Source organism: Candidatus Kryptonium thompsonii, from assembly GCF_001535985.1.
Classification (GTDB): Bacteria; Bacteroidota; Ignavibacteria; order Kryptoniales; family Kryptoniaceae; genus Kryptonium; species Kryptonium thompsonii.
The window spans coordinates 1-52,134 of record NZ_CZVS01000085.1 but is presented as its reverse complement, the minus strand read 5'-3'; the positions used below and the strand labels follow the sequence as shown (position 1 = coordinate 52,134).

The following is a 52,134-nucleotide window of genomic DNA, read 5'->3' as shown; positions in this document are numbered from 1 at the left end:
TCTCTGGTGGTATCCCAATACCTGTATCTGTAAACTTTATCACAACATTTCCACCTTCGGAAAGCGTTTCAATTGTAAGCTTGCCTCCGTTTTGCATAGCATCTTTTGCATTTATCATCAAATTCAAAAAGACTTGCTGCAAATAAACCTTGTTCCCATAAATTAATGGCAACGCGGGATCAAGTTTTAAAACAACCTCAATATCATTGTATTTAAACTGATAACTGACAAGCGTCAATATCTCCTGAATGGCGAAGTTGATATTAACTGGCTCAAATTTGAAATCCTCTGGAACTTTTCTTGAAAAGTTCAAAAGTCTTCTCGTTATCTGCGCGATTTTCTCAACTTGTTCTCTAACTATTTCAATTCTTTTCGGCAAATCACGCCCAATTTGTATAAGTTGGATGTGTCCAAGCAAGATTTGAAGCGGGTTATTTATCTCATGTGCAATTCCACCAGCAAGCTCACCAACAGCTGCGAGTTTCGCTGCTTGAATCATTTGCGCTTGCGTTATTTTTAACTCCTCATTTGCTTTTAAAAGAGCATTATAATTTTTTGAATTTTCAACTGCGACGGCTGTTTGATTAGCAAGAATCGATAGCAAAAGCAAAATTTGATTTGTGAAATCAATCTGTTTTTTATTGGTGTGAATTAAATAAATCCCAATCCCTTCGTTTCTTAACACCAGCGGAACTATGACAAAATTTTTCTCATCAAACTCATCAAGTGATGTATTTATATCAGGCAAAACAATGCTTCTTTTTTCCCTCAACACATAATCAACTATACCATCTTCAATATATACCTCCATAATTTTGTCAAGATATTCACCACCACGATCCGAAAGTTTTTTAAAGCACTTCGACTCCCCATCATAAACATAAACATTGCAATCTATTACAGGTATCACCTGCCTTGTGAGTTCAATAAGTTCTGTTACTATATCCTCAGGGTTTAGAGCTGTGCTTATCTTGGTTGATAATCGCTGGATTAATAGAATTTCATCAATTGAGTCTTTAAAATCACTTGTCGCCCTTGATTTTAAATCGATCTCCCTTTTCAAAAGTTCAACTGTTCTTTCAAGTGCTTTAATATAAATTTCACGAGACTCGATGAACTTCTCAATTTGTGGCAGGAGCTCTTCAATTATTTCAGGATCACCAGTCCTAAAATTTCTTCGTTTCATAATTCATCAGAAAAAATTTGGTTCTTAGCAAAGTCAGTTCGAATTTTTGCTTTATACAACTCAAAGAAACCGTCATTCAAGAAGTTTACATCGAGTTTTAAAACTTCAAGTACATTGTTAAAATTTTCATCAAAAAATTCGTCATGATCGCCATAATTAATGTTAAAAATTCCCATCTTGGCACAAGTATATTCGGCTAAGTAAACAAGCGATGGCAGAATTGAATTTCTTGGCGCCAAATGCGGCTGATGATGAAACGATATTGCCTCAACAAGTTGCTCTGGAAAATTCCACTTTTCAGCAAGCCATGAGCCGATCTCGTAGTGTGTTGAATTGTCAAGAAATCTTCGTTCTATTTGCTCAAAAGGAAATTCACGCTTTCTCCCAATTTGAACGATCTCTTTAAATTCTTTTTTAAAATACTGGGCTATGACCAAAATCCCGATATCGTGCAAAAGCCCAGCGGTAAAAGCTTCGCCTGAAACCCTGTATCCAAAATCTTTAGCCAAATGCTTTGTCGTTATCCCTACGAGAAGGGAATGCCTCCAGAACTTTTCAAGGTCAAAATCTTTATCAAGTTTATTTGCGAGTGAACTAGCAAGCGAAACACTTAGAACAATCTCCTTAAGCGTTTCAAACCCAAGAACAACGATGGCGAAATTAATCGTTGATATTTGCTTCGGAAAACCATAAAATGGAGAGTTTGCAACTTTTAAAACCTTGGCTGCAAGAGCTTGATCTTGTGAGATCACCTCTCCAAGTTTAGCTGCACTTGTTTTTGGATTATCAACAAGCCGAATAACCTCCATAGCAACCGCTGGGAACGGAACAAGTTGAAGTATGTTTTGAATTCTTTGCTTTATGCTAGCCATATTTAAAATGCGAATTTGCTTTTCAATGAAGCGCGAATTTTTTTCAAAGCATTTGAATGCAATTGCGATATCCTCGATTCGCTTAATTTCAAGACATCAGCGATCTCTTTGAATGTTAACTCTTCGTAATAATAAAGCACAAGAACCAATCGTTCCTTCTCCGAGAGCTTCTTCAATTCCTCAGATATCGCCTGCTTAATTTCATTTTCAATCAAATTTTCCTCTGGATTTTTATCCTCGCTTTTAACAAACTCACCAAGTTCTGTGCTTTCACCAACTGTTAAGTTGAAAGATATATTTTTCGATGCATGCTCAAGCGCCGTAATTTGATTATATTCCTCAATTGTCAAACCCGCCTCATCTGCAATGAGTGAATTCCCCGCTATGTCCCCAACTTTATTCTCAACCCTTATCCTGGCTCTGTCTATTTGATCAATTTTATTTCTCACAGACCTTGGAAGATTATCTATCCTCCTTATCTCGTCAATTATACTACCCCTAATTCTTGTATAAGCATATGTTTCAAATTTAACCCCAACCGAAGGGTCAAACTTATCAATCGCATCACTCAAACCAATCATCCCGATGTTAACAAGGTCTTCTTCCCCAAGCAACGCACCAGCATAGCTCAACCCCATCTTTCGGACAATTCCCCTTACAAAATTGATGTAAAATGCCATCAACTTTTTCTTTATCTCAGGATCACGGCTCTTCCTGTAAATTTTGAGAAGATTTTCTGGCGTTTCACTTTGTTCCCTATTGATAGAATCCGCAAACATCTTCTAATCCCTGTAAATTTTTAACGCTTCAGCTTTTTAAACCATTTGAATTTGAAATCTCATCTTTCCCAACCTCACCCTTTTTCAAAAAGACAAATAAATACGCTATCAAAAACATCATTAATGTTGACATAACGAACAAGATAAAAGATTTAGCAAGGGCAATTATTATGTCCATTCCCTGCAACCATAGAGTTACAATTGAAACAAAAAATAAAAGTAAGCCTATTTGAAATATCACAGCTCTCATAGCTCCATTAACCTCCCGAAAAATGAGTTTTGCTTTTTAACTCCATTAAGGGATAAAAGTTTCATTGCAATTTTATTTAAAGCGATGGAAGCTGCGGATCTTGGGAATGCCTCAACGAATGGTTTCTGCATCATTACGGACTTGGGGACGACAAAGTCAGTAGGAACTGAACCAATATAATCTACTCGCACACCAAGAAATTTTTCCGCTGCAAGTGATAACCTATTTGCAATATCTGATGGATCTACAGAGCCGTTGACATTGTTGACAATTAGCTTTGCATTTGCTTTTCCAGTTTGGTAATAAACAATCTTTATAACCGCATACGCATCCATAACTGAAGTGGGCTCAGGCGTAACAACAAGTATATAATCATCCGAGAAGCCAAGAAGTTTTATAACTTCTTCCGATATTCCAGCTGGGGTATCAATTAGAATGAAATCAAACTTTTCCTCAAAATTTAAAACTTCATTAATAACCTGAATTAATCTTTCGCCTGAGATTTTAGGGAAATTTACAACTCCTGAATTGGCAGGAATAAGTTTAAGGTTTTCCCTTATTTCAATTAAAACATCTTCAATTCCAACCTCACCACGGATGAAATCAAGAAATCTAAATTTCGGTGTGATGCCAAGCAAAATATCCATGTTTGCAAGGTTAAGGTCTGCATCATAGATTAAAACTTTTTTCTTATTTTTACTTAAGATCAATCCAAGGTTTAATGTTATATTTGTTTTCCCACAGCCACCTTTGCCACTTCCAACTGCGATTACATGTGCGGATCGGCTTCGCTGGTTTATTCTTTCAGAAACAATGCTTCTTAACTTTTCAGCTTGATCAACGATCATAACAAAACTTCCTTATAAATTAAGTTTGCGATCACCTTCGGCTCAGCAACTGCTATATCATCAGGAACATTTTGACCAGTTGTGATATACGAAAGTGGGAGCTTTGTCTTGTAAGCCATGTTAAGAATATAACCCAAACAAATAGCTTCATCTACCTTTGAAAACAGCAATCTATTTGGAACCAAAACCTTAAATCGATTGTAAACATCGATCATATTTTTATAACTTGATGTTGCGCTTAGAACAAGGTGCACCTCATCAGGATCAGCACTTTTTATAAACTTTGCAAGCTCAAAAATGTGCTCTGATTGCCTTTGGTTTCTTCCAACCGTATCAATCAAAATTATATCTTTGTCTTGGTGCTTTCTCACAAGGCGTGCCATGTCCTCTGGAGTATAAGCGACATCCATTGGGATGTTTGCGATATTTGCAAATGTTTGAAGCTGTTCAATTGCCGCTATTCTATAGGTATCCGCTGAGATCAGCGCCACCTTTGCATTTTCAAATAGCCTATAAATTGCTGCCAATTTTGCAACTGTTGTCGTTTTTCCAACCCCTGTTGGTCCAACAAATGCAAGCACAAATGTTTTTCTTCGGACAGGTTTAACTGGCTTTGAAAATTTCACCAACTCCGAAATTATTTTTATTATTTCCTCCTCGACCCTCTTTTCGTTCCTTAACTCATCCCCACTCAAATTCGTAAGCACCGCGCGGGCAATTTTATTTGCAAGCCCCTCTTCAACTTCTTTCTCAATCAGATTAACAAATGCCTTTCTCAAAGCCGCAGGATATTGAATTGAGCTTTTATACTTTAAATGCTCAGTTATCTGATTTAATGCCTGTTTTACTTCCTCAATCTCGCTTTTTATCTCACTATAATCATACCTCTCAAATGATTCTGCGTCTATTTCTTCGCCTGAATTTTTCCGCCTCGCTTCAATATCCTTGCTCATTTTCTTCAAAAGATCAACTGTGTTCCCAGAAATATCTTCACCGTTGCTTTTATGTTTAAAAATTTTCTCATCCTCAACTGCGCCGACAATCTCTATCATCTCTGGCTTCAAAAAGCCAAAAATTCCAGGCTGTTTAATCCTTCTCGTGCCGAGAACTATCGCATCTTCCCCAAGCTCCCTTTTCATGATTTCAGTGGCTTCCTTTAGCGTTGGTGCAACAAACTTTTTAATCCTCATTTAAATTTCCATTTGTGCTTTTGTTTAACTTCAAATTTATACTATTTCAAAGGCTGTGCCATAACTTCTACCCTTATGATTTCCTTAAACTTCTTCAATTTCAAAAGCATCTAACTTTAAAAAAATGGCTAATATTGAACAGATGGCGCGGATTTTTACACAATGCAGAGAATTGTAATCCCCATCACAAAATTAGCTACCATAGGTTAGTAAATTAATTTGCGAGGTTTATTACCCGCTCTTGACTTTTATTTTTAAAATTTTTATATTGAGTTTGATGTGAAATTACGGGTAAAAACAAAACTTGTTCTTAAAAATCCATGGAAAAAATAAATACTAACGGGCAAACTTTTTTTCAAACTGAAGAAGAGACTATTAATTTATACGAAGTTATACAAGTTCTTTACAGAGGCAAATGGCTCATAATTCTCGTGTTTATTTTGGTTGTTCTTGCAACAGCGACATTTACATTTATGCAGGACCCAATTTATGAATCAACAGCCGTGGTTTTGATAGAAAAAGGGAAAAAGGGGGTAGGGTTAACAGAGGCATTTGATATAACTGGGCTATCGGAGCAAAGAAATATTAAAAATGAGATAGAGATACTAAAAAGTCGTTCACTTGCCGAGGCGGTAGCAAAGAAGTTGATCGAAAGAGTTTATGTTGATCCTGAAAATAAGAAAGACACAATCCTTGTGATACTCCCATCGAAAAAAGAACTGAAAGAAGGAATAAAGCCATTTGCAAAAATTGAAACAATCCTTGAGAGATTTAAAGAGGATGTTAAAATTGAATCCCCCCGTGATGCCGACATAATTAAAATTACAGTTAGAAGCAAAAACCCTAAAGAAGCGGCTTTAATTGCTAATACCTTCGCGGATTCCTACTATGAGAGGAACCTTATGATGAGCAGAAATGAATCGAGAAGCGTAAGAATGTTCCTTGAGGAACAACTTGCCGAAAAGAAGAAACTCTTGAGCCAAGCGGAAGCTCAACTTGAAAATTATATGAAACAAGCTGGTGTAGTGGCGCTTGATGAGGAATCAAAAGAGCTTATCAAACAGCTTTCAGACCTTGAGTCAAAGCGCGGTGAAACCATCGTTGATATATCATCTGCGAAGAGAAAACTGGATTCATACCTTGAACAGATAAAACAAATCGAACCAGAATTTGTAAAGGTTGCAACAGAGGCGCTCGATCCATACATAAAATACCTGCAAGAAGAAATAGCAAAACTTGAGGTAACAAGAGATCAAATAATCGCCCAAAATCCAAAAGTCGGAAGCCAGGAGGTTTTAAATAAGAGTTTAAGAGAAATTGATGAACAACTTGCTTCGTTAAGAAAGAAACTGCAGGATAAAATATCCGAATTTTTGAAGATTGGGTTTGCAAGCTCAGGAAGCCCAGGGACACAGTCATATGATCCAACTGGATTTGTTAAGGAGTTGAAGCAAAAAATTCTGCTCACTGAGATTGAAATGAGTGCTTATGAGGCAAGGAAAAAAGAACTTGATAGGCTGATCGAGCAACTTAATAAGAAGTTTGAAACAATACCATCAAAGCTAATTGATTATGCTCGACTTGAGCGCACAAGATTAAGCAATGAAAAACTTTACCTTTTGATTGAGGAAAAATATCAAGAAGCAATGATCGCAGAGCGTTCACAATTTGGATATGTTCAAATAATTGACTATGCAACTCCGGGGATAAAGCCTGTAAGTCCAAAAGTTCATTTGAATTTGATAATAGGCATCGTTTTGGGGCTTGGATTAGGTGTGATGATTGTTTTCGTCAGAGAATTCTTCGATAGAACGGTGAGATCGCCTGAGCAACTTGAAAAACGTGGTTTCACAGTGCTATCGGCCATACCCGTAATTGAAGTTGAAGCTAAACTTGACGGTAAACAATTAAAGAAAGATGAAGGTAGAAATATAGCTGCTCATTTGATAACTCACCTTAATCCAAAGTCACCAGTTGCGGAGGCTTATAGAGTCTTGAGAACAGGAATTCAATTTGCAAAGCTTGATAGAAAAATTAAATCAATTGTCGTTGCAAGCGGTGCACCCAAAGAAGGGAAATCAACAACTGCCTCAAATCTTGCAATTACAATGGCAAAGGCAAATCTGAAAACTGTTCTCATTGACACAGATTTAAGACGTCCTGTGCTGCACAGGGTTTTCGGAGTCAAAAGAGAACCTGGCCTTACGGATTATCTATTCGATAGAGCTGAACTAGACGAGATTTTTAGAAAAACAGATATTGAAAATCTTTACCTTATTCCTTGCGGTGTTGTACCACCAAATCCATCTGAGCTACTTGGCTCAGAAAAGATGAAAAAATTCGTTGAATATCTTAAATCAAATTACGACCTTGTTGTTTTCGACACGCCACCACTTGTTGCGGTAGCGGATGCACTAATTCTCGCAAATCAAGTCGATGGTGTTCTGCTTGTTGCCTCAGCCGGAAAAACAGAAATTGATGTGCTTGACAAAGCCCGCGAAATGATCCAACGAGTGGAAGGCAATGTAATCGGTGTTCTATTAAATAACTTTGATGCAAGTGCAACATACGGGACTTACTACAGATACTACCGCTACTATAGATATTATGACTATTACGGGGCAGATAGAGAAAAGGGCGAGGGAAACGCTTAAGATTAAGTAGCAGTGGGATAATCAAAACCGCCTAATCAGTAAAGATTTTAATTCTCTTAAACGGCGGGATTGATTTTTAAATAATTAAGGTGAAAATTTTTTCGCTTTGAAAATAAACTATATTGGAGGTGCTGGCAAAAAAGATGGAACTAAATTGGTATGTCCTTCAAACTAAATCAAAGCAGGAAAATCTTGTTGAATTATATTTAAGTTCTGCCAACATCGAAGTCTTTAACCCAAAAATTCAAGAGATTCGCATCGTCAGAGAAAAAAGAAAAAAAGTCACCGTTCCGCTTTTCCCCTGTTATGTCTTTGCAAAATTAAGTCCGAGTTTATTTGACCTTGTCATCTACACGCGAGGGGTAAGGAAAATTTTGGGTGTTAATGGCAGACCAAAACCAATCAAAGAATCAATCGTTGAAACCATAAAGGAAAGAATAAATGGAAATAACCATATTTATATTCCTGAAAATTGCACCTTGGAAGAGTTTTGTCCAGGGGATTATATAGTCGTGGTTGACGGTCCGTTAAAAGGTTTTGTCGGCGTCGTTGAGAAAGTTAGCACTACGAAGGCAATAGTTATGTTAATCTCTATGGATTATCAAGTTAAGGCAGAAATTCATAAATTTTTACTTCGCAAAATTGACCCAGAGGATTTGGAGTAGAAAATTCATAGCTTTGATACCAGATAGCAAAGTTGGGAACAGAGAAGTCCGCCATAGATTCCGAATATATTTCCGGCAACTGCCATAAGGAGACCGACGGGAGCAAGTGCACTTTGATAAACTGAGGCAACAATTGGAGCCGTGACGGGACCTCCGATGTTGGCTTGACTGCTTGTCGCCATTAAAAACATTGGAGCTTTTATCAATCTACCGACAACAAATAAACATGTCGCATGTATTAATATCCAAATAACGCCCATAAGCATAAAAACGGGAGTATCAAATATGCCCTGAATATTGGCTCTTGCACCGACCGAGGCAAGCAAAAGATAAAGCATAAAGTTTCCAACATGAGTCGAGCCGGAATGTTCAAGTTCTGACAATTTAGTAAAAGATAAGATGACGCCGATCGAAGTTGCAATTATAATTCCCCATGTATAGTGAGTTATTATCACGCCTATCTCAGGTAATAAATTTCCAGCTTTTAAAGACAAAATTCCAACTGCAAACGCGATAAAAATCATAGTTGCAAAATCGATAAAATTTAAGAATCTCTTTTTAGATTCTTTTAACTCTTGGACTTTTTTATTTAATTCCACCAAAATTGTTTTATCAACGCGATTAAATTCATCAACCTTATCCTGATATGCTGATAAAAATATGACAACACCCATCCATCCATAACCAACTACGGTATCGACAACTATCAATGGTGCAAGAAGCGACTCGGGCGTCCCGATGCTTTGAGCTACTGCAAGCATTGTCGCGCTTCCACCGATCCAACTTCCAGATAATGCACCAATACCCTTCCATGCATCTACCGGCAGCCAATGTTTAAAAATTAGCATAACTATTGGACCACCAATGATAATACCAAACGAGCCAGTAAAAAACATAATTATAGCCTTGAAACCGAGTTTTACCACAACAGGTATATTGGCAGAAAGCAAAAGCAAAGCAAGCGCAGAAGGCAAAAGATAAGTTCTTGTCCAAACGTAAAACTCAGACTCCCTTGGAATTATGCCAACCGCTGATGAAAGCATTGGAAGGAAATAAACCCAAATTACAGGCGGGAGATACTTAAAAAATTTCGATAAGAATTTTACATTGCTTGCCTTATAAATCACAAAAATTAAAAAAACAAGATACCCAAAAATTTCGGTTGGATTTGTGAGCAATTTATGACAATTTTATTTTTCAATTAATCGCTTTGCTTTGACAAATGTTTTATATCTATATTCATTAAAATTTGGCGCTTTCGGGTCAAAGCTATCAATGCTAACTTTTCCAGAACAATGAATAAATTCCTTATTCCCAAGATAAATACCAACATGCGTGATTTTTTCGGGTTTTCCATCCTCAGACTTTTGACCAAAAAATAGCAAATCACCCGGCTTTAAATTTTCAAAGTCTTTCCCTGGGTCAATTTCAACGCCAAGGCGAGATTGTTGATCCGCATCCCGTGGAAGCTCAAAGCCATTAATCTTGAAAACGATCTTAGTGAAACCTGAACAGTCAAACCCCTTAACACTTGTTCCACCCCAAAGGTAAGGAAAACCAACAAACTTTTTAGCGGTGTTAATTATACTGCTTGTGCTCAAACTTAAACTTTTTCTCCATTTTTCTAAATCATCAATCTGAGCTTTTTCAACATATCCTCTTCTACCATCGGGTAGAACAACACCAACCCATTCCCCTTCATATTTTTCAACACCAAGAACATCACCCATAACAAGGTCACTAACTGGGATAGATTTTTTATCTTTTTGAGAATAGACGAAACCGAAGTAATCGACAAAAATTATCTTTTTTATCCTTTTCCATTCTTCGAATTCACTTAAATTAAAAATTTTCAACCCTTCTTCTTCAACCCATCCAAGATAGCTTTCGGGTGGCTCTGTTTGAACGAAATACCAATAACCATGTCGTTTTAATATCTTAACATTGCTTCCCATCAAAACTTGATTGACAAGCTCAGCTTGATGCATAGGTTTTGACCTCATATTCGCAACGCTCACGGATACAACCCCATATATCTTATTGCCAAGCTCCGGAGATGGTAAGACAATAATGCTATCAACCACATTTGGAGAAAGTTGTTTTAATTTCAAAATTAATTCCGCTTTTGCCTTTTCTACTGTCGTTTCGCCCTTTGATATCAAAGCATCACCTTGCCTATAAATTACAACCTCAAAAACATCAACCCTTTTATCGGGAACATATTTCTGCGAAATCTCCCGAATTAAGTTTTCATATACACTTTCAACTTTCTCTTGAGAGAAAAGCGGTAAGGCAAAGGCAAGAAGGCACAAAATTTTTCTTATCATAACCTGCTCCTTTTGCTTATTTTAAATGTAAATTAGATTTTGTTTAAAAAAACTTTTTTGTTATTTTTAAATTGAACTTGGGCGGTTAGCTCAGTTGGTTTAGAGCGCCACCCTTACAAGGTGGAGGCCAGAGGTTCGAATCCTCTACCGCCCACAAGTTTAAAATTTATATCCAATTTTTCTCAAAAATTCTTTCCTCTTTTGAATATCCTCCTCACCCTCAATCCCTTTGGTCTTAAGTCCATCAATTACACCAAGAATCCCACGCCCCTGTTCTGTTTCTGCTATTACAACTTCAACTGGATTTGCAGTTGCACAAAAGATTCTGCACACCTCTGGAACCATTTTAATCGCATTTAAGATATTTATCGGATAACCGTTATCCATAAAAATGATAAACGAGTGCCCTGCAGAAAGATTTAAAGCGTTCTTCTTTGCAAGTTCAATCATAGCATCATCATTTCCAGCCCATCTGACAAGAGCCGGTCCAGAAGATTCGCAAAACGCTATTCCAAACTTCAAATGTGGTTGAGTTGTGACAATTGCTTCATACAAATCTTCTACAGTTTTTATAAAGTGTGCCTGACCAAGTATAAAATTGATGTTGTCTGGCTTTTCAATTTTCACAATTTTTAACTCCATAACTTCACCCCCAGTTTATTTTTACTTTATTATTCCAAGTTGAGCTAAGCTTTTAAATTTATCACCAGCAATTATGATATGATCAAGAAGTTTTATCCCCAAGATTTCACCCGCTTGATAGATTTGTTTCGTCACTTCAATATCCATTTTACTTGGTTCGGGATTTCCACTTGGATGGTTATGCACAAGAATTATGCTTGCAGCAAGTTCATCAATGGCTGGTTTAAACACTTCCCTTGGGTGAATTATACTTGAATTCAAATTCCCCTCGGATACAACGACATCTTTAAGTATTCTATTTGCTGTGTTAAGAAGTATAACGATTAAAATTTCTTTTTTAAGATCAGAAAGTCGGGGGATGAAAATTTTAGCTACATCTTCTGGGGACATGATTTGCGGTTTTTCCAAAGCGGATTCAGATTGAATTCTCCTTGAAAGTTCAAACGCAGCCGAAATCACCACAGCTTTCTTTAGTCCTATACCTTTATATTTTTTCAAGTCGCTCAGGTCTTTACGAGCAAGTTCACGCAAACTTCCAGCATCAGATAAAATTTTATTCGCAAGGTCTATAGCAGATATTTTCTTCGTACCCGAGCCAATTAAAATGGCAAGAAGTTCGGCATTTGAAACTGAGCGAGCCCCATACTTTATAAACTTCTCCCGTGGTCTTGTTTCAAGCGGTAAATCTTTTATCCGAAGCCTATAGTTATCATCTGAGTCATATTTTATTGTGCCACCGTCCATTGTGATATTCTCCTTATTAGATTGTCCTTAAAGACAAGGATTGAAACTGAGTTATTAACCCTATCATCGTTAAAAACTATATCACGCCCAATACCAACTGTTTCATATTTTTTCAACCCTGCGTAAACCTCATCAGCTGTCAGTTTGCCCTCGCTAATTATTTTTAAAAGCAATCGAGTCACATCATAGCCATAAACCGAAAATTCATCTGGCTCCTTTTGAAACTTTTCCTTAAATAATTTTGCAAATGCTTCAAATGAGGGGCTATTAAAATCAATGTATTGCCCGCTTGTGAAAATAACGCCATCCGTATATCTTCTGTTCATGTAAAGTTCGTCAAAGTTGTTCCACACATCGTTACCTAGTATTTTGACTTTAATATCGTGATAATAAATTTGCGAGGAAATTATACCGATAAAATCAGGATTTAAAATTGGTGCAAATAAACCAACTTCACCGGAAGAAACATCTTGAAGCGAAACCTTGAGTGATTCAACTCCTGCAATAAAATTCCTAAAATAGGGACGAAGATCAGTCTCATCGGGATTGTAAAATTGTATTCCAAGCACACTTGCTGAATTTTTCTTGACCTCGTCAACAAAAGCATCAACAAAAGGTTTTATCATTTTATCATTTGGAGCTAAAATAAGAAAGTGCTTCAATCCAAGGGCGAAAATTGCAAACTGCGCCAGCGCCCTTGAGCGAAGTGAATAATTTGAGTTAAATTGAAAAATGTAACGGCTTAATTTAGTTAAACCATCTGATGTCGCCGTCGGAGAAATTATTGGTATTTTGACTTGATCCCCAAATCTTGCACAAAGTTCAACATCCTCGCTATAAATTGGACCAATTATACCCAAAAGATCAGGATAATTTTTGAAACTTAACAATTTCTGATCGACATCCTCATTTGTATAATATCTGACTTCAATGCCAACCTTTGGATTTGAACTCATGTTATGCTCATCAATTGCTACTTCTACACCATTTAAAATTGACTCGCTCAAACTTTGCCCCTTGGGAAGCAAAACCCCGATTTTCACCTTAGGACGAATAAGAAGTCGATCAAAGTAGTTAATTCGATACAACAACTTTCCATAAAATTCTGTCCCACTAAAATATCTTAGCTGTTCCGAAACATATTTTTTTGAATTTTCTATCTTTCCAGATGAGATAAGGTTATTCGAAATTCGCATCACAACCAAGTACCTTATCTCTGGAGTCAACTCAAATTTTTCAATCTCGTTAAGTTCATCAAAAGAAAGCGAATCAATTATAACGGAAGCGATTTCAACATATTTTGATTTTTCGTGTTTTGATTTTGAGATCGCTCGATCGAGCTTAAGTATGGCTTCCTTAAAGTTGCCGAATTTAGAATAGATCAAAGCAAGCGTGTAAAAAGCATCTTCGATATAATCACTCGTCGGGAACTCATTAACAAATTTCTTCAAAAGCTTTTCCGCATCTCTATACCTGTCAAGATAACAAAGCGATTTTGATGCCATGATGTAGCTTGCCGTCGTGCGATGATTCAAACCAAGTGAAATAACAGAATCGAAATTTGAATAAGCATTTAAAAAATATCTAAAACCAGCCGTGTCAGCCTGAACGATGCGTGCATTTAAACCAAGTTTAAAGAAATCGAGTCCAGATTTAAAAAGCGAATCAGCAACTGGATTGTAAATTTTTTCGCCCTGTCCTAAAAGTGTAAAGCTAACAAAAAATAAAAGCAAAGCCACACGCAAGAATCTAACCATTTTTCAAAAGCTTAAGTTTTTCATCTATTTTGAATTTAGCATTCGGATCAATCCTCAGCGCTTCATTGAAAAACTTATCTGCTTCGTTGTTATCACCACGATATTTGTAAATCAAACCAAGATTTATAAACGAGTCAACAAGGCTTCCATCGAGTTGGATAGCTCGATTAAAATACCTTTCAGCTTCCTCTATCTCCCCAAGCTCAAGTGAGATCTCACCACATATTTCCCATAGAACTGCCTTATTGGGTTCAAGATCAATCGCAGTTTCAATAGCCCTTTTAGCTTCATTAAGCTCGCCAAGATTCCAATATGAAATTGCAAGCAAATGATAAAGGGTGTAGTTATATGGCTCCCTCTTTATGCCCCGTTGTAAGTAATCAATCGCTTCTTTGTAATTGCCAAGTTTTATAAGTATCTCCCCAAGCGATTCAAACGCCTTTGGAAAATCAGGATCAAGCTTTAAAACTTTTTTAAATTCTGCTTCCGCTTCAAGATAATTTCCCTTATGATAATATGCAAGCCCAAGATTATAATGAACAACTGGGTAATCAAGAGATAAAAGCGGTATGTAAAATTTTATCGCCTCATCAAACCTTTTTGATCTAAGACATATGTTCCCAAGCATAAAGAGAACTTCTTCATTATTCGGTTCAAGTTCATACGCCTTTCTCAATAATTTTTCAGCGCTGTTTTCCTTGCCAAGTTTTATGTAGATAAAAGCGAGTTCAATATAAGCCTCAACGAAACTTGGATATTCACTTATAAGTCTATGATAAATCTGCATCGAATGCAGAACCTTGCCTGAGTCAAAATATTTTCTTGCCTTCTCCAAAGATTTTCTTATGGTCGCACTTAACATTTTTCACTCCCATTCAATTGTTGCTGGGGGTTTTGTGGTTATGTCATAAACAACCCTGTTAACCCCATTAACTTCATTTACGATCCTTGCGGAGATTTTTTCAAGCACATCATATGGTAACCTCACCCAATCAGCCGTCATCCCATCTTGGCTCGTTACAACCCTTAAAGCTATAACATATTCATAACTTCTCTCGTCCCCCATAACTCCAACCGATCGCACTGGTAAAAGCACAGCAAACGCTTGCCAGATTTTATCATAAAGATTTGCATTTCTTATCTCTTCAATCAAAATTTCATCGGCACTTCTCAAAATCTCAAGTTTTTCAGGTGTAACTTCGCCAATTACCCTAACAGCAAGACCTGGACCTGGGAACGGATGTCGATTTAATATCTCATCACTAAGCCCAAGTGCTTTTCCAATCCGTCTCACTTCATCCTTGAAAAGTTCTCTGAACGGTTCTATCAATTTAAATCTTATCTTTTCAGGAAGTCCTCCAACATTGTGATGCGTTTTTATCTTTGCTGAAGGTCCCCTGTAAGAAGTTGACTCAATTACATCAGGATATAAAGTTCCCTGCGCAAGAAATTCAACATCTTTAAATTTCTCAGCCTCTTGTTCAAAAACTTCAATAAATGTATGCCCAATAATTTTCCTTTTTTCTTCTGGATCAATTACATTGCACAATCTTTTAAGAAAAATTTCACCAGCATCAATATAATAAACTTTAATTCCAAGCTGTTTAAACATTTCAACTATTTCTTTCCCTTCGTTTCGTCGCATTAAACCATTATCAATATAAATTGCGATTAAATTTTCACCGATAGCCCTGTTAAGTAAAACAGCGAGCACTGTTGAATCAACTCCACCGCTTACGGCACACATAACTTTTTTATCTTTGACCGTTTCTCTTATCTCCTTTATCTCATTTTCAATGAAAAATTCAGCGTTCCATCCACCTTGGCATTGACAAATTCTGTACACAAAATTTTTCAATATCTCAAATCCCTTTTCAGTATGCACAACCTCAGGATGAAATTGAACACCGTAAATTTTCTTTTCCCTGTTTCGTATCACACAGATTGGGGAATTTTCTGTTTGCGCTATAACTTCAAATCCAGGTGGTGCTTTCACAAGAGCATCTCCATGACTCATCCAAACTGTTATCTCTGAGTTTAAATCATAGAAAAGATCATCATCTTTTTCTATTTTTAAAATCGCCTTTCCATATTCTCTTTTTGCAAACCTATCAACCTCACCCCCAAGTTTATAAGCGATCAACTGAAGACCATAGCAAATCCCAAGCACTGGAATCCCAAGCTGGAACAATTTCACATCGACTTGTGGAGAACCATTTTCATAAACACTTGCAGGGCCACCCGACAAAATTATTCCTTTGGGCTTTATCTTTGCAATTTCATCAACAGGAAAATTAAAGGGTTGAATTTCAGAATACACGCCAGCCTCTCTTATTCTCCTTGCTATGAGCTGTGTATATTGGGAGCCAAAATCAAGTATAAGAATGAATTCGTTAGGTCGCATTAATATCCGAGTTCATTGAGTTTTAGTTTAATATAAAAAAATTTTTAAAATTTGCACAAGAAATTTTTTTCTTGAGGCACTTTCTATTAAATTTTTAACAAATCTCACAAATTCAAAACAAAATAGAAGAAAGCGATGCAATATCGTATCCTTGGCAGAACAGGTCTTCAAGTATCTGAAATTGGATTTGGAAGTTGGGGAATTGGAGGGAAGATGTGGGCGGATTCAAACGATGAAGAATCGATAAAAGCTTTGCACAGAGCAATTGAACTTGGTGTTAACTTCATTGATACTGCGCTTGTTTATGGCGATGGACATAGCGAAAGGTTGATCGGAAAAGTTTTAAAGGAAACGAGAGAAAATGTTTATGTGGCGACTAAAATACCCCCTAAAAATATGGTTTGGCCAGCTTTAAAAGGAACTCCACTTAGAGAAGTTTTCCCTTATGAACATATCATAAAATCAACAGAACAAAGTTTAAAAAACCTCGGCGTTGATGCAATCGATCTTCAGCAATTTCATGTCTGGAATGATGAATGGGCAAGGATGGATGAATGGTGGGAGGCTATACAAAAATTGAAAGAAGAAGGCAAGATAAGATTTTTCGGCGTTTCAATAAACGACCACGAACCATGGAATGCAATTGAACTTATAAAAACAGGCAGGGTTGATACCGTTCAGGTAATCTACAACATCTTCGATCAATCTCCAGAAGATGAACTCTTTCCAATTTGCATGCAATACAACATTGGGGTGATCGTTAGAGTCCCATTTGATGAAGGAAGCTTGACAGGAAAGATAACACCAGAGACAAAATTTCCAGATGGAGACTGGAGAAATAGATATTTCAGAGATGATAGAAAACAACAGGTATGGGAAAGGGTGAAAAAACTCGAAAAACTTCTCGGGAACGAAGCACAGACTCTAAGTGAGCTTGCTCTAAGATTTTGCCTAAGCCATGAAGCAGTTTCAACCGTTATTCCTGGGATGAGAAAAGTTCAACATGTTGAGGAAAATGTAAAAGTTTCAGATGGAAGAAAACTTTCCCAAAAAATGTTGTTCGAGCTGAGAAAACATAGATGGGTGAGAAATTTCTATCGGTGAGACAAAAAATTAAAAACCCCCTCTTTACAGAGGGGGTTGATCAATTATGCAAACTGATCAAACAATTTTTCCAATCTTTCTTTCTTAACTGATTCGTCAATCACGCCATCAAACTTAGATACAATCTTTTGAAGGTTATCCTCAAATGTTGGTCGCTCCTCACGATAAAATATCCCAGTGTAAATCTTGTCCTGAGACATTGCAAGTTCAAACGCCTTCAACTTATTTGTTGGGTCATGCTCAGGCGGAATTTCGACAACTCTTTCCCGAACAAAATCAAATGTGATTTCCATATTGAAAGTTGGGCATGGAGATATAACATGAACTGCCGCAAAGCCTTTATGTTTTGTCGCTTCGATAATCAGTTGAGTCAATTGCTTGGTGTTTGAAGAAAATCCACGGGCAACGAAGGTAGCACCATAGGCAAGAAGAAGCATAACCGGATTAATTGGCATTTCAAGAGCACCATAAGGTGTCGTTGTGGTTGTCATTGTCAAGGTTGAAGTTGGGGAAACCTGACCCTTGGTTAAACCATAGATTGCGTTATCAAGAATTATGTAAACTATATCAGGATTTCTTCTTGCTATGTGCGGGATATGTCCACCCCCAATGGCAAAACCATCCCCATCTCCACCTACAACAAAAACTTCTAATTCTGGATTTGCAATCTTCACACCAAGCGCAACGGGCAAAGCCCTTCCATGGACTGTGTGAAGATTGTAACCCCTCACAAAGTGCGGGAATCTGCTTGAACAACCAATCCCTGAAACAATGCTTAACTTATGAGTCGGAATTTTTAACTCCCCAAGTGCCCTTATAAAAGCTGCAAGCACTCCATAATCACCACAACCTGGACACCATGTTGGCTTAACTTCACTTTTATATTCGACTTTTGCCTGCTTTATTTTTTCCATTACCTCGCTCATTTTGACACCTCTATTATTTTATTGTAAATTTCCTCAGATGTGAAAGGAACACCACCATAATTGTTAACTTTTATCGGATTGTAATCAACAAATGTTCTCAATATATTTGCAAATTGACCATGATAATTTTGTTCAACGACGATAACTTTATCGTAGCTTTGGATAATTTCTTTAATCTTTTTCCTTGGCAACGGATTTAAAATTCTCGGATGATAATGACTGACCTTTATCCCATCCATCTCCGCTTTCGCAATCGCTTCTCTTATAGCCCCATAAGTTGAACCCCAAGAAACAATCAATATTTTAGCTCCATCAACTTTATAGTAATCACTATCCTCGTTTTCAAGCACTTGAATCAATGTTTCAAGTTTTTTAAATCTTTTCTTTTGCATCTCGGTATGAACCTTCGGCGTGTAATTTGGATTTCCGCGCTCATTATGCTCAAGTCCCGGCGCTATATACTCAAAACCAGGATGTCCAGGTATCGCTATCGGAGCAAGTCCAGTTTCAGTTATTTTATAACGAAGATATGAATCATTTTGGTGTTCGTAATCAGGCTCAATTCTATTCACAATTTTTACTGAGTTAATGTCTGGCTTTGGGATAGCTTCTGTTTGATAAGCAAGAACTTGATCTGAAAGTAGTATAACAGGCATCTGATATTCTTCGGCAAGATTAAAAGCTCTAATCGTCTCATAAAAACAATCACTGACATTTGCTGGAGCGATAACAATTCTTGGAGCTTCACCTGGACCACCAAATACAGCGTGATAAAGGTCAGTTTGTTCAGTTTTACTTGGCATCCCAGTTGAAGGTCCAGCCCGTTGAACATCGACTATCACAACGGGTAATTCAGCCATTGATGCATATGTCACAAGCTCAGTCATTAAAGCAAGCCCTGGACCAGATGTTGGTGTCATAACTTTAACACCTGCGTATGAAGCACCCACGCATGTCGCAAGAGCAGATATTTCGTCCTCGTTCTGAATCACCTTGCCACCGAATCTCGGAAGATATCTTGCAAGAAATTCAAGAATTGGGGAAGCCGGCGTAATTGGATAACCGACCGCAACTTTACAACCCGCTGCTATCGCTCCAAAACCAATAGCTTGATTTCCCGAAAGGATTACCCTATTTTCTCTCTTTTTAGGTTCCCCAAGACGAAATCTGCTTAACTCATCAAGATATCTATTTGCATATTCGATTCCGCTTCTAAAGGCTGTTAAGTTCTGTTCAAGGATTTTTTCACCCTTGCGCTTGAACTTATCAACAATTTGATATTCCGATTTTTCCGGCGGAATACCAAGCACCGCAGTTAAAAATCCAGTTGCAACCATATTTTTTGCAAGATGCGTACCTGCTGACATCGCAAGCTCCTTAAGCGGTACTTCATACTTTTTCTTTGTAAAGTTCTCAGGTGGCTTACACTCCGCTGGATCATAAAATAAAACGCCATCATCTGCAAGAGCAGAGGCATAGTTATCAAATGCCTCTTGATTAAAAGCCATCAAAATGTTTAGCTTGTCTCCCATTGAATAAATATCATTTGGGCTTACACGAAGTTGATACATCGCAAGCCCACCCTTAATCTCCGCAGGGAAGGTTCTAAATGTAAAAACACGATATGACGATCTCGCTGCAGAATAAGTCAATATCTCCCCAGCGCTCATCACACCTTCTCCACCTTCACCACCAATTCTTACTACAACATCGTTTAATTTAGAATTTACTGACATTTTTCGCTAAAGGTTCTTTTGTTTTTAAGAAAAATTGGCTAAAAATGGAAAAAGTTTCATAATGTAAGCTGAAACAATCCCGAGTGAATTCGTAAAAATTAAAATTCCAAGCAAAATTAAAATCACACCGCTTACAATTTCTACTAGATTTAAATGTTTCCTTACCTTCGAAAACCATTTGAAAAATAAGTTAACGCTCAAACTTGTCACTATAAATGGAATTCCAAGCCCAAGCGAATAAACTGAAAGCAATAAAATTCCCTGCTTTACCGTCTCTTGCTGCGATGCAAGCACAAGAATCGTTGCAAGCACTGGTCCAATACACGGAGTCCATCCAAATGCAAAAGCAAAGCCAACGACGAAAGCTCCAATTAACCCAAGCGGTTTACCCTGCGTCCTCAATTTTGCTTCGTAATTCAAAAACTTTATCTTAAAAATCCCAGTCATATGTAAACCGAACAAAACTATTATAACTCCAGCGACTTTTGAAATCACATTCATATTATCTGATAAAAACTTTCCAACAGCGGTCGCCGAAGCACCAAGTGAAACAAAAACAACAGAAAAACCAAGCACAAAAAACGCAGAACTTAGAAAAGTTTTTATTAAAAATTTTCTCGCATTTTCCGAATCTTTCAACTCCTCAAACGAAAGTCCTGAGATAAAGGAAATATACCCCGGCACAAGAGGAAGAACACATGGGGAAAGAAAAGACAAAACCCCAAACAAAAACGCCGTAAATAAACCAACGCTTTCCATTTCGAACCTCATTTAAAAATTTTTAAGATAAAAAAACCCGACCCAAAAGGTCGGGATCAGCAAAATTAGTTAATTTAGTTTTTGGTATCCTTTTCCTCTTCAGCCTGGACGACATTAAGATTAATTTTAGCATTAACCTCAGGATGAAGTTTTACCGGAATTTCATATTTCCCAAGCATTTTTATCGGCTCATCAAGTAAAATCTTCCGTCTATCGATTTCAAATCCAAGCTTTCTGAGTTCATCCGCAATCATTTGAGCGGTCACAGAACCAAACAAACGTTCATTTTCTCCAGCTCTCATCGGGATCGTAATCTCAACCTTTGCAAGTTCTTCAGCTAGCTTCTGAGCCGACAATCTTTCTCTTTCAAGCTTAAATGCTTTTTGCTTCTTCTCGGTTTCAACCATTTTTATATTTCCTGGCGTAGCAGGAAGAGCTATACCACGCGGAATTAAGAAATTCCTTGCGTAACCATCTTTTACCTCAACTATATCTCCAAATTTCCCAAGATTTTCAAAATTCTGACGCAATATAACCTTCATCTATTCCCTCTCCAATTTAAATTTTGTTCAAATTACTTCACTGCCTCAGCAACAAATGGAAGCAAAGCAAGATGTCTAGCTCGCTTAATAGCTCTGGTCAACTGACGCTGATGCATCGCACAGTTACCACTCACCCTGCGTGGAATTATCTTACCTTGTTCAGTTAAAAATTTTCCAAGCTTTTTCTCATCTTTATAATCGATGTATATCTCGCCAGCTTCGCAAAATCTACATATCTTTTTCTTTCTTAAGCGTAATACTTTTTCTTCGCTCTCAACCATGACACCTCAAGTTAAATTTATTTTTGTTTAAATTTTTGGTTCTTCATTTGAAAGATATTTGTTCAAAGCGTCCGACTGCTGACCTTGGGAAGAAGAAGACTGTGATTGCTCTCCCGCATTCCCAGAAACGGGTGCCCTCCTATCGAGAAATTGAATTCTCCTTGCTTTGATCTCAACAACTGTTCTCGTCCTTCCATCAGCTGTTTTAAGATTTCGACTTTGCAATTCACCCTCAACAAGAACAGCGCTTGATTTTTTCAACCTACCTCTACAAGACTCAGCAAGCTTGTTCCACGCAACAACGCCAACGAAACAGACATCTTCTTTCCACTGCCTTTTGCTATCACGAAATCTGCGATTTGATGCAATGGTGAAATTAACAACCGGTGTCCCTCTCATTGTTTGGCGAAACACCGGATCTTTAGTTAAATTTCCAACTATGACAACACTATTCAGCTCAGGCATTTTGAATTCTTTAGCCATAGATCGTTCCCTCCATCATTTAAGTTTTAACATATTTTTTAAACAGAAAAAGGAAACTCTATTCTTCTTCATCCTCTTCAAAACTTTCTTCTTCGGTCTGTGCAATTGATTCAACATTACTAAGCCCAAGATGTTCAATTGTAATTCTTCCACGCCTTTTCTCTTGCTCTTTCGCTTTCAAAGCTTTCTTAGTAACAACAACCGTGAGATATCTCATTATATTCTCATCAAGCTGAAAAGCTCTCTCAAGCTCACTTACTATCGTTGGCGGAGCAAAGTATTCAAAGTAAACATAAAAAGCGCTATTCTTTTTGTTTATCGGATACGCAAGCCTTCTTCTTCCCCACCTCTCCATTAAAATTATCTCGCCACCACGATCCTTAATAAAATTTTCATATTTCTTGATGATCTGCTCAATTATTGGATCATCAAGCGAAGCATTAATTAAAAATGTTGTCTCGTACCATCTTCTTGACAACATGTTTTTAGGAATTTTTCTCGCCATTAAATTAACCTCCATTCGGTCTTTTATTTTTAAAAAATTTTTCGGAGCTGGGAAGCATTGCCCAGATCATGGAGTTTTGTTTCCAGTCATTACTTTTTTATTAAACCTATTCATTGCCGTTAGAATCCCATCACTGATAAAACAAAATGTTGCTTCAACCGCTCGATCTATCATATCATTTACTTTTTCAATTTCATCATCATCAAATTTTGAAAGGACGAAATCAACCATATTTTGCATCTTCTCAGGATTCCCTATGCCACACCTCAGCCTTGGGAACTCAATTGTCTTCAAATGATAAATTATTGAATAAAGCCCATTGTGTCCCCCATCGCTTCCTTTCTGCCTAATCCTTATCATCCCAAGCGGTAAATTTAAATCATCACATATAACCCAAATATCTTTAACATCGATTTTAAATTGTTCAACTACATCTTTCACGGCTACTCCACTGTTGTTCATATATGTCAACGGCTTGACAAGCAAAATCTCTCTACCCTTATACTTTCCCGAACCAATCACATACTCACCTTTTCCATGTTTAAAATCAATCTTAAGATTTTTTGCGATCGCATCAACCACCATAAATCCGACATTATGCCTTGTCATTTCGTATTCACTCCCAGGATTTCCAAGTCCAAATATAGCAATCATTTTTATATAAATTACTCAGATTCAGGCTTAGATGGTGCTGAAGGCTGGGCTTCCTCTGCTGGTTTTGCCTCAGCCTCTGCCTCGAGCTCAATACCTCTCGGTGGCACAACCGCAACAACAACCGCAAGCTCATTCTCAAGAATCTTGACTCCTGGCACATTCAAATCACGCACATGAATTGAATCACCGATATCAAGATTACTTATATCAACTTCTATATGCTCAGGGATTGCATCGCTTAAACATTCAACCTCAACTGTATGAAGCAAGTGCTCAATAATTCCGCCTTTCTCAACACCTGGGGCTTTACCAACAAGTACGATCGGCACCTCAAGCGTGATTTTTGCGCCAGCCTTTAAGCCGTAAAGATCAAAATGAATTGGTTTATCAGTTACAGGATCAAATTCAACTTCTTTTAAAACGCACTTGAATTCTTTACCATCTCCAAGTTTTAACTTGACTATATGCGCCTCCGTAGTATAGATCAAATTTTTTAATTCAGATTCTTTCACTGCTATTGGCAAAGGTTCATCGCCAGGGGCATAATAAATTCCTGGAACTTTGCCCATCATTCTTAAACGATTAGAAGCGCTCTTTCCAGTCTTCCTTATCTCTGCATTCAAAACTATTTCAGTCATATTTAAAATTCTTTAGTTTTCAATTTCAAACAAAACACTCAGTGATTCGTTACAATGAATTCTTTTTATCGCTTCCGCAAAAATCTTTGCAACGGAGCGAACTTCAATTTTTGGCGATTGCCTCTTAAGTGGAACTGTATCTGTCACAAGAATTTTCTCAACAGGTGCATTTTCTATTCGATCAATCGCATCACCAGATAAAATCGGATGCGTGCAAGCACCGTAAATTTTTTTCGCACCTCTCTCAAGTAAAGCATCTACAGCATTTATAAATGTCCCAGCGGTATCAATTATATCATCGACTATTATTATTGTCTTTCCTTTCACTTCCCCAACAACATTCACAACTACTGATTCATTAGCGCGTAGTCTTCTTTTGTCGATCAAGATAAGCTCCGCATTTAATCTTTTGGCATACCCTCGCGCGAACTTTACACCACCGATATCAGGCGAAACAACGACAAATTCTTCGTTGATCATCTCTCTTATCGCAGGGACAAGCACAACAGCCGAATAAAGATGGTCAAAAGGAATATCAAAAAAACCCTGAATCTGGGGAGCATGCAAATCCATAGTTAAAACCCTATCCGCACCCGCAACAGTTATCAAGTTTGCAACAAGCTTTGATGTTATCGGGACTCGCGGTTGATCCTTCCTATCTTGCCTTGCATAGCCAAAATAAGGTATAACTGCAGTAATCCTGCGTGCCGATGCTCTCTTGGCAGCATCAATCATTATCAAAAGCTCCATCAGATTATCTGATGGGGGGAAAGTTGACTGGATAATAAATACATCATTTCCACGAATATTCTCAAGATACTTGACCCAAATCTCGCCATCTTTAAAATTCCGTATCTCACATTGGCCAAGCGGTTCTCCTATTTCCTCAGCTATTTTTTCAGCAAGTCCTCTACTCGCCCTACCAGAAAAAATCTTAAGCTGACTCATTCACACTATTTATTACTTTTTCATCGCTCATCAAGTCAACGTTAAAGATAAAAAAAACTTACAAATTAACCAAACATAAAAAATTTCAGCTGGGGCGGGAGGATTCGAACCTCCGAATGGCGGCTCCAAAGACCGCTGCCTTACCGCTTGGCGACGCCCCAGAAAGAGCCACATCAAGGCAATAATAATTTAATAAGGAAAAAATAATTTTTCAAATCTAACTGTTTGCCCTTTAAAAATTTATTTGCTATCTTTCAAGAGACAAAATAAACTTGAAATCGCCGTGATTAGATATACTTTGATCCTGATAATTTTAAACTTTTCGCTTTTAATTGCAGGTGGAAACTCGACTTATGAATTTCTACGACTTGATGTAAGTCCCAGAGCCTCTGCTCTTGGGGGAAATTTCATTGCTATGGTTGATGACCCAACACTTTTGTTTTATAATCCAGCGGGTTTATCCACACTAAAAAATTCGTATGCGAGCGTTGGTTTTTTTAAACATCTCATTGATATAAATCTCGGTTACGGTGTTTACACATTAAACTTAAAAAATTTGGGAAACATTGGAATTGGATTTATTTACATAAACTATGGCAACTTTAACCAAACGGATCGTTACGGGAACCAACTTGGTTCATTTTCAGCTGGCGAAATTGCAATCATAGGCGGATTTTCAAGGGAATATGAAAGATTAAAATACGGCATAAGTTCTAAATTAATTTATTCATCAATTGCTGGCGCCCGATCAATTGCGGTTGCGATCGATATCGGCGGGATGTATGTCATCGAAGAAAAAAATCTAAATATCTCACTTACATTAAACAACATCGGAACCCAGCTTAACAGCTACATCTCACTTAAAGAAAATCTACCATTTGAAGTCAAATTCGCCATTTCCAAAAAACTCGAACACCTGCCACTTCTGCTGAACATTGGCTTAAGCAAAATAAACGAACCAACGCAAAAAATTCAAGATAAATTTAAAAACTTTACAATCGGCGGTGAATTTAACATTTCGGAAAATATCGATTTTAGGTTCGGATACAATAATGAAAGAAGAAGGGAGATGAAAATCACCCCTGCGCTTGATTTAACTGGCTTCTCATTTGGAATTGGCTTAAAAATTCAAAACTATAGATTCGATTATTCCCTGATATCGCTTGGTAAAATCGCCTCATTACATCAAATAGGTTTAACTATCAAAATTTAATTTATGCGATTTTCTTCACATCAATTATCTTCTCAGGGACTGTAAATAAACTTCCACCAAGATGATGTATCGTCTTAGCCTCTTCAAGATTTACTTTTAGATGATCGTCGAACAACTTCTCCTCAACGATTGCCCTTAGAACTTTCCCAATAATTAAATTATGGTCACCCGCTGGATAAATACTTTCAACCTTGCATTCAATATTTGCAATACATTCCTTTATCAGAGGTGCCGAAATAAATTTTGCTTTCTCCCTTGTTAATTTTGTCCTTTCAAACTTATCTACATCTCGACCCGAATTTTTCCCACAAAAATAAACCTCCTTTAAAATTTTAAGTGTTGGAAGGTTGATGGCAAATTCTTTGCTTTTTTCGATCAACTCATAAATAAATCTTTCAGGTGCAATTGCAACGGCAACGAGAGCTGGCTCTTTGCTCACTGGAACATTCCAAGCGACAGGTGTGACATTATCCCTATCCCCAAATTTAGCAGTTATTAAGACCACCCCACCAATGTTCAGTAGACGATTTGCCTTATCAAGTGAAATTTCCCTTTTCATGGTTTGTAAAAGCTTTATTTTAAAATGTGCTTTTATTCTATCTCCTCAAACGGTAATTTAGGTTCAACCATTATAACCTCTTCCCGTTCAACGATGACGCTCCCCTCAGGTGCTCCCTTCGGTTTTCTCACATATTTTCGCTTCGTGACCACAACTGGGACAAGGGAAGATGTCCTCGCATCACTAAAATATGCTGCGATGCTACCAGCCTGCTCAATCGCTTTTTTGCTTGGTTGTCTTCTGCCTGTTTTTAAAACTACATGTGCACCTCGAACTCCCCGAGCATGGAACCACATATCTTCTTTATCCGCAAATTTCAAAGTTAACAAATCATTGCTTTTCGCATCCTTCCCAACCCATACCTCAAAACCACCATCAACGATAAATCTTCTAAATTTATCGCCGATTTTTTCAGCGACCTTGTCTTTTATGATTCCAAACATTTTAAGATCAGCCAAGTTATCCATCTTGAATTTTTTCAAATCTTCAAAGCTATCGGTTTCGTCAAGCTTATTAATCAACTCCTTTAATTTTTCTATGTTAACTTCCAACCTTTCCAATCTCTCTCTTGCGATTTTAAGTGATGCCTTTGTCCTTTTTGCTTTCTCAAAATATCTTTCTGCATTTTCAACTGGTGATAATGAAGGATCAAGCTTAATTTTTATCTTCTCCCCACCTTCGGAAAAGATGTTTAAAAGTTCAACTTCCTCCATCCCCTTGTGCAAGGCGTTCAAATTTGCCATCAATATCGAGCCATAAATTTCATACATTTCTGCCCTTTGATTCGTAGCAATTTCCTCTTTAATTTTTTCAACCGTTCGCTCCGCCTTGTTGAGCAAATGTTTAAGTTTATCCAAGATCGACTTTTTCTCGTCATAGAAGCTTTTATTTATCTTCGTCTCGATGACGAATTTTCTTATCGCTTCATTAATATCCTCGAACTCAACTTTTTTAAGATTTAAATGTGTCAATTCAATTATTGAAAAATATTTTGGAAAACTCCCATCATAATAAATCCGTGGTAACGGATCCTCAAGTTCTTTATCAATTTCACCTAAACAAACCCAAATTTTTTCAATATCGCCATCGCCACTTCTGTGCAAGATTTCCCTCGCCATCAACATATCAATTGTATTAACTGCCTTGACGAGTCGTCGCACAGGATCTTCAATATTTAAACTTTCCCATGCCTTCTTTAAAAGTTCAAAGTTGTTTACCATCGCCTTGTAATTTGATTCAGAATTTTCATACTCAATTCTCTTACCTATATTTTCCCTTGGATTTTTAAACGACGAGATTACCTCGTTTTTATCGGTAGTGAGAAAGAAATTAACTTTGCCCGTGAAAAATTGCAGAAAAAGTTTCTTCCCCGATGAAAGAAAAATTTCTATCACCCTATCCGCCTTATGAATCTGTGCATCAACTATCTCATCACCCCAAATCTCTGGGAAAATATCAAGTGAATTTTTTCTTGCCCTTTCAACCTTTTGGCGTAAAAACATATACCCTTGTCCAGTTGCATTAAGCTCAATTGTGAAAAGATTATCCCCCTTACCCAAGGTTATGTGGAGCGTGTCCTTTTCCTGCGTGAACGCCTCAACTATAACGGAGCCTTCAAGATTAGGTTTGATTTTTTGAACCAGAGCTTTCAATGTATGATAGTTTGTGAGCATTTGCCAAACTTGTCACTTTTGTGTCTAAAATTATGACAATTTGTTAAACATGCTGATTAAAATTTATTGAAAATTTTAAAGGATTAAAAGATTTTTTTGGCACGATATTTGCATTTTTCTATAAATGAAGACGCACCTTAATAAGCACCTAAAAGAAGCACCTCAAGATTGGCACCTTTAGCATAATTCCCCGTTCTTTTAGAACTTTAACGCCCGCCGTAGCACCTCCGTTGGCGATCGGGCGACCCTTTTCAAAGGGCGCTCGATCGCTTTTTTATTTTGATTATAACTTTCATACCTGATTTCGTTTTGTGAAATTTTACCACATCTGCAAAAGCCTGCATAATGAAAACCCCACGCCCAGATTCCTTTAGCAAATTCTCATCAACCGTCGGATCTGGAACCCCCTCAGGTGTAAATCCTTCCCCCTCATCTTGTATCTCTATCTCAAAACTTCTTTTAAAAACCTTAAATTTAACCCTTACTTTCTTATTTGGATCACGCTTATTGCCATGAACAATCGCATTTATAAATGCCTCACTTGAAGCGAGATAAATTCTATGGTAATCATCATCGGAAATCTTATATTTTCTCCTCAAACCCTCAAAGAATCTCTCAAATTTTTTCAGTGAAGAATCCTTAGATGGAAACTCCGCAAGCTCAATCTTCGGTTTTATTGAAGCCGTTTTTTTCATAAGTTAATCGTTAAATTTAAATTCAAATTTGGCAAACTGTTTACTTTACCCCCAAGCTTTAATCTTTCAACCCATCCTTCAAAATTTAATTTAAATTTTCCACTTTCAAACTCAACTTTGGATGTTGGACCAGTCGCCGTTATCCTCGAATCCAAAACTTTGTCAAGCCCAACAAACTTATATCTTTTCTCATCGAAGAACCGATAACCAACTGAAAATCTTGTCATATTGTTTAACGCATAGTTTAACCTAAGGTTATATTCACCTATACTTATAAAAAGAGCTGGCTTTTCCTTAAACTCTTTCCATTTCAACCTTCCGCTCTCCGAAAAAGTTAATTGAAAGCTACCTTCAAAATTTAATTTATCAAAGATCGGAAATAAAATTGAATCGTTTAAATAAAACTGCCTAAAAACATAACTTTTAACACTTGATGCGACGCTTTCAAAGTCATAAACGATATAATTTGCAAGCACGGAAAAACTCGCTTTATTTCTCACATGTCCACTTTCAAAAATAACAGAAGGTGCAAACCTTAATATCCTATTCCAGTTATTGTTAACACTCCTCGTTGAAAAAATGTAAACCAGATGTTGACTATTTAGATCAAGGGGAAGTTCAACTTGAATTTCATTTGAAAATCTCATCTTTAAAAAAATCCTGAAAATTTGCAAAAGCTCATCCCTATCGTCATCGTTTAAACTGCTCGGCGTATCATATCTGAAAAGCGAAATATAAAACATGCCACCCAATGTTAAGTCCTCCGAAACATTAAAAGAGATATCACCATTTATAATTCTCCTTAAACTTTTATTGTTCTTCTGCTCTTCATTTTGTTTTATCCTAAAAAATACGCTTTCGGTTATCAACTCATGCCTCTGCGGTGTGTGAACCTCATTACGCTCTGAATAATTTATTCCCAATCTCAATTTTAACCTTCTTGTCTCATAAGATAAATCTGCACCTGTGATGAGGTTAAACTCTTCTATCTCTGAGTCGTAAAGTGAAGTGGTTTTATAGCGAATTCGCTTATCTATGTTTCTGCCATTAAGAGCAAAGTTAACATTAAATATCAAGCTATTTGACAGTGGGTAGCCCAGAATTAGAAGTCCCGATACAGTTCTCTCATCTCTGCCTTCAAGATTGAAATTAACATTATAAATCTTCTGCAAATTTGTATCGGCATAAAAATAAAAATCTCGTTTTATGCGTTTCGCAAGAAATTCAACCCTGCTTTCAACTTCTGGCGCAAAGCTTCTCCATAACATTAAATTCAACGCAGACACAACATTTTTTCTTGGAGCTATGAAATCCTCAGAATGATTCAAATTTGTTTTTAAATGATAGTTCGAAATTAACAATTCTGCTGTATCTGAAGAAATTTGGTAAATCCAGCCCTTATCTCTTTGCCCCATTTGGTTGTCAATTTTATATCCACCTAAAAAAGAAAAACCAAATTTCGCGAAAGGATAAAATTTCGCACCAGTTAAAATTTCATTCGTCGATGCCTTGCTGAATCCCGAAAGTTTCTCGTCAGAAAATGAAATAGAATTAATAACAAAGGCAGTTTTAAATCGCTGGTTTATGCCTTTGTAAAATTTAAATTTAAAATCATTGTCATCGCGGATGAATTTTCTATCAGTTTTCACCACCATTTCAGAAAATTTTTCATAAATGTAGAGCTCAAATGAATTTTTCGATATAGAAAAATTGAAAAACCCGTTCCAATAAAAATTTGATAGCTCACGCGCGATTTTGAATTCAAGTGAGTTTTGCGACATCAAGGATATGGTTGAAGCGACAAAAATTATTATTTTAAGATAAAACCTGTTCAACTATGGTTATCGCCCCTCTCTTTGTGTCAATTTTTACCCTCGCCCCGATCGGAAGAGTTACCTTTTTGGGGATATGACCGTAACTTAAATTTGATATGACAGGAATCTTAAGTTTTCCCAAATAATCTTGAAAGATCTGCTCAAGTGTTAAACTCTTTTCAGGCTCTTTTGGAACACAATCAGTAAATTGACCAAGGATACATCCACTGATTTTATTAAGTATGCCAGCGTTTTTCAACTGTGCAAAGTATCTATCAATTCTATATGGCTCCTCACCTATGTCCTCAGCTACAAGTATCGAATCATTAAAATCTGGTTGAAACCTTGTTCCAACTATTGAAGCGAGCAAAGATAAATTACCACCCAACAATGTCCCTGCAGCCTTGCCATGATTCAAGACGGATATATCTACTCCATCTGGATTCTTTATTTCTATCCCCCTTGCCTTTGAAGTTAAAATCATCCAGAAAAATTCCTCAGAATAAGCGTCAAAATTTGAATAAATATCAACGGCAAGCATCGGACCAGAGAAAGTTATCAGTCCAGTCTTTTTGAAAATCGCAAGTTGAAGAGCCGTGATATCGCTATATCCGACAAAAATTTTAGGATTTCTCTTTATTATCCCATAGTCGATTTTGTCAAGTATTCTTGGAGTTCCATAGCCTCCTCTTACGCAAATTATCGCACGAACCTGCGGATCTGCAAACATTTGGTTTAAATCTTCAGCCCTTTCATCATCGCTTGCTGAAAGATAGCCTAATCGTTTATAAACATACTTGCCCAACTTAACCTTGTAACCTAAGCTTTCAAGATATGCCACTCCCCTCTCAATTCTTGAAAAATCATCAGGAGAACTTGCTGGCGAGACGATCCCAATCAAGTCTCCTTTCTTTAAAGCGGGTGGTTTTAATTTTCTCAACTTTTACCATTTTTTAATTTAAAAATTTGCCTAATTCTTTTGCTCATCTTGCGGAAGTGATATAACCTCAATTTTTACAAGCGCTGTCCCATCGTTTAAAAAGCCAAGTTGTTTAGCTGCCTCATATGAAACATCGATTATTCTATTCTTCTTGAATGGACCTCTATCGTTTATCCGCACAATCACGCTTTTATTATTTGCAAGATTTGTAACTTTGACAAGCGTCCCCAAGGGAAGTGAAGGATGGGCTGCGGTCAAAGCATTCATATCATAAATTTCACCACTTGTTGTGGGTCTTCCGTGAAATTCCGCGCCATAATATGAAGCTACCCCGATTTGAACTTTTTCAGAATTTTTAAATACGGTATCCTGCGTTGAATAACGAACAGCACTAGCACATGAATCAAGCAAAAATGCAAAGATAACAGCGCAAACTCTCAAACCTTTCATAAATACTTTTCCATATTTTTTCGTTTAAGGTAATTCACAACATTTCTCACATCCTGAGCTCTATCGCGTTTGCAAATTAAAATGGCGTCTTCGGTACTTACAACTATTAAATCTTCAACGCCAATCATTGCAATGAGAGCTTTATTACCCTCAATCAAACAATTTTTCACATCAATCAAGACCACTTTCTCTTTGTTTGAAGCAATGTAGTTACCGTTTTCATCCTTCGGAGCAAGATTATAAACTTCTTCCCAACTCCCAACATCGCTCCAACCAAAGTTTGCTTTTATGACATAAGCACGATTCGTCTTTTCCATGACGCCATAATCAATTGAAATTGCCCTCATTCTTCCGTATGCTTGATCAAGCACTGTTTTAAAATCATCGTTTCCAATTGCTTCATCAATCTTCATGAGTTCATCATAAATGTCTGGCAAGTGTATCTTAATTTCATCAAGAATTACATCAACTCGCCATATAAACATTCCACTATTCCAAAGGAAATCCCCGCTTTCTAAAAACTTCTTAGCCGTTTCAAAGTCTGGTTTCTCAGCAAAGGTTTTAACTTTGTAAACCCCTTTTCCAGAGATTTCACTCTCTTCATCCTCGATAAATTGAATATAACCGTAACCAGTTGATGGGTAGGTTGGTTGAATTCCTATGGTAATTAGTCCACCCGTCTTATAAGCGGTTTCAATCCCGATTTCTAATGTGTTAAGAAATTTTTCTTGATCTGTTATTAAATGATCCGAAGGCAAAACGACCATCACAGCATCGGGTTGTTCCCTTCGTATAAACAGGCTTGCAAGACCAATGCACGGGGCAGTGTTTTTAGAAAGTGGCTCAAGGATTATATTTTTAATTGGAAATTTAGGTAAAACTTGGACAAGCTCAGCGGTTTGATTCTTGTTCGAAACGATGAATATATTTTCCTCGGGGATAAGATGGTTAACTCTTTCTATTGTTTGCTCAATGAGAGATTTTGAAGATAGGATATTCAAAAATTGTTTTGGTTTTTTAGCTCTGCTCTTGGGCCAGAATCTTGATCCCACCCCGCCTGCCATTATAACCGCAAATGCTTTTGACATAATTCTATCCATTTTGTTTTTAATTTCTTACATAGACCCTTGGCACCCTCGCAGAAATATTACAGCAAATCTCATAAGGTATAGTGCCAAGCAATTTCGCAACATCCCACGCCGTCAAATTTTCATTTCCAAATAAAATTACATCATCCCCAACTTTTACATCTGTGTTTAAGCCCACATCAACCATAATTTGATCCATCGTTACAGTTCCAACAACAGGAAAAAGTTTACCTTTTATTTCAACTTTTCCGAGATTTGTAAGCGAACGCCTATAACCATCTGCATATCCAATCGGTATTGTTACAATCTTTGTTTTTTCCTTTGCGATAAATCGTCGCCCATAACTTATACTTGTTCCCGATTCAATTTCCTTGATGAATGCAATTTTTGATTTCAAAGTCATAACGGGTTTAAGTTCAATCTTGTTTAAAACATCAAGCGAAGGGTAATAGCCATAAAGCATAACTCCAGGTCTAACCATATCAAGATATGTTTCTGGCATATCAAGTATTGCCCCAGAATTTGCACAGTGCTTTAGGGGGATCTCAATCCGAGCTGAGTTAAGTTCTTTTATTAACCCTGTAAACCTTTCAAATTGAAGATAAGCGAAAGATTTATCCTTTTCATCAGATGTAGCAAAATGCGTATAAATTCCCTCAATGTAAAGATTTTTAAATTCGTGATAAATCCTTTTGACAAACTCAAAGGCATCTTTATAGTTTACCCCAATTCTTCCCATTCCCGTATCGACTTTAATGTGACATTTTATCCTTTTCCCAAATTTCTCAGATAAAGAGTTAAATTTATTTGCTTCTTCAAATGAAGTAATTGTTGGGGTTAGCTCATACTTGAAAAAAAGCTCAAGTTGATGCTCGAACGGTGGTGTAAAAACGAGAATTGGCACATCAATTCCGTTTCTTCTCAATTCAACCCCTTCTTCAGGTATTGCAACCCCAAGATAATCAGCACCAAGTGAAACAGCTAATTTCGATATTTCAACAGCGCCATGCCCATAAGCATTTGCTTTAACAACTGCCATTATCTTGGTTTTACCCCCGACGAGCTTTCTAACTTGATTGAAATTAAATTCAAACGCAGAAAGATTGACCTCCGCTCTTGTCGGTCTGCCCAATTCCATTCAAAAATTCTCTCCAAAATTCTAATTTGGCTTTTTGAATTCAGGTAAAAATATAGATGGAACAATTTAAATTTTCAAATAAAAATAAAAACCCCCAAGCAAAAAGCTTGGGGGCGGGAAATTGAATCATAGTGGGGGGTGCTTTGATTAGAGCAATTCGAGAGATTTATCTATTGCTTTTAAAATGCTCGTAAATTTTTTCAGCAACCTTATCAATAACAGCGTCGGAGTTGTAAAAACCAAGTTCGATTTTTCTCTTAACATTTTCAATTTTTTCAGCTCTCTTCAACTCATAAAGTTCTTTTGCTTCGCTTGAAATTTCAATTTTATCCTTTTTACCTTCCGTTTTTTGTGCTTTTTTCCCACCGTTTTCCTCTGGTAGGGATATTTTACCACCTATTTCATTTATTCGCATTATTTACCTCAAATAATTTAAAATTTTTCTTCGTTCAATCAACCTGTTTAATTCCTCAGATATTCTCTTCATCTTTTCCCTTATATTATCGGCATTTTCAGCGTCAATCTTTAATACCTCGTCAAGAATGGCGTTGATTTCAAGCCGAATTCGCTGTGGATCCATAGTCTTGTCCTTTACCTTTTTGAACTCATTTAGAAATTCAGATAATTCTTCAATTTTCTGTTCGCGTCTTGAAAGGTGATCGGGCAAAGTTTCTAATTCTTCTTTAACTATCATCTCCCGAATTAAAAGCGTCAATTCTAAAATTTCCTTGAGCTTATCAAAGATTAGTTGAACAAGTTGAGTATTTGAGTTAAATTTTTTCATTTATTATTAATCCAAGTAATTCACTTATTCTTCTTGAAATCTTCAAGAGCTCCTCAGGGGGTATCTGGCGAATTACTTCATTTGTTTCAACATCAACGATCCTTAAAATTGTCTTTTTCGTCTCTTTGTCAATCTCAAAAGCTATCTTCGTATTGAAAATCTGAATAAACTGATTCAATTCCTTTATAATGCCCTCAATTTCCTCAGCTGATAAACTTACCTTGTCCCCATTTACAATCTCTTCGCCCATTGTAATTTTTGCTTCATTTAATTCCAACTTATTTTGTTGAACTGGTTGAGTTGTCGATATGTTTTTTATCTCTTGGATCATATTACAAGAGCTTGGTTTAATTGTTGAATCATTGCTTGTTGTCTTGTAAAGGCATTGTAAAGTGACAGAAGTTGTGCAAATTGCCTCCGCAAGCTCTCTGCTCTTTGATCGATCAAGTTGTTTAGAGACTTTATTCTTTCATCAATATGTTCCATTTGCTCTTTACCAAAATTAACCCTTTGATCGATCACTCCACCTATTTGGACAAATGGATTTATGAAATCCTTTAATTTAACTGCAATCCCATCCGATGAATTGAAAAGAGCCTCAACCTGCGAAACATCTGTGGAGATTAATTTATCAAGCTTCGCAGCATCTGAAATTGTAAGCGTCCCATCTGAATTTATTTTTATTCCAATATCATTTAAAAACTTTAAAGTTCCAGAAGAAACCATTTCACTCACCTTAAGTCTTAAACTTGCTTTTAATCCAACAAGCATATAATCACCGCTGAAGGCAGAGCGTGTTCCATCCGTTGTGGTTTTAGTTTTGTCATTTATAAACTTCATCAAGTCGTTATATGCTTTGATGAATGAATCAATAGTTTCCTTAACCTTTGCTGAATCAATTTTAACTGCAACCGAAACAGGGGTATCGCCAGCGTTTTGAACCTGTTTAAGTTCGATTGTAAGTCCAGAAATGACATCGTTTATTTTGTTCGAGCCACGAGTTATGTTAATTCCGTTAACAATAATTTTAGCATCGAGTAGATTGACATCGCTATATAGATAACCACCGCTTACATCAGTTGAAGAGCTTCGTGTTGATACTACACTTGCTCCAAGTCCAATGCTTTCAAGTAAGTTTCCGGAAACATCTGATAAAGAAATAGCATACTGACTTCCCGTGTTTTTACTTTTGATCACAAGTCGCGAAGTTGAACTCGTATCGTGTATAACCGTTGCGCTTACATCAGAAACAGTTGAATTAATGCTGGATGCAATTTTACTTAAAATAATCTCGTTTGTGTCCCCCAAAGAAACAGTGATGTTCACATCGGTTGATACGCCGTTGACAACGATTCTAATCGTCTTTGTTCCCTCACCCGTTGCTGTTAAAATTTCCGTTCCACTGTTTGAGAACCTTGATGAAAGAACTGAATCTTCTTTCGCAAGTTGCTGAACAAAAATTGTATGTGTTGATTGTGTTGCATAAGGTTCAGCGACGACAGATAAAACCGAAGGATTTGAAACCTCAGCTGTTTTTACTTGAAACTTCGAGCTCGTCCCGGACAACGACAAATCCTTTACAATTGTCAAAAGGGAGTCCAACTTTGCCTTTAAATCTTGAAGATATGAAATTTTTACTTGAATCGAATTTTTCTGTGCTTCAACTGGTTTAATAAGTTTACTGCTTTCAGATTGTTTGAACATTTGAATCAACTGAGTCAGCGCATCAGCTGAATTTATCGAATTATTTGTGTTAAAGTAAAATGACATTGTTTTACCGCTTACTTTTTTACTTTAAGTTAAAGGCTTTCGCCCATGCATCACGAAGTTCTTTTAAGATTTCAACCGCATTATCAAAATTTCCCCGCCTTATTTCATATTGGCAATAATGGTAAAGTTTAAACAAACTCAGCGAGATTTCTTTATAGTCAAAGTTAAGCGAAGCTATAAGCTCAGTTATTGCTTTGTTTGCTCTCTCTGAATCTTTCTTTTTACAGCTTACAATTGCGACATCGTAAATTTTTAAAATAAGTTCAACAGGTGAAAGATTTAAAATCTCATTCTCTATGTAATTGTTTTTCTCGGGCATTTTAGGTTAGATATTTAATGTTAAATATAACAGGGGTTGCCAAGTGGCAACCCCTGAGTTTAATTATTTATCGCCTCGGCGCCATCACCTTGGCTGACTTATCTAAACAGCGCAAGCACTCCTTGTGGAGACGCGTTCGCTTGAGCAAGCTGTGCTGTTGCAGTTTGCTGCAGTATCATAAGTTTGGCAGCTTCCACCTGCTCTTTGGCAATATCAGCGTCAAAGATTCTACTTGCAGCTGCTTCGGTATTCGTCATTGATACAACTAGATTTGTCTCCTTAACATCAAGACGGTTGATCAAAGAACCAACATATTGCAACTGTTGCGTCACTGTTTTGATTGCATTATCAACAGTTGTGATGAATGAACTTGTCAAATCAGTCGTCGCTACTGTAGAGCTACTAATAAGCGTTCTATCAACGGTTATATCAAATTTAACTGAAAGCGTATCTCCTGCATCGCTTCCAACTTGGAAATCTCGACCAGATACCCAAGCTCCACCGCCAGCTCCCCTGAGCAATTGCATTCCGTTGAACTTAGTCTGCTTCACAATGTCATTAATTTCAGAAAGATAGTCATTGATCTGCGTTGCAATTGCTTGCAATTCATCATCACTTAAGCCACCGTTCACAGCCCTTGTTACTTGCTCTTTAATTGAAACGAGCAAGTCGTTAATTTTCTGCAATCCGCCCTCAGCAATTGAAAGGACATTTTTAGCGTCGCCGACATTGTTTATCGCTTGAGCAAGTCCGCGGCTTCTTGCTTGTAATTTTTTAGCGATTGTGTAACCTGAGGGATCATCGGCGACAGAGTTGATCCTCTTACCTGTGGCAAGCCTAAGTTGATGAACGCCAAGCTCACGATTGATGTCGTTGAGGGCATTGTAGGCGTTCATCGCCGCAATGTTGGTGTTGATGCGTGTTCCCTGTGAGAATGCCATAGCTGATAACCTCCTTGTTTTTGTTTGTTTTACATTTACCAGGACATCCATGTCCTGGCGTTTTTCACATTTGTTTATCGGATAGTACGGCAAGTTACTTTAATTCCGGAGTTAAAGCTTTAAAGAAATATTCCGATAAAAAAGAAAAAAGATAGATTGAAAGATATGGGAACTCACAGATGCTGGTGTGGGGGAATCTTAAAATCATCCATTCATCCTTCATATTATGAATGTCAAAACTGTAAAACTTTCGTCGTAAAAGATACGCCATCTCAACAAAAACTTGAAAATTTTTATACCTTTGATGGATACTGGAATGATTATGTGGCAAACAAATTCGGCTACCCATCTATTCAAGAAAGAGCTGAAATAGATTTCAGAGATAGAATTCCAATCTGGTTTAAAATTCTTAAAACATTTAAACCAGACGCAGAATCAGTGTTAGAAATTGGTTGCGCCCACGGAGGATTTCTGTACTTCTGTAAAGAAAATGGAATTGAAAATGTTGTGGGTATTGAAGTAGATAAAAAAACATGTGAGTTTGCTAAAAACAGATTTAAACTTGAGAAAATTATCCCGGGGTTGTTTCCCGATGTTGAATTACCAATTGAAAAATTTGATGTTGTTGCTGGGTTTGATGTCCTCGAGCATTTCACAGACCCAATAAAAGCCCTGAAGCACGTCGCAAAAATTTTAAATGAAGATGGAATTTGCATTTTTCAAACGCCAAATTACAAAAGCGATGGGAAGGAATGGCTTCAGTTTAAACCTGAAGAGCATTTATTCTTATTCAGCGAGCAAAACATATACCTACTTTTTGACAGGGCAGGACTTGATATCGTTGAAGTTTTGCCAGGAATTATACGGGAAGATATGATTGTGGTGGCAAGGCGTAAAATAAATGTAGATGAAATAAAGTTAAAGTTTACTGATTATGAGTCCTCATTTAAAAACTCTATCAAGCCCTTAAAAATTGGAGTTGGTTTAGTTGAACATATGGGAGATATTATCGCATGTGAGCCCATCTCACGATATTTAAGAGCAGAATACCCTGATGCACATATTGCTTGGTGCGTCAGAGAGGAATATAAAGAACTAATTGAGTCCAATCCATACATAGATGAAACCATCGTTGTAAATTGCTTAACTGAATGGATCGAACTTAAGGAAAACGGTATTTTTGACAAAACGATCGATCTCCATATTCACAATAGAATTTGCCCTATCTGCAATGTCCCACTCAACAACATCAATGGAAAAGTCGCAGTAACAGGGGAAAATTATTTTAATTTTGGTAGTTTGCTCTCTGCTTTTTCCCGTTCAGCTGGGCTTCCTTCTATCGATGGGAAACCAAAGGTATATATAACCAAACAAGCAAAAGACAGGGTTGATTCATTAAACTTGCCCTCAAAATACATCGTCTTCCATTGCTCTTCAAATGAGAAATCAAAAGATTGGCTTGATAAAAATTGGGCTAAACTTGCTGAGCATATTTCAAAAAAGTATAAACTTCCCATCATAGAAGTTGGAACTGAGTCCACGCTTCAGAGATATAACCTAAACTTTATAAATCTATGCGGTAAAACAACGATACTTGAAACAGCTGAGGTTATACGTCGCTCGTTGTTGTTTGTAGGTGTTGACAGTGGACCAGCTCATATCGCAAATGCTGTTGAAACACCTGGGATAGTATTACTTGGACATTACCGGAATTTCAAAAGATATATACCGTTTACAGGAAATTACGCAAACGGGATAAATGCAAAGTTGATCTACAATGATTTTGGACCTGCATCAGAAATTCCCGTTGAAGAAGTTATAAATGCGGTTGATGAATTTATAAGTAAACTTGAAAAGAGAAAAATTGAGGAAAATGAAACTGAAAAGATCAGCGCAGAACTTGGCAAAGTGAAAAAAGAGAAAAAGGCAAAGGTTATTGCTTTTTTCCTCCCTCAATTTCATCCAATTCCAGAAAATGACAGATGGTGGGGAAAAGGGTTCACTGAGTGGAGAATGGTTGCAACATCAAAACCTCTTTTCCCTGGGCATTATCAACCTCATATCCCGGCCGACACTGGATTTTATGACTTGAGAGTTCCCGAAGTAAGGGAGCTACAAGCAGATCTTGCGAAAGAATATGGAATAGATGCATTTTGTTATTGGCATTACTGGTTCGATGGAAAGTTATTACTTGAAAGACCACTGCTTGAGATATTAGAATCGGGTAAGCCTCAATTCCCCTTCTGTCTTGCTTGGGCAAACGAAAACTGGACGAGAAGATGGGATGGTCTTGATAATGAAATTATCATGAGACAAACCTACGGTGGAACAAAGGATCATATTGAACACTTTAATTGGTTGCTCAAATTTTTTAAGGATGAGAGATATTTTAAAATTGAAGGTAAACCAGTTTTCTTGATATATCGTCCGGGGCAGATTCCTGATATTGAGAATATGATCGAGCTTTGGAGACGCCTTGCGAAGAACAACGGATTTGATTTATTCTTAATTTCAATAAAGTGTTCAGCAGATAGCATTTCAAATTGGAAAAAAGTTGGATTTGATGGTGAGCTTGTATTTCAACCATTTTTTAGCATAATTACAACTTCCTACCTAAAAGCCAGTGGGATTCCGTTAGATAAAATTAGCCTTATATTTGATTACGCTGAGGTTGCCAATTTAATGTCGGATATAAACAAAGAGTTTATGGACCAATCTCCGAATGCATTTGTATGTGTTACCCCATCTTGGGATAACACTCCCAGAAGAAAACGACTCAAACCTTACATTTTGGTAAATTCATCACCTGAGATATTCGAAAAGTGGTTGAAAGTTGAGATAGAAAGAGTTCAAAATAGAAAGCCAGAACATAGAATTGTTTTCATAAATGCGTGGAACGAATGGGGAGAAAGCAATCATCTTGAACCAGACCTGAAGTTCGGACATAGCTACCTTGAAGCTGTAAAAAGAGCAGTATATGGGGATGATAGCCCTAAAAATTGGAAAGGCAGAAAATTTTTCTCGCTTGATTCCGAATCTGAATTTACAACCGACTCTTTGCTTCAATTTGCAAGAATGATGTATTCCGAAAATAATTTAACTCTTTCAGAAAGATATTTTTATCTTGCCCTGAGATATGCGATAAAAGAGATTTCAAGGTCTTATCATAACATTAGGTCATTAGCTTATCAGGGTAAAGACAATGAGGCAAGGGAAGAAGTGAAAAAATTAAACTTGTTTAGCTCACTTCTCTCACAAATTCATAACGATATTGCGATATTGAAATACAATATTAATGATGTTAACATGGCAATTTTTCACCTAAGAAAATCAACTTACTATGATAAAAATAACATAACAGCTAAGAAGAATCTTGCTGATATATTTATTGAGCGAGGGGAACTTGAGCGGGCGCTTTCCGCCTATCATGAGGTTTTAAAAATAAAGCCTGATGACGTTGAAACACTTTTAAATATCGCGGACATTTGTTTAGAATTGGGCGATGGTCAAAATGCCGAATTTTTCTATAAAAAAGTTCTTGAGGTAGAACCTGAAAACAAGAGAGCTAAATTTGGAATAATTCAGCTAAACAATGCAAAAGGAAATCATCTTCCACTCGTTTCAATAATCATCCCCGTTTTCAACCAAATTAAGTACACAAAGCTCGCGATCGAGAGCATTCAAAAGTTCACAAATGTTCCCTATGAAATCATCGTTGTTGATAACGCGTCAACTGATGAAACAAAGGATTATTTATCATCGCTTAGCGCAACCGCTGGTGAAGTTGTTAAGGTTATAGCCAACCCGCAAAATTACGGATTTCCCAAAGCTGTAAATCAAGGTATCGCTCTATCAAGAGGGGAATATATCGTTGTTTTAAATAACGATGTCGTAGTTACAGATAAATGGATTGAACGCTTGATTGATCACATTATCGATGACCCAACAATTGGCATAGTAGCTCCGATGAGCAACTATGTTAGTGGTTTACAGAAACTTGATGGCGTTGAAAAATTTTACTTGAAAGAAGGAGAAGTTGATGAAATTTCGCTTTTAAAATTTTCAGAAGATTTATATCACAAAAACAAAGGTCAAAAGATCATATTTCCAAGGGTTGCAGGGTTATGTATGCTCATAAAACGAAATGTAATTGAAACAATTGGAGGATTTGACGAGAGATTTTCACCTGGAAACTTCGAGGATGATGATTTCTGCCTTAGGGCGGTCCTTGCGGGGTTTAAGGTAGTGATTGCTAAAGATGTTTTCATACATCACTTTGGTTCAAAAAGCTTCACCGCAAACGGAAGAGAAAAGTATGTTCATCTTCTTAAACGAAATGAAAAAATCTTCGTTGAAAAATGGGGTTCAACCCCAACTGAAATTTTCCTTCAGAAAAAGAAACCAAAGCATAACGAAATTTTTATTCCATTAATAAAAACAAATGATAAAGCTCAAAATGCCCAAACTCTCACTTTGCATGATCGTTAAAAATGAAGAAAAATTCCTCGCGGGATGTCTTGAAAGCGTGAAAAATATTGTTGACGAAATAATAATTGTTGATACTGGATCGACAGATAAGACAATTGAAATTGCCAATTCTTACAACGCAAAAGTTTACCACTTTGAATGGAAAAATGATTTTTCACTGGCAAGAAATGAATCGATAAAGCATGCAACGGGTGATTGGATTCTGATCCTTGATGCCGATGAAAGGTTAAATCCGGGACAGGAGATGAAAATTAAAAAATATCTCAACTTAAATTTTGATGGTCTCTATGTTAGAATAATCAGCACAGATAAAAACGGTGAACTCTATGTCACTGAATATCCAAGGTTATTTAGAAAAATAGACGGTGTAAAGTTTGAGCGAAAAATTCACGAACAGATTTCCTCCTCAATTTTAAAACTTGGCGGAAAACTTGCTAAAACAGACATTACAATCACGCACCTTGGATACAGTCAGGACGATGAAACAATGCGAAAAAAATATGAAAGAAATTTACGGATTTTACTTGAGGAACTCGAAGAAAACCCAGATGATGCACATACCTGTTACCATATTGGCATAACGAAAACTTTAATTGGAGAACAAGAGGAAGGTATTAAATATCTTAAAAAAGCAATTTCAATTCCGCGCGAGAAATCAAACATTAATGATTCACTGCGCGCATTTATATACAACATCTTTGGAAATTATGAATTCAAAAGGGGTAATTCATCCCAAGCGCTCAATTGGTTCACTGAATCAATAAAACTTGCACCAGTTCAAGTAAGCTCATATTATCATGGCGGGCTCGTGCACTTGAAAGATTCAAATTTCATCCTTGCTAAAAATTTTTTTGAAAAAGCACTGAAAAATCTTCACAGCATTTTAAAGGGGAAACCTTCCGACCTTACTATTGAAGCCTTCATCGAGCCTGGAGATATTCACTTCAAATTAGCTATATGCTACTTTAAACTTGGGAATTATCACAAATTAAACGAAAACCTTGCTGAAATTCTGCCAAATGAGAAACTTTATGAAGCATTTTTAAATTTCCTTGTTGAAGAATATAAAGAGGGGAATAAAAATGTGACGCAAGTTATAAAATATATTTCAAAATTAAAGCCATCATTTCATGTTTTTAAGATTCTTTCAGGGATTTATCAAGTTGAAGGTGAACTTGAAAATGCCGTTGAAAGCTTAAGAAACGCGCTTAAATTTAAAGATGATGACGAGATACGCTACAACCTTGGAACATGTCTCGCTGGGTTGAAAAGGTTTGATGAGTCTATCAAAGTTTTGGTTGATTTTTTAAACCGACGGAATTCCCCATTTTTTGAGAGCGCCCTTAAAGTTTTGGTGCTTTCGTACATTGGTGAAGGCAATTTCTATGATGCTCTTAGTTGCTACAAACTCATACTTGAGCGTAACCCAGAGGATGAAGCTATAAAATTGAGAGTACATTCAATTGCTCAAAAACTTGCTAACCCCCATTGACATTCTTGATTATTAAATTTTGCACAAACTAATGCAGTAATATCTTTGCCGAGATCTTCACTCAATTTTTTAAAGCCTACTTGATAAAAGTGGGATTAGTTTTTAAATTTTAGAAGGAATTAAATTAAGAAGAAGAACGGCTATGAGGAGGGAAATTTTATTACTTCCTTTCTTCATTCTTTTAGCCTTCAATTTCTCATTTTCGCAAAATCCAGAATGGATTAACTATACTGCAGGTAATTACATCTTTTCGCTTGCAATTGAAGGCGATTATATTTGGATTGGCACTACAGGAGGTTTAGTCAAGTTAAACATGCTTACAGGTGAGAAGGTTAATTATAACAGGGGAAATTCAGGCCTGCCGAATAATTATGTTCGGGTGATAGCAATAGATTCACAAGGAAATAAATGGATTGGGACAGATAGAGGACTAGCAAAGTTTGATGGAACAAATTGGACTGTCTATAACACATCAAATTCAGGTCTACCATATCTTTATGTTCGTGCAATAGCAATAGATTCACAGGGGAATAAATGGATTGGGACATGGTGGGGAGGATTAGCGAAGTTTGACGGCGTAAATTGGACTGTTTATTCAGGTTTACCGGATAATCGTGTTAATGCAATCGCAATAGATAGGGAGGGAAACAAATGGTTTGGAACAAGTGGAGGCTTAGCAAAGTTTGACGGCGTAAATTGGACAGTTTATAATACTTCAAACTCGGGTCTGCCAAACAATTGGGTTACTGCGATCGCGATAGATGAACAGGGAAACAAATGGATTGGGACAAATGGGGGATTAGCAAAGTTTGATGGTGTAAATTGGACTGTTTATAAAATTTCGAATTCGGGTCTGCCGAGTAGCATCATTTACGCGATAGCGATAGATTCACAAGGTAACAAATGGATCGGGACAGCATGGGGATTAGCAAGGTTTGATGGAGTGAATTGGACTGTTTATAAAACTTCAAATTCAGGTCTACCAGATGATTGGGTTAATGCAATAGCGATAGATTCTCAGGGAAACAAATGGATTGGGACTTGGGGAGGAGGATTAGCAAAGTTTGATGGTGTAAGTTGGACTATTTATAACACTTCAAATTCGGGTCTGCCAAATCAATATAATACTATTTCTGCGATAGCGATAGATTCAGAGGGTAACAAGTGGATTGGAACATTGTGGGGAGGATTAGTGAAATTTGATGGCGTGAATTGGATTGTTTATAATACTTCAAATTCGGGTATGCCCGATGATGTTGTTACTGTGATAGCGATAGATGAAGAAGGTAACAAATGGATTGGGACAAATGGAGGAGGATTAGTAAAGTTTGATGGCCTAAATTGGACAGTTTATAAAACATCAAATTCAGGTCTGCCAAGTAATTATGTTTCAGCAATAGCAATAGATAAGCAAGGAAATAAATGGATTGGAACTCGGGGAGGTTTGGAAATAAAAGGAAGAGGATTAGCAAAGTTTGATGGTGTAAACTGGACTGTTTATAATACATCAAATTCGGGCCTGCCAGATGATTGGGTTGAGGCGATAGCTGTAGATTCTTATGGAAACAAGTGGATCGGGACAGCATGGGGATTAGCAAGGTTTGACGGAGTAAGGTGGAGAGTTTATAATACTTCAAATTCTGGTTTGCCAAGTAATGTTATTCGAGCAATAGCAATAGATAGATGGGGGAACAAATGGATTGGGACAAACAAAGGATTGGTGAAGTTCGATGGCGTAAATTGGACTGTTTATAATACTTCAAATTCAGGTTTGCCAAGCGACGATGTTACTGTGGTAGCGATAGACAAACAGGGTAACAAATGGATTGGGACATGGTGGGGAGGATTAGCAAAGTTTGATGGGGTAAACTGGACTGTCTATAATACTTCAAATTCAGGTCTACCGGGTGATTATGTTCTTGCGATAGCTATAGATTCTGCGGGTAACAGATGGATTGGAACATATGAAGGAGGATTAGGAGTATATCGTGGTGGTGAGGGGGAAGGCGAGAAAGAAGAGAAAATAATACCGAGGGAATTTTCGCTTTATCAAAATTATCCGAATCCCTTCAATTTAGAGACTGTGATTGAGTTTGACATACCTGAGGTTACAGATGTTAAGCTTGAGGTATATGATGTTTTGGGTAGGAAGGTTAAGACAATTCTTGATGATAGGTTAGAGGTTGGAAGGTATCGTGTTAGGTTTAATGGTAGTGGTTTGTCAAGCGGGGTATATTTTTACAGGTTAGAGGCTGGTAAATATGTGGGTGTTAAGAAGATGGTGTTGGTAAAGTAGGGGCATTTCGTGAAATGCTTGCAAGGCAAACTTTGTAGTACATTCACACTCCATTCAATGATGATGAGTTTTGAGCAAGTTCTAATTTCTCTTTTATCATCTTTAGAGCGAATTTTGGTTCGTCCTACATAAAACAATATATCAGAAAAAATTTTGCTTGTCAAGGGTTGGGAATTTGGGGGTGGTTTAAAGCTTGCTTCTTTAACTTTATATTTTTAATCTCTTGGGGGTTAAAAGGTAAGGGTTCCCCCTTGCTGGTTGATGTTTGCACCGGCTAAAAGGGTGGTTTCAAGCTTTTAGCAGATGGTAGTTTACAAGGAAAATCACAAGTATGCGTTGATGGCCCTTAAGAAAGATCTTAACATGGAATTTCTCGCAACTTTCTCTACCAACGATAGGATTAACATGCTTTGACCATTGTCAGCTGGGCTCAAAGGTTTTGCGATAGGAAGTCAATCCGCTGATAGTAATAACTTCAATTTTACCTTTTTCAAATGGACGACGTGTTTCTTCAGGGCGATCAAAGGTTTTCCCGCAATTTTATTCATAATAATGTTTATCACCTTGCTCAATTTGTTACTAATAAAAACTTTCGTTACATTGCAACACCAAATATTTAATAAATAAAGATAGGGAGGTAATAACAATATGGGTCCAGAAAAACAACCACAGGAGTTAACCATGCTTATCGATAAACTTGTTGGAACATGGGATGTTGAAATGACTGTTAAATTGGTTGATGGCGCAATCCTTAGGGGTAAGGGAAAACTGAAAGCCCAAGAGATAGTTGATGGCTTTGGGGTTCGCACTGAGATGGACCTTGATGTTGAAGGTTTGGGCAAATATGTAGAACAGGATCTTTGGGGTTATCAGCGCTGGGAGAAAAAGGTTCACCTTTACTCCATTACTACGACAGCAGCGGTCCATGACCACGCAGGTAATTGGAAAGATGATAATACTCTCGTCTTTCATTGGGAAGGTTTAAATGAGGGAAAACCATCAGCTGAAGACTTAACTTTAAAATGGGTCTCTGCTGACGAAATCACCGGCCATGAAGTAGACATAGCTAACGGCGAAGTTGAGATGGAAATTGATTATATCTTCAAAAGAAAATAATTGATTTATCTAGTTTCTTTTTCAGGAAGAAAAATGTGCATCCTGCAAAAGCATACTGCAGTTGATTATTTTCGACTGTTTATATTTTCACTTTTCTCAGCCTCAAGGAATTCGCCACAACTGATACAGAGCTGAAGCTCATAGCAGCGGCTGCAAATACAGGGCTTAGAAGTATTCCAAAGAACGGGTAAAGAACACCTGCAGCAATTGGGACTCCAAGGGTATTATAGATAAAAGCCCAAAAGAGGTTCTGTTTTATATTTCGCATCGTTGCCTTACTGAGTCTCCTTGCCCTGACAATTCCCCTGAGGTCACCCTTTACAAGTGTTATGCCTGCGCTTTCCATGGCTACATCTGTGCCAGTTCCCATTGCTATGCCTACATGAGCTTGGGCTAATGCTGGCGCATCATTAATGCCATCCCCAGCCATTGCAACAATTCGTCCTTCTCTTTGAAGTTTTTTAACAACTTCAGATTTTTGGTCAGGCAAAACCTCTGCAATCACCTCATCGATATTGAGTTTCCTTGCCACCGCCTCTGCCGTAATGCGGTTGTCCCCTGTAAGCATAACTATACGTATGCCTTCTTTATGGAGCGCATCAATTGCCTCTGGGGTAGATTCTTTTATCGGGTCTGCAACGCCAAGAAGTCCAATCACCTTACCATCAACAGCAACAAACATCACCGTTTGCCCCTCGGCGCGCATCTCATCAGCTTTTGTTAAGACTTCAGCAGGGTCAATACCCATATCATCAAGGAGTTTTTTGTTTCCAAGTGTAACTTCATGTCCATCAATTCTACCTGTCACACCTTTACCTGTGATGGATTTAAAATTCTTAACATCATTGAGCTTTACACCTCTTTCCTCAGCAGCCTTTACAATTGCCTCCGCAAGGGGATGTTCACTTCCCCGTTCAAGGCTCGCTGAAAAATAAAGTATTCTTTCTTCATCAAACCCATGAAATGAAACTATCTTCACAAGTCTCGGCTTGCCAACAGTAAGAGTCCCCGTCTTATCAACAACGAGTGTATCTATCTTTCTCATTAACTCTATGACCTCCGCATTTTTAAATAACACCCCTGCTAAAGCACCCTTCCCCATTGCAACCATTATAGACATTGGTGTTGCAAGTCCGAGTGCACAGGGGCAGGCAATGATTAATACAGCTACTGCATTGATGATTGCATGTGCTATTTTAGGTTCAGGTCCAAACCATGCCCAAACGATAAATGTTAAAATTGCTACAGCAACGACTATTTGGACAAAGTAGGCTGCCACGACATCCGCTAATTTCTGTATAGGTGCTTTGCTTCTCTGCGCCTCTGCAACCATACGAACAATTTGTGAAAGCAGAGTATCTGCTCCAACCTTTTCAGCCCTTATTATCAACATACCTGTCCCATTTATAGTTGCACCAATCACCCGATCCCCCTTTTGTTTCTCAACCGGGATAGGTTCTCCAGTAACCATTGATTCATCAACGGAGCTTGCCCCTTCAACGACAATTCCATCAACAGGTATTTTCTCTCCCGGGCGAACACGAAGCAAGTCCCCTATCTTTACATACTCAATTGGGATATCCTCTTCTATACTGTCTCTTATCCTTCGTGCTGTCTTTGGTGCAAGTCCAAGGAGCATCTTGATTGCAGCGCCTGTTTTACTTCTTGCCTTCAGTTCAAGAACCTGGCCCAGAAGCACGAGAGTCACGATAACTGCTGCAGCTTCAAAATATACGCCGACTTCACCATTCTTCCTAAAGGAGGCTGGGAATATATCGGGGAGAAGCGATGCGACAACACTATAAATGTAGGCTACACTTACGCCGAGTCCTATCAATGTGAACATGTTAAGGTTGCGGTTTATAATAGATTGCCAGAATCGCACAAAGAATGGCCATCCAGCCCACAGAACGACAGGTGTTGCGAGGAAGAGTTCTATCCATTTTAGGAGTTCATGAGGAAGGAGTGTTCTTAGTGGAAGCAAAGGAATATAATCGCTCATAGCAATAAAGATTAACGGGATTGTGAGAATCACACCAACCTTAAATCGTCTTGTCATATCAATTAGTTCAGGATTTTCCTCTTCTTCCATGGAAATTGTCCTCGGTTCAAGTGTCATTCCGCAGATGGGGCAACTTCCAGGGGAATCCCCAACAATTTCAGGATGCATTGGGCATGTCCATTTGGTCTTACTACTAGCGAGAGGAGTTACAGGTTCAAGTGCCATTCCACATTTCGGGCAGGAGCCTGGCTCTTCTTGTTTTATCTCAGGGTGCATAGGGCAGGTGTAAATTACACCCGTTTTTAAAGGCTCTGGAGCCTTTCCCACAAGAAAAACATCTGGGTTGCTATCAAACTTATTCTTGCAATGTGTTGAGCAGAAGTAATAGGTAACGCCTTTATATGTTGATGTGGCAACGGCTCCACTGTCTTCTATTGTCATCTTACAGACAAGGTCTGTGACTTTCATCTCTCCCTCCCAATCGTTGTTTTGAAAGGACATTATGGTTCAGAAATAATTTACTATGAAAAATACTAATGTCAAATTTTTCTCAACTTATCTTTAGTGATAAATGCATAAATTGCCATTGCATATGGGATATAATTTTTAGGTTTATCGTTCTGTGTAAGAGTTTTGATCTTTTTTAATCGATCCCTACAAAAAATTTGCTTGTCGAGGTTCAAATTTCGCAATAGTTGGTGATTTTGAGGTTGGGGTTGGTTTTGAGGTGAAGCTATAATAGCAGAAGGCGGAGCATGTAAGCTCCGCCAAAGGCAGATGGTGAAAACTTTAACAACCTCAGCTTGATTGTAACAACCGGGTTAACACTTTGGTTTGCGATGGAGCTTTAGCGTCGTTTATTGCAGGCGGTTGTTAGGCAAGCCGGATTCACGGCACGGGAATGATGCCGTAGCCCTTCGCCTGGTAGCCCCCAAGCGAGTTGAATGTGTTGGCTACAACCTTCACCTCAGGGAGAAAGCTCTTGGGGTCAAGATTGAGCACTTGGACTGCAAAATAGCAAGCTTCTATCTTTGCACCTCCCTTCTTCAGGTCAGCCACCAGTTCTGCAATTTGTTTCTGTTCCTCTGGAGCGTCGGCACCGGACTTCTGAATGAGCTTGAGTGCAGGGCCACGAAAGGTGAGTACCAGATCCGGTTTCACCTTTGCTGCTATCGCTCGATCGCGCGCATCAACGATTGCCTTAAGGTACAAAACCAGCATCTTTGGCTCACTGATGGCGCTGATGTCATAGACAATCTTCAGCGTCTTGACATCCTTAAGCGCATCTGCATCATTCGGTCCCTCCTTGGCTTGCTGGGCGTATCCAACCCATAGAACGCCAACCAAAGTGGCAAGCAGCAGCAAAAATATATAGCCAAGTTTTTGTGATCCGCGTTTCATGACCAAATCCTCCTTTTATTTAATTTTGTTTTTAGTTCATGGATAACTGCGTTACTTCGCCAACTTTATCCACGCTCGCAGTGTAGAAAATAAATCCGTAAAAAGCAAATTAAAGTTTAAATTCCAGACCAACTCAATGCCCACCCTATCCCTCAATCCTGACGCTGGGATATTAAAAACTAAACAGAGTAAGTTAGCATTTACAATGTGTTAAGAGTTGTCGGGACCTGTTGCTCATCGCAGTGCTCTATCTCTATAGTTATATGAGCTAATTCCTTGATCCCTTTCAATCTATTTTTATAAGCATTTGTTGGATAGGGATTTTTTGCAACAATACTTAAAATACAAGCATATTTGTTCTGAGCAACCCTCCAAAGATGCAAATCACTAATTTTACTATCGCCATCAGATTCTATTATTTCTGTTATTTTTTTAGAGAGCATAGGATCCATTCCCCTATCTAATAAAATAACAGAAGTATCCTTGAGAAGCATAAATGTCCATCTAAATATTAAGAATGAAGCAATTATTCCAACAAATGGGTCAAGCCAGTTCCAGTGATAATATTTCGCTCCAAGTAGTGCTATAATGGCAAATACAGATGTCAAGGCATCCGCAATGACATGAAGTTATGCTGATTGTAGATTAAGGTCTTTTTCATGATGATGGTGATGTTCTTGGTCATTATGACGGTGGTGTCCATGACCATATTGCAATATTAATGCGCTGACTATATTCACAATTAAACCAACAGTTGCAACCATCAATGCATAATCATAGCTTATTTCCATTGGCTTGAAAATTCGCTCGATTGATACCCCTAAAACGAATAAACCGACCACTCCCAAAAGGATTGCGCTTGTATAAGCTCCCAATATTTCGAGTTTCCAAGTGCCGAAGGTAAATTTTTTATCATTCGCATATTTTCTCGCAAGAACGTATGCAACTAAAGAAATGCTTAACGCAGTCGCATGTGTGCTCATATGCCATCCATCAGCGAACAGTGCCATAGAATTATAGATCCAACCAGCTATAATTTCAACCAGCATTGTAGATAATGT

General features: G+C 37.5%; 46 protein-coding genes, 2 tRNA genes and 2 pseudogenes. 9 read left to right on the top strand and 41 right to left on the bottom strand.

Going from position 1 to position 52,134, the window contains the following annotated elements; translation table 11 throughout:
* The 6 genes from AWW78_RS09975 to flhF form a co-directional block, all read right to left on the bottom strand.
* On the bottom strand, positions 1-1,186 hold a 1,186-nt coding region (locus AWW78_RS09975), incomplete at its 3' end, for a sensor histidine kinase (protein ID WP_047133589.1).
* Positions 1,183-2,058: an HDOD domain-containing protein gene (locus tag AWW78_RS09970; RefSeq protein WP_047133588.1), complete on the bottom strand. Its 876-nt coding sequence runs from the start codon at positions 2,056-2,058 to the stop codon at positions 1,183-1,185. The genes AWW78_RS09970 and AWW78_RS09975, both read right to left, overlap by 4 nt.
* A gap of 2 nt (positions 2,059-2,060) precedes the next feature.
* Positions 2,061-2,837, bottom strand: a complete 777-nt coding sequence (locus AWW78_RS09965; RefSeq protein WP_047133587.1) for a sigma-70 family RNA polymerase sigma factor — start codon at positions 2,835-2,837, stop codon at positions 2,061-2,063.
* 28 nt (positions 2,838-2,865) lie between these two features.
* Entirely contained in the window at positions 2,866-3,087 is a 222-nt protein-coding gene (locus AWW78_RS09960; protein WP_047133586.1) for a hypothetical protein, read from the bottom strand.
* Complete coding sequence (locus tag AWW78_RS09955; protein ID WP_075426275.1) at positions 3,084-3,935, bottom strand: MinD/ParA family protein; 852 nt, start codon at positions 3,933-3,935, stop codon at positions 3,084-3,086. Before AWW78_RS09955 ends, AWW78_RS09960 begins: the two co-directional genes overlap by 4 nt.
* Positions 3,932-5,125, bottom strand: a complete 1,194-nt coding sequence (flhF, locus tag AWW78_RS09950) for a flagellar biosynthesis GTPase FlhF (RefSeq protein WP_047133585.1) — start codon at positions 5,123-5,125, stop codon at positions 3,932-3,934. The genes AWW78_RS09955 and flhF overlap by 4 nt, the downstream gene beginning before the upstream one ends.
* A gap of 320 nt (positions 5,126-5,445) precedes the next feature.
* On the opposite strand from flhF, the gene AWW78_RS09945 reads away from it, so the two are divergent.
* Both AWW78_RS09945 and nusG read left to right on the top strand, forming a co-directional pair.
* Positions 5,446-7,779: a GumC family protein gene (locus AWW78_RS09945; RefSeq protein WP_047133584.1), complete on the top strand. Its 2,334-nt coding sequence runs from the start codon at positions 5,446-5,448 to the stop codon at positions 7,777-7,779.
* A gap of 143 nt (positions 7,780-7,922) precedes the next feature.
* Complete coding sequence (gene nusG / locus AWW78_RS09940; RefSeq protein WP_075426274.1) at positions 7,923-8,444, top strand: transcription termination/antitermination protein NusG; 522 nt, start codon at positions 7,923-7,925, stop codon at positions 8,442-8,444.
* Between the two features lie 5 nt (positions 8,445-8,449).
* Here nusG and AWW78_RS09935 read toward each other — a convergent pair whose 3' ends face one another.
* Together AWW78_RS09935 and AWW78_RS09930 are read right to left on the bottom strand one after the other, a co-directional pair.
* On the bottom strand, positions 8,450-9,622 hold the full coding sequence (locus tag AWW78_RS09935; protein WP_047133583.1) for a DUF819 family protein: 1,173 nt from the start codon (positions 9,620-9,622) through the stop codon (positions 8,450-8,452).
* 12 nt (positions 9,623-9,634) lie between these two features.
* Entirely contained in the window at positions 9,635-10,771 is a 1,137-nt protein-coding gene (locus AWW78_RS09930) for a C40 family peptidase (protein WP_047133582.1), read from the bottom strand.
* 79 nt (positions 10,772-10,850) lie between these two features.
* Here AWW78_RS09930 and AWW78_RS09925 point away from each other — a divergent pair.
* Positions 10,851-10,925 (top strand) — tRNA-Val (locus tag AWW78_RS09925).
* 5 nt (positions 10,926-10,930) lie between these two features.
* Here AWW78_RS09925 and AWW78_RS09920 read toward each other — a convergent pair.
* Genes AWW78_RS09920 through guaA form a run of 5 tightly spaced genes read right to left on the bottom strand, consistent with a single transcriptional unit; the run spans position 10,931 to position 16,318 of the window.
* A complete protein-coding gene (locus tag AWW78_RS09920) occupies positions 10,931-11,413 on the bottom strand; it encodes an adenosine-specific kinase (protein WP_047133581.1) in 483 nt (160 codons plus the stop codon).
* Positions 11,414-11,434: 21 nt separating this feature from the next.
* Positions 11,435-12,157, bottom strand: coding sequence for a RadC family protein (radC, locus tag AWW78_RS09915; protein ID WP_047133580.1), 723 nt, complete (start codon positions 12,155-12,157; stop codon positions 11,435-11,437).
* Entirely contained in the window at positions 12,139-13,914 is a 1,776-nt protein-coding gene (locus tag AWW78_RS09910) for a penicillin-binding protein activator (protein ID WP_047133579.1), read from the bottom strand. The genes radC and AWW78_RS09910 overlap by 19 nt, the downstream gene beginning before the upstream one ends.
* Positions 13,907-14,776, bottom strand: a complete 870-nt coding sequence (locus AWW78_RS09905; protein WP_047133578.1) for a tetratricopeptide repeat protein — start codon at positions 14,774-14,776, stop codon at positions 13,907-13,909. Before AWW78_RS09905 ends, AWW78_RS09910 begins: the two co-directional genes overlap by 8 nt.
* A gap of 3 nt (positions 14,777-14,779) precedes the next feature.
* On the bottom strand, positions 14,780-16,318 hold the full coding sequence (guaA, locus tag AWW78_RS09900) for a glutamine-hydrolyzing GMP synthase (RefSeq protein WP_047133577.1): 1,539 nt from the start codon (positions 16,316-16,318) through the stop codon (positions 14,780-14,782).
* Between the two features lie 135 nt (positions 16,319-16,453).
* On the opposite strand from guaA, the gene AWW78_RS09895 reads away from it, so the two are divergent.
* Complete coding sequence (locus tag AWW78_RS09895; RefSeq protein ID WP_047133576.1) at positions 16,454-17,422, top strand: aldo/keto reductase; 969 nt, start codon at positions 16,454-16,456, stop codon at positions 17,420-17,422.
* A 44-nt stretch (positions 17,423-17,466) separates the two neighbouring features.
* Here AWW78_RS09895 and AWW78_RS09890 read toward each other — a convergent pair whose 3' ends face one another.
* From AWW78_RS09890 to AWW78_RS09840, 11 genes are all read right to left on the bottom strand, one after another.
* Positions 17,467-18,348, bottom strand: coding sequence for a 2-oxoacid:ferredoxin oxidoreductase subunit beta (locus tag AWW78_RS09890; RefSeq protein ID WP_234697935.1), 882 nt, complete (start codon positions 18,346-18,348; stop codon positions 17,467-17,469).
* Positions 18,345-20,084, bottom strand: a complete 1,740-nt coding sequence (locus tag AWW78_RS09885; RefSeq protein WP_047133575.1) for a 2-oxoacid:acceptor oxidoreductase subunit alpha — start codon at positions 20,082-20,084, stop codon at positions 18,345-18,347. Before AWW78_RS09885 ends, AWW78_RS09890 begins: the two co-directional genes overlap by 4 nt.
* Positions 20,085-20,108: 24 nt before the next feature.
* On the bottom strand, positions 20,109-20,843 hold the full coding sequence (locus tag AWW78_RS09880) for a cytochrome c biogenesis CcdA family protein (protein WP_047133574.1): 735 nt from the start codon (positions 20,841-20,843) through the stop codon (positions 20,109-20,111).
* 74 nt (positions 20,844-20,917) lie between these two features.
* Positions 20,918-21,385: a 50S ribosomal protein L9 gene (gene rplI, locus AWW78_RS09875; protein ID WP_047133573.1), complete on the bottom strand. Its 468-nt coding sequence runs from the start codon at positions 21,383-21,385 to the stop codon at positions 20,918-20,920.
* A gap of 32 nt (positions 21,386-21,417) precedes the next feature.
* Positions 21,418-21,666, bottom strand: coding sequence for a 30S ribosomal protein S18 (rpsR, locus tag AWW78_RS09870; protein ID WP_047133572.1), 249 nt, complete (start codon positions 21,664-21,666; stop codon positions 21,418-21,420).
* 27 nt (positions 21,667-21,693) lie between these two features.
* The gene (locus AWW78_RS09865) at positions 21,694-22,149 is read right to left on the bottom strand and encodes a single-stranded DNA-binding protein (protein ID WP_047133571.1); all 456 of its coding nucleotides are present in this window, start codon (positions 22,147-22,149) and stop codon (positions 21,694-21,696) included.
* Positions 22,150-22,207: 58 nt separating this feature from the next.
* Positions 22,208-22,654 carry a 30S ribosomal protein S6 gene (gene rpsF, locus AWW78_RS09860; RefSeq protein WP_075427010.1) on the bottom strand — a complete coding sequence of 149 codons (447 nt, stop codon included), beginning with the start codon at positions 22,652-22,654 and terminating at the stop codon, positions 22,208-22,210.
* 66 nt (positions 22,655-22,720) lie between these two features.
* Positions 22,721-23,308, bottom strand: coding sequence for an aminoacyl-tRNA hydrolase (gene pth, locus AWW78_RS09855; RefSeq protein WP_047133570.1), 588 nt, complete (start codon positions 23,306-23,308; stop codon positions 22,721-22,723).
* Between the two features lie 11 nt (positions 23,309-23,319).
* Entirely contained in the window at positions 23,320-23,946 is a 627-nt protein-coding gene (locus AWW78_RS09850; protein ID WP_047133569.1) for a 50S ribosomal protein L25, read from the bottom strand.
* Positions 23,947-23,958: 12 nt separating this feature from the next.
* Entirely contained in the window at positions 23,959-24,894 is a 936-nt protein-coding gene (locus tag AWW78_RS09845; protein WP_047133568.1) for a ribose-phosphate diphosphokinase, read from the bottom strand.
* A gap of 89 nt (positions 24,895-24,983) precedes the next feature.
* Positions 24,984-25,055, bottom strand: a tRNA-Gln gene (locus tag AWW78_RS09840).
* A gap of 122 nt (positions 25,056-25,177) precedes the next feature.
* Between AWW78_RS09840 and porQ the strand changes: the two genes are divergently transcribed.
* Positions 25,178-26,107, top strand: coding sequence for a type IX secretion system protein PorQ (porQ, locus tag AWW78_RS09835; protein WP_082349238.1), 930 nt, complete (start codon positions 25,178-25,180; stop codon positions 26,105-26,107).
* Position 26,108: 1 nt separating this feature from the next.
* Here the strand turns inward: porQ and AWW78_RS09830 are convergent, their stop codons facing one another.
* The 14 genes and pseudogenes from AWW78_RS09830 to AWW78_RS09765 form a co-directional block, all read right to left on the bottom strand.
* Positions 26,109-26,666: a flavin reductase family protein gene (locus AWW78_RS09830; RefSeq protein ID WP_047133567.1), complete on the bottom strand. Its 558-nt coding sequence runs from the start codon at positions 26,664-26,666 to the stop codon at positions 26,109-26,111.
* Between the two features lie 32 nt (positions 26,667-26,698).
* Positions 26,699-28,339 carry an Rqc2 family fibronectin-binding protein gene (locus AWW78_RS09825; RefSeq protein ID WP_047133566.1) on the bottom strand — a complete coding sequence of 547 codons (1,641 nt, stop codon included), beginning with the start codon at positions 28,337-28,339 and terminating at the stop codon, positions 26,699-26,701.
* 251 nt (positions 28,340-28,590) lie between these two features.
* Positions 28,591-29,034 carry an ATP-binding protein gene (locus AWW78_RS09820; protein WP_047133565.1) on the bottom strand — a complete coding sequence of 148 codons (444 nt, stop codon included), beginning with the start codon at positions 29,032-29,034 and terminating at the stop codon, positions 28,591-28,593.
* Positions 29,031-30,869 (bottom strand): hypothetical protein, encoded by a 1,839-nt coding sequence (locus AWW78_RS09815; protein ID WP_047133564.1) that lies wholly within the window; start codon positions 30,867-30,869, stop codon positions 29,031-29,033. The genes AWW78_RS09820 and AWW78_RS09815 overlap by 4 nt, the downstream gene beginning before the upstream one ends.
* Positions 30,850-31,788: a S66 peptidase family protein gene (locus AWW78_RS09810; protein ID WP_047133563.1), complete on the bottom strand. Its 939-nt coding sequence runs from the start codon at positions 31,786-31,788 to the stop codon at positions 30,850-30,852. The genes AWW78_RS09815 and AWW78_RS09810 overlap by 20 nt, the downstream gene beginning before the upstream one ends.
* A gap of 33 nt (positions 31,789-31,821) precedes the next feature.
* A pseudogene (locus tag AWW78_RS09805) lies at positions 31,822-32,172 on the bottom strand (septal ring lytic transglycosylase RlpA family protein); the annotation flags it as partial.
* Between the two features lie 62 nt (positions 32,173-32,234).
* Positions 32,235-33,326 carry a mannose-1-phosphate guanylyltransferase gene (locus AWW78_RS09800; RefSeq protein ID WP_047133562.1) on the bottom strand — a complete coding sequence of 364 codons (1,092 nt, stop codon included), beginning with the start codon at positions 33,324-33,326 and terminating at the stop codon, positions 32,235-32,237.
* Positions 33,327-33,345: 19 nt separating this feature from the next.
* Positions 33,346-34,464: an alanine racemase gene (gene alr, locus AWW78_RS09795; RefSeq protein WP_047133561.1), complete on the bottom strand. Its 1,119-nt coding sequence runs from the start codon at positions 34,462-34,464 to the stop codon at positions 33,346-33,348.
* A 166-nt stretch (positions 34,465-34,630) separates the two neighbouring features.
* Positions 34,631-34,879, bottom strand: a complete 249-nt coding sequence (locus AWW78_RS09790; RefSeq protein ID WP_047133560.1) for a flagellar biosynthesis anti-sigma factor FlgM — start codon at positions 34,877-34,879, stop codon at positions 34,631-34,633.
* 3 nt (positions 34,880-34,882) lie between these two features.
* A complete protein-coding gene (locus AWW78_RS09785) occupies positions 34,883-35,248 on the bottom strand; it encodes a hypothetical protein (RefSeq protein WP_047133559.1) in 366 nt (121 codons plus the stop codon).
* Positions 35,235-35,579 (bottom strand): flagellar protein FlaG, encoded by a 345-nt coding sequence (locus AWW78_RS09780; RefSeq protein WP_075426271.1) that lies wholly within the window; start codon positions 35,577-35,579, stop codon positions 35,235-35,237. The genes AWW78_RS09785 and AWW78_RS09780 overlap by 14 nt, the downstream gene beginning before the upstream one ends.
* Positions 35,576-37,018 carry a flagellar filament capping protein FliD gene (fliD, locus tag AWW78_RS09775; protein ID WP_047133558.1) on the bottom strand — a complete coding sequence of 481 codons (1,443 nt, stop codon included), beginning with the start codon at positions 37,016-37,018 and terminating at the stop codon, positions 35,576-35,578. The genes AWW78_RS09780 and fliD overlap by 4 nt, the downstream gene beginning before the upstream one ends.
* Positions 37,019-37,037: 19 nt before the next feature.
* Complete coding sequence (locus AWW78_RS09770) at positions 37,038-37,337, bottom strand: flagellar export chaperone FliS (protein WP_047133557.1); 300 nt, start codon at positions 37,335-37,337, stop codon at positions 37,038-37,040.
* A gap of 98 nt (positions 37,338-37,435) precedes the next feature.
* Complete coding sequence (locus AWW78_RS09765; RefSeq protein ID WP_047133556.1) at positions 37,436-38,278, bottom strand: flagellin; 843 nt, start codon at positions 38,276-38,278, stop codon at positions 37,436-37,438.
* A gap of 165 nt (positions 38,279-38,443) precedes the next feature.
* Between AWW78_RS09765 and AWW78_RS09760 the strand changes: the two genes are divergently transcribed.
* The 4 genes from AWW78_RS09760 to AWW78_RS09745 all read left to right on the top strand — a co-directional run bounded on the left by AWW78_RS09760 (position 38,444) and on the right by AWW78_RS09745 (position 47,670).
* Positions 38,444-42,766, top strand: a complete 4,323-nt coding sequence (locus tag AWW78_RS09760; RefSeq protein ID WP_075426270.1) for a glycoside hydrolase family 99-like domain-containing protein — start codon at positions 38,444-38,446, stop codon at positions 42,764-42,766.
* Positions 42,735-44,258 (top strand): TPR domain-containing glycosyltransferase, encoded by a 1,524-nt coding sequence (locus AWW78_RS09755; protein WP_075426269.1) that lies wholly within the window; start codon positions 42,735-42,737, stop codon positions 44,256-44,258. The genes AWW78_RS09760 and AWW78_RS09755 overlap by 32 nt, the downstream gene beginning before the upstream one ends.
* Positions 44,259-44,400: 142 nt before the next feature.
* Positions 44,401-46,554, top strand: coding sequence for a ligand-binding sensor domain-containing protein (locus AWW78_RS09750; protein ID WP_075426268.1), 2,154 nt, complete (start codon positions 44,401-44,403; stop codon positions 46,552-46,554).
* A gap of 681 nt (positions 46,555-47,235) precedes the next feature.
* The gene (locus AWW78_RS09745) at positions 47,236-47,670 is read left to right on the top strand and encodes a hypothetical protein (RefSeq protein WP_075426267.1); all 435 of its coding nucleotides are present in this window, start codon (positions 47,236-47,238) and stop codon (positions 47,668-47,670) included.
* 79 nt (positions 47,671-47,749) lie between these two features.
* On the opposite strand, the gene AWW78_RS09740 is transcribed toward AWW78_RS09745, so the two are convergent.
* From AWW78_RS09740 to dmeF, 3 genes and pseudogenes are all read right to left on the bottom strand, one after another.
* Positions 47,750-50,173, bottom strand: coding sequence for a heavy metal translocating P-type ATPase (locus AWW78_RS09740; protein ID WP_047133554.1), 2,424 nt, complete (start codon positions 50,171-50,173; stop codon positions 47,750-47,752).
* A 387-nt stretch (positions 50,174-50,560) separates the two neighbouring features.
* The gene (locus AWW78_RS09735; protein ID WP_075426266.1) at positions 50,561-51,073 is read right to left on the bottom strand and encodes a DsrE family protein; all 513 of its coding nucleotides are present in this window, start codon (positions 51,071-51,073) and stop codon (positions 50,561-50,563) included.
* Positions 51,074-51,273: 200 nt separating this feature from the next.
* Positions 51,274-52,122: pseudogene (dmeF, locus tag AWW78_RS10795) on the bottom strand (CDF family Co(II)/Ni(II) efflux transporter DmeF).
* Positions 52,123-52,134 lie beyond the last annotated feature (12 nt).

Coding starts and splice junctions, on each gene's coding strand:
- AWW78_RS09970 (WP_047133588.1), bottom strand. CDS start 2,058: ATGGCTAGCATAAAGCAAAGAATTCAAAACATACTTCAACTTGTTCCG.
- AWW78_RS09965 (WP_047133587.1), bottom strand. CDS start 2,837: ATGTTTGCGGATTCTATCAATAGGGAACAAAGTGAAACGCCAGAAAAT.
- AWW78_RS09960 (WP_047133586.1), bottom strand. CDS start 3,087: ATGAGAGCTGTGATATTTCAAATAGGCTTACTTTTATTTTTTGTTTCA.
- AWW78_RS09955 (WP_075426275.1), bottom strand. CDS start 3,935: ATGATCGTTGATCAAGCTGAAAAGTTAAGAAGCATTGTTTCTGAAAGA.
- flhF (WP_047133585.1), bottom strand. CDS start 5,125: ATGAGGATTAAAAAGTTTGTTGCACCAACGCTAAAGGAAGCCACTGAA.
- AWW78_RS09945 (WP_047133584.1), top strand. CDS start 5,446: ATGGAAAAAATAAATACTAACGGGCAAACTTTTTTTCAAACTGAAGAA.
- nusG (WP_075426274.1), top strand. CDS start 7,923: ATGGAACTAAATTGGTATGTCCTTCAAACTAAATCAAAGCAGGAAAAT.
- AWW78_RS09930 (WP_047133582.1), bottom strand. CDS start 10,771: ATGATAAGAAAAATTTTGTGCCTTCTTGCCTTTGCCTTACCGCTTTTC.
- AWW78_RS09920 (WP_047133581.1), bottom strand. CDS start 11,413: ATGGAGTTAAAAATTGTGAAAATTGAAAAGCCAGACAACATCAATTTT.
- radC (WP_047133580.1), bottom strand. CDS start 12,157: ATGGACGGTGGCACAATAAAATATGACTCAGATGATAACTATAGGCTT.
- AWW78_RS09910 (WP_047133579.1), bottom strand. CDS start 13,914: ATGGTTAGATTCTTGCGTGTGGCTTTGCTTTTATTTTTTGTTAGCTTT.
- AWW78_RS09905 (WP_047133578.1), bottom strand. CDS start 14,776: ATGTTAAGTGCGACCATAAGAAAATCTTTGGAGAAGGCAAGAAAATAT.
- guaA (WP_047133577.1), bottom strand. CDS start 16,318: ATGCGACCTAACGAATTCATTCTTATACTTGATTTTGGCTCCCAATAT.
- AWW78_RS09895 (WP_047133576.1), top strand. CDS start 16,454: ATGCAATATCGTATCCTTGGCAGAACAGGTCTTCAAGTATCTGAAATT.
- AWW78_RS09890 (WP_234697935.1), bottom strand. CDS start 18,348: ATGAGCGAGGTAATGGAAAAAATAAAGCAGGCAAAAGTCGAATATAAA.
- AWW78_RS09885 (WP_047133575.1), bottom strand. CDS start 20,084: ATGTCAGTAAATTCTAAATTAAACGATGTTGTAGTAAGAATTGGTGGT.
- AWW78_RS09880 (WP_047133574.1), bottom strand. CDS start 20,843: ATGGAAAGCGTTGGTTTATTTACGGCGTTTTTGTTTGGGGTTTTGTCT.
- rplI (WP_047133573.1), bottom strand. CDS start 21,385: ATGAAGGTTATATTGCGTCAGAATTTTGAAAATCTTGGGAAATTTGGA.
- rpsR (WP_047133572.1), bottom strand. CDS start 21,666: ATGGTTGAGAGCGAAGAAAAAGTATTACGCTTAAGAAAGAAAAAGATA.
- AWW78_RS09865 (WP_047133571.1), bottom strand. CDS start 22,149: ATGGCTAAAGAATTCAAAATGCCTGAGCTGAATAGTGTTGTCATAGTT.
- rpsF (WP_075427010.1), bottom strand. CDS start 22,654: ATGGCGAGAAAAATTCCTAAAAACATGTTGTCAAGAAGATGGTACGAG.
- pth (WP_047133570.1), bottom strand. CDS start 23,308: ATGATTGCTATATTTGGACTTGGAAATCCTGGGAGTGAATACGAAATG.
- AWW78_RS09850 (WP_047133569.1), bottom strand. CDS start 23,946: ATGACTGAAATAGTTTTGAATGCAGAGATAAGGAAGACTGGAAAGAGC.
- AWW78_RS09845 (WP_047133568.1), bottom strand. CDS start 24,894: ATGAGTCAGCTTAAGATTTTTTCTGGTAGGGCGAGTAGAGGACTTGCT.
- AWW78_RS09830 (WP_047133567.1), bottom strand. CDS start 26,666: ATGAAAAGGGAAATTTCACTTGATAAGGCAAATCGTCTACTGAACATT.
- AWW78_RS09825 (WP_047133566.1), bottom strand. CDS start 28,339: ATGCTCACAAACTATCATACATTGAAAGCTCTGGTTCAAAAAATCAAA.
- AWW78_RS09820 (WP_047133565.1), bottom strand. CDS start 29,034: ATGAAAAAAACGGCTTCAATAAAACCGAAGATTGAGCTTGCGGAGTTT.
- AWW78_RS09800 (WP_047133562.1), bottom strand. CDS start 33,326: ATGTCAAAAGCATTTGCGGTTATAATGGCAGGCGGGGTGGGATCAAGA.
- alr (WP_047133561.1), bottom strand. CDS start 34,464: ATGGAATTGGGCAGACCGACAAGAGCGGAGGTCAATCTTTCTGCGTTT.
- AWW78_RS09790 (WP_047133560.1), bottom strand. CDS start 34,879: ATGCGAATAAATGAAATAGGTGGTAAAATATCCCTACCAGAGGAAAAC.
- AWW78_RS09785 (WP_047133559.1), bottom strand. CDS start 35,248: ATGAAAAAATTTAACTCAAATACTCAACTTGTTCAACTAATCTTTGAT.
- AWW78_RS09780 (WP_075426271.1), bottom strand. CDS start 35,579: ATGATCCAAGAGATAAAAAACATATCGACAACTCAACCAGTTCAACAA.
- fliD (WP_047133558.1), bottom strand. CDS start 37,018: ATGTCATTTTACTTTAACACAAATAATTCGATAAATTCAGCTGATGCG.
- AWW78_RS09770 (WP_047133557.1), bottom strand. CDS start 37,337: ATGCCCGAGAAAAACAATTACATAGAGAATGAGATTTTAAATCTTTCA.
- AWW78_RS09765 (WP_047133556.1), bottom strand. CDS start 38,278: ATGGCATTCTCACAGGGAACACGCATCAACACCAACATTGCGGCGATG.
- AWW78_RS09760 (WP_075426270.1), top strand. CDS start 38,444: ATGGGAACTCACAGATGCTGGTGTGGGGGAATCTTAAAATCATCCATT.
- AWW78_RS09755 (WP_075426269.1), top strand. CDS start 42,735: ATGCCCAAACTCTCACTTTGCATGATCGTTAAAAATGAAGAAAAATTC.
- AWW78_RS09750 (WP_075426268.1), top strand. CDS start 44,401: ATGAGGAGGGAAATTTTATTACTTCCTTTCTTCATTCTTTTAGCCTTC.
- AWW78_RS09745 (WP_075426267.1), top strand. CDS start 47,236: ATGCTTATCGATAAACTTGTTGGAACATGGGATGTTGAAATGACTGTT.
- AWW78_RS09740 (WP_047133554.1), bottom strand. CDS start 50,173: ATGTCCTTTCAAAACAACGATTGGGAGGGAGAGATGAAAGTCACAGAC.
- AWW78_RS09735 (WP_075426266.1), bottom strand. CDS start 51,073: ATGAAACGCGGATCACAAAAACTTGGCTATATATTTTTGCTGCTGCTT.